We start from the raw sequence: 55,906 nt of genomic DNA on the forward strand, positions 1-55,906 counted from the left end.
AGGCCGCCAGGGCCGTGGTGCGGAGCTGCTTCACTCACCTCGCGCTCAACTGGCTGCGCGTGACCCGGAGTCCGAGCCCCGAGGCGTACGCCTGGGCGCTGCTGAAGGCACGGGTGGACACCCATCTGCGGCTGGCCGGCCTGGACCCGCAGATGGTGGAGACCGCCGCGTTCCAGCGCGCCGCCCGCGACGTGCTCGAATCGGTGCGGAGCCGGTTCGAGGTGATGGAGACCGCCCTCGGCCTCTACACCGCCATAGCCTCCCTGCCCGAGCGGCAGTACGACGTGATCGTGCTGCTGTACGTGCTGGGCTACCCGTCCTGCCGGGTCGCCCGGATCATGGGCGTCGAGCGCGACACCGTCCGCTCCCACCGACGCCTGGCCAAACGGCGGATATCGCAGCGACTGGGCCTGCCCCGGCAGCAGACCACCGACGAGGAGAGGGAGTAGAGACATGCGGTCACAGTCCCCGCGCACCATCGACGACGTACTGACGGACGCCGTGATCCCCGACGCGTTCGCCGAATACGACCTGGCCGTCTCCAAGCGGCAGATCGCCAGGACCGTCGCCGACACCCTGATGTACGACGGCGCCGTCGCCCGCAGGGCGGGTATCGCCCGGAGCCGGCCGGCCGCCCCCGGCGGGTTCTTCCCCACCGTCCACGACCAGGCCGGCACGGACCTCCACGCCCTCTCGGCCCGCGCCCTGCACGGCATCGACGCCGCCGGACAGCTCGCCCGGCTCGCCAACACCCGCCGTATCGAACCGGACGGCGCCCTGCACTTCGCCTGCCTGCTCAATCTGGCCGGATGGCACGAAGGGGCCCAGTTCTGGTGGCAGTTCGCGGCGGGCGCGGGCAACTCCACGGCCGCCCACTGCCTCCATCTGCTCCATCTCGCCCGCGGCGAGCGCCGGGACGCGGCGCACTGGGCGGACCAGGCCGCCGACCTCGAAGCCGGCCGGACCCTCCCGCCGGCCGGCCGGCTGACCGTCGGCCGGGTCGCGGCGGACCACCCGCGGCGCCCGCCGAGCCCCGCGCTGCGGGCGGCCGTCCAGCGGCTGACGATCGAGAGGGACGAGGAGTTCGGCAGCGTCCCGCACCCCGACCCTCATCTCGCCGAACAGATAGCGGAGTTGGCCGACGCGGTGTGACACGGGCGAGGGGCGCGGCGGGGTCCCGTCGACGGCTGGGACCCCAACCGTCAGGAGCCGGTGCGCGATTCCAGGTCGCGGCGGGTGTCGTCGCCGTAGACGCCGGTCTCGTCGCCCCGGATGCCGTACCAGAGCTGGAACCGGCCGACGGCCTCGGTGAGCGACGTGTCGTACGTGCCGCTCACACCGCCGCCCTCGTACACGTTGGGGATGCGCAGCAGCCGCTCCTGCAACTCGCTCACCTCCGGGCCGCTGTCGCCCTCCTGGAGTACGGGGGCGGTCCCGCCCGGGTCGGCGGGGTCGGCGGGGCCGGCGGCGGGCGGGGTGCCGGGGGCGGGGTCCGTGGTGGGCTGCCCGGTCGGGGTCGGGGAGGGGGGCGGCTCGGCGGCCTCGCCCGTGTCACGCGTACCGCCCCAGGTGAGCAGCAGCGCGATCCCGAAGCCCACCACCCCGGCGACGGCCACGGCGAGGAAGGCGGTGAACCGGGCGCTGCGCGGCCGGCCCGTCGCGGTGGTCCACACGCCCTCGCCCGCTCGCGCGGGGACGGGCGGCAACTCCTCGGTGTCCGTGGTGTCCTGGGAGGGGTGCGGGGCCGCCTGGCCTCTGCGTGCGTCCCAGGACGCGCCCGGCGGCTTCGGTGAACTCGGCGGCTTCGGCGGCCTGGACGACTTCGGCGGGCCGGGCTGTTTCGCGCCCAGCGGAACGTGCTCCCAGCCCTCGCCCCGGCCGTCCTCGGGGCCCTCGGGCCCGGTCTCCTCCGGCCGGAAGAGTTCGGTGAAGTCGGAGAGGGCGCGGGGCCGCCGGCGGCGCATGACATGCGTCGGTTCCAGCACCGTACGACGCCCGGGCCGCGTGTGATCGGATGGCTCCGTCATGCCCGCCTCCTCCACCGCTCGCCTGACTGTCCGTTCGGATCGGGACGCTACCTCTATCGCACGGGACATGTGTGCGAATGGCGGCAAGTGGCGGGTGAGGCAGAGCACATGGCCGGTGCCGTACGGACGCCGGGATACGCGACAGGGGCGCCCCCGACACGGCGGGGACGCCCCTGCGCGTTCCGGTCCGGTCAGTTCGTCAGCAGTACTGCGCCTGCTTGCCGATGGACCGGTACATGCAGTCCGCGTTCTCCAGGAGTTGCAGCACCGCGTCGCGGTTCCTGCTCGTCTCCCGGGTGATCACCTCGTCGGGCGGGTAGAAGCCGCCGCCCGAACTCGACGACGGATACATCTCGAAGGTGTACGCGAAGACCTTGTGCGTTCCCCACAGCCAGTCGTCGATCGACCCGTCCGTGATGTACAGATCGCTGGACTGCTCCGGTGTGTAGCCGTTGCTCGCGGCCATCTGGCGTCCCACGGTGGCGAACGCGTTGCGGTCGTCCGCGGTCATCCCGGTCGTGGTGTCCGCGGTGGTGTAGCCGAAGGGCCACAGCACCAGCTCGCTGTAGGTGTGGAAGTCGATGGCGGCCTTGATCTGCTGGGTGCCTCCGACGACCCGGCTCCGTACGAAGTCCGCCACGACCTTCACCTCGGGCGCGGACTCGGCGGCGGCGCCCCGGTAGGTCTCGGACGAGGCGGTGCCGGAGGAGCCGCCGCAGCAGCCCCACCGGTAGGCCCAGTTGCGGTTGAGGTCCGTACCGACCGCGCTGGACGAGGAGTTGGGCTGGCGGTTCTTGCGCCAGCTCCGGTACGCGCCGGTGGCGATGTCGTACTCGCCGCCGTCCGGGTTGAGGTCCGGCACGATCCAGATCTCGCGGTTGTTCAGGATGCTGGTGACGCGCGAGTCGGTGCCGTACCCGGAGGTCAGGTTCTTCAGCAGGTACAGCGCCATCTCGACGGTGAGGTGCTCACGCGCGTGCTGATGGTGGGTGAACAGGACCTCGGGCTCGTTCTCGTCGGTGGCGACATTGTCGCTGATCTTGATGGCGACGATGTTGCGGCCCTGGTACGAGGTACCGATGACACGCTGGCTCACGAGGCCGGGGTTCGCCGCGATGACGGAGCTGATCTCGCTCGTCATCTCCGCGTAGTTGTGGTACGTCGAGTCGGCCGAGGGGAAGTCGAAGGGCACGGCGTCCCCGTCGGCCGAGCGGTCGGGCACGGCGCCCAGCGGAGTGGGGTCGTAGCCCAGCGCGCGCAGCTTCCGTAGCTCGGCGGCGCGGGCGGAGACGACCACGGTCTCGCTGTCCGCCTCGTCGATGGTCACACCGGTCGCGGCGAGCGCCGTGCGCGTCGCGGAGGTGGTGTGCGCCCGGATCTCGTACTGCTGGAGGTCCTCGGCGGCGGTGGCCCTGGCCGCGGCGGCCGACGGGGTGTCGTCGGCGCCGCTGGCCGTGGCGCCGGCGCCGAGGGAGAGGGCGAGCGCGAGGGCGGTGAGGGTCACGGTCCGTCTGCGTCGGACGGCTCCGCTTCCGCGGATGCGCAGTCGCATGGGGGCTCCTGGGTGTGGAGGTGTGGGGGAGCGGAGCCGCGAGGCTCCTTGAGCGGTGGGGCGCACGGGCTCGGCCCGTGTGCGGGTCATCCTGGAGGCGTGGCATGACCCGGTCAAGAGCGCGAATGAGGCCCCGGACGGCGCACCGTCGGTCCACCCGGTTCAGGCCCGTCGGTCCACCGGGTTCCGGCCTGTCCGTCCTGTCCGTCCTGTCACCCGTCAGTTCACCGGGTTCCAGCCGTCCGTCCCGGCCAGGTACGTGGTGGCGGTGTACTCGGCGGCCTGCGCCGCCGTGAGCTGCGGGCGGTTGGCGTTGACCGTCGCACCGGCTCCGGTGTTCGCGTACTCGTGGAAGCGCGCCGACTTCCACGGGAAGCTGCCGAAGTCCGTCCACGGAGCGGCGATCCGCACCGCGGCCGGCAGCGCGGTGTTACGGATCACCAGTTGCCCGACGGCGTCGGCGGTGGGGTGCCAGGGACGGCCGAGGGAGAAGGTGTTGGCCGCGGCCGAGCTGCTGATCGTCGAGCCGGTGATGAGGAAGCCGTACTTCTTCGCCGCGTTGGTGTTCGGCGCCGACAGATAGCCGTTGTTGCCGCCGGCCGCCGCGCCCCGGTCGCGCAGGGTGATGTTGACCCGGTCGTAGACGGCGGTCGCGTTGCCGAAGATGAAGTCGACGTCACCGCTGATGAAGGAGTTGCGGAAGTACTGACGGTACTGGCCGGTCGCGGACGGCGCCCAGTTGAGGACGGTGTCCTGGTGGGCGATGAACCGGTCGTTGCGGAAGATCTGCCGGTCGCCCTGCGCGTTGACGGCCACCGCCTGTGTGTCGGTGATCTCCGGGTGCTCGGACCTCAGCCAGGTGTTCTGGATCGTCACCCCGGTGACGGTGAGATCGCTCGCGGAGAAGGTCGCGGTGGCGCTGCCCGCCGTACCGTACGTCGACCCGTCGGGCTTCCTGGTCCCCGAGGCGTTGTCGTAGGTGATCACGACATCCTCGGCGTTGCCGGTGGCGCCCTTGATCGTCAGGCCCTTCTTGCCGGTCGTGACATTGATGACCTCCCGGTACGTGCCCTTGGCGACCGACACCGTGTCACCGGCGGCGGAGGCGTCGACGGCGGCCTGCACGGTGCGGTACTGGGCGGAGCCGTCGGCGGCGACGGTACGTGTCGTGGCCGCCGCGAGGGCGGGCGGCGGCCGGTGCGCCGGATCGGTCGCCGCGCTCGCGGTCACCACCAGGGTGGCGGACCCGAGAGCGGCGGCGGCCACGGATGTGGCGCAGAGGAGCGCCGTACGGCGCCACGAGCGTGACCCGCGGCGCACGGTAGGGGAGGGGGAAGCGAGAGGAGTGGGCACCGGTGACGTCCTTCGTCCGAGGGGGTTTCCCCTCAGTCGGCGCGGTGGGGGGAATGGTTGCCGCCGGACGGAGATTTACCCGGCCGGCCGTTCGGTCGGTCGGCAGACCGGGGCGAGGCGGGGCGGGTCGGCGGCGCCCGCCCCTTTCACGCGGCCCGGCTGTCAGTGCCCCCGTCTACGCTGACGCCTGTGATTGATTCCGACGATGTTCGCCGTATCGCGCTGTCCCTGCCGGAGACGGTGGAGAAGGAAGCCTGGTCCATGCCGACCTTCCGGGTCGCGGGAAAGATGTTCATCACCGTCCCGGACGACGAGACCTCCTTCGCGGTCCGCTGCCCCCGGTACGAGCGGGTGGAGCTGATCGCCGCCGAGCCGGAGAAGTTCTGGGTGCCGGCCCACGAGGCGGGCTCCGCGTGGGTCCGGGTGCGGCTGCGCGCGCTGGACGATCTCGACGAGCTGTACGACATCCTGGTGGACTCCTGGAAGCAGGCCGCCCCGCCGCGCCTGCTGGAATCCTTCCCCGCCCCGGGATCCGCCCCGGGATCCGCCTCCGGTCCACAGGCCGGCTGAGCCCGGGACCACCGCCCGCCCTGGGGGCCCGGCGTCCGGCGGCCCGGAGTCCTGGCATGATCTGCGGCATGGCTGAACGTGTGATCGCCGCGTGTGACGGGGCGTCGAAAGGAAATCCCGGGCCCGCCGGCTGGGCCTGGGTCATCGCCGACGGTGCGGAGACCCCCGTCCGCTGGGAAGCGGGACCGCTGGGCACGGCGACGAACAATGTCGCCGAACTCACCGCCCTGGAGCGGCTGTTGACCGCCACGGACCCGAATGTCGCGCTGGAGGTCCGGATGGACTCCCAGTACGCGATGAAGGCCGTCACGACCTGGCTGCCCGGCTGGAAGCGCAAGGGCTGGAAGACCGCCTCGGGCAAGCCGGTCGCCAACCAGGAGCTGGTCGCCCGGATCGACGCGCTGCTCGGCGGCCGGTCCGTGGAGTTCCGGTACGTCCCCGCCCACCAGGTCGACGGCGACCGGCTCAACGACTTCGCCGACCGCGCCGCGAGCCAGGCGGCCCTCGCCCAGCGGGCCGCGGGCACCGAGCACGGCTCCCCGCAGCCCCCGGCCGCGCCCGACACCGTACGGTCCGGCGGCGCGCGCGGGACCGGCTCCTCCCGTACCGGAGCGGCGTCCAGGGCGGGGTCCGAAGCGGCGTCGAAGTCCGGCTCACGCAGGACCCTCAACGCGAAGTTCCCCGGCCGCTGCCGCTGCGGACGCTCCTACGCGGCGGGCGAGTCCATCGCCAAGAACCCCGACGGCTGGGGCCACCCGGCCTGCGCCACCACATCCGCCGCGGCACCGGGCGACGGAACGTAGGCCCCGGCCCTCGTACCCGTACCCGTACCCGTACCCCCGGCCCCGTACCCCCGGCCCCGTACTCCCGGGCACGTCACACCGTGGCCGTCAGCCCTGCCGGTCCTCCAGCCGCTCCGTCACCCAGTGGTGGAAGGCGCCGATGTGGTGCTCCGAGGGGACGAGCACACCGCCCTCGCGGTAGACCCGGGAGGCCATCCCCGGCTGGGTGCGCTCGCACGCGTCGAAGTCCTGGACGTTGACCCGGTGGAACAGCTCCACCGACGCGGACAGGTCCTCGCCCCGGGCCACCACCTCCGGCGCGTACAGCCAGTCGCACTCGACGACCGTACGGTCCGCGGCGAGCGGGAACATCCGGTGCAGGATCACATGGTCGGGGACCAGGTTGACGAAGACGGCCGGCTTCACGGTGATCGCGTAGTAGCGCCGGTCCTGCTCCTCGGCGATCGAGGGCAGCCGGCCGGGGCCCGCGCTGCCGTCCACCGTGAAGCCCCGCGCCTCCGGTGCGAACCGCGCCCCGTGTCCCACGTAGTACTGGGCGGCGAAACCCTCCGCGAACTCCGGCAGGATCTCGGTGAGTTCGGGGTGGATCGTCGCGCAGTGGTAGCACTCCATGAAGTTCTCGACGATGAGTTTCCAGTTGGCCCGCACGTCGTAGGTGACGCGCTTGCCGAGCGCCAGTTCCTCGGTGTGATAGCGCTCGATGGACGCGGCGTCGCCCAGCCGCTCCACCGCCGCGCCCATCACCGTGTCCTCGAAGGACGGCGGTTCCTCGGCCAGGCACAGCCACGCGTACCCCAGCCACTCCCGCAGCGGCACCGGCCGCAGTCCGTAAGCGACCCGGTCGACGTCCGGCATCCTCACCAGGTTGGGCGCCGCGATCAGCTTCCCGTCCAGGTCGTAGGTCCAGGCGTGGTAGGGACACTGGAGGGTGCGGCGCACCTCGCCCGACTCCTCCGTGCACAGCCGGGCCCCCCGGTGCCGGCACACATTGAGGAAGGCGCGCAGCTCGCCCTTTCTGTTCCGGGTGACGAGCACCGACTCGCGGCCGATCCGTACGGTCCGGAACGCGCCGGGACCGGCGAGATCGGATCCGCGCACCGCGCAGAACCAGAGCGACTCGAAGATCTTCTCCTGCTCCAGGGCGAAGATCCCGGGATCGGTGTAGTAGTGGCCCGGGAGCGTGGAGATCAGACTCGGAGCGGTGCCGCTCTCCACGGACGGGGGCGTGGTCGTCATGGCGGTTCTGCCTCTCAGACGGCCGGGGCGGAGAGCCGGCGCGGATCGAACAGCTCGATGGGGTGAGCGGTGGAGCCGGTGAGCGCGAGATCCGCGACGATCTCACCCACCACGGGGACGAACTTGAAGCCGTGCCCGGAGAATCCGCAGGCCACGGTCACGGCCGCCGGGTGCGCCGGATGCCGGGTGATGACGAAGTGCTCGTCGGGGGTGTTGGAGTACATGCAGGTCGCAGCCTGCTGGAAGGTGCCTGGCAGGGACGGGATGTGGCGGCGCATGTGCGCGGCCATCGCCTCGATCTCCTCCTCGCGCACGGTCCGGTCGATGTTCCGGGGGGTGCACACCGTGCCCTTGCGGAAGAAGGCCACCTTGGCGCCGCCGTCGGGGCCGTCGATGGCGGGGAAGCCGTACACCTGCACACCGTCCCCGTCCTCCCAGATGTAGATGGGATGGTTCTCTGGGAGGAACGGTGTGGTCCCGCCCTCGGGCCGGAACCAGTACATGACCTGCCGCTCGATGGTGAACGGCACCCCCAGGTCCGCCAGCAGCTCCGGCGCCCACGCGCCGGGGCAGATCACCAACTGGCCCGCGGTGTAGGCGTTCTCGGGCGTGTGGACCCGTACGCCCGCGCCGCCCGGCAGCTCCTCCCAGCGGGTCACCGGCTCCTCGAAACGCAGCTCCGCGCCTGCTTGGGTGGCCAGTTGGACATGGGCGGCGACCGTGTTCTCCGGACGGACCAGACCCGCCCGCGCCTCGAACAGGGCCACTTCGTCGTCCCGGGGTGTCAGGGTCGGGAAACGGCGCCGGATCTCCTGCGCGTCGAGCATCTCGTGCGGCAGGTCCCACTGGAGCGCCGAGCGCAGCGACCCCGATACGGTGAGACTGTCCGGGCGGCCCACCATCACACCGCCGCACAGCGTCGCCACCTCGCGCCCGGTGTCCCGCTCCAGCCGCTCGTACAGCTCGTAACTGCGCAGCAGCAGCGGCACGTACGCCGGGTCCTCGAAGTAGGACTGCCGGGTGATCCGTGAACCGCCGTGGCTGGAGCCCCGGTTGTGGACCGGGCCGAACCTCTCCAGGCCCAGCACCCGGGCGCCGCGCGCCGCGAGATGAGAGGCGGCGGCCGAGCCCATTCCGCCGAGTCCGAGGACGATCACGTCGTACGTCGGTGCCATGCGTTCCTCCAGAGGAAGGGCCGTCGGGTCAGCGGCGGATGCGGGACATGCCCGGGTCGAACAGCGGCTCCTCGGCCACCGTCGCCGGGACCTTCTCACCGAAGTACTCGACGGACACGGCCGTCCCCGGCACCGCGTGGGCCGCGGGCAGCCAGGCGTACGCCACGGTCCTGCCGATCGTGTAGCCGTACCCGGCGCTGGTGACGTATCCGACGGCCGAACCGTCCACGTACACCGGCTCCTTGCCGAGCACCACCGCCGCCGGATCGTCCAGCGTCAGACACGTCAGCCTGCGCCCCGGGCTCCCCGCGGAGCGGCCGGCGAGGGCGGCACGGCCGGTGAAGTCGCCCTTGTCCATCCGGACGGCGAAGCCGAGGCCCGCCTCGTACGGGTCGTGCTCGGCGGTCATGTCCTGGCCCCAGGCGCGGTACCCCTTCTCCAGCCGGAGACTGTTGAAGGCGCTGCGCCCGGCGGCGATCACCCCGAACTCCCGCCCGGCCTCCCACAGGGTGTCCCACAGCCGCAGCCCCGTGTCCGCGCCGGTGTACAGCTCCCAGCCCAGCTCGCCGACGTAACTCAGCCGCATCGCGGTCACCGGCACGTCGCCGATCCAGGTCCGCCCGGCCCGGAAGTAGCCGAACGCCGTGTGCGAGAAGTCGTCGCGGGTCAGCGGCTGCACCAGCGCGCGGGCGAGCGGGCCCCAGACCCCGATGCAGCAGGTGCCGGAGGTGGCGTCCCTGACCCGCACGTCGTCCGGCGCGTGCCGCAGCAGCCAGTCGAGGTCCTGGCCGCTGTTGGCGCCGACCTGGAAGTGCCGCTCCCCGAGGCGCGCGACGGTCAGATCGCTGCGGATCCCGCCGGCCTCGTCCAGCAGCAGGGTGTAGGTGACCGCCCCGGGTTTCCTCGCGAGCTGGTTGGTGGTCATGCGCTGGAGGAAGTCCAGGGCCCCGGCGCCGGTGACCTCCAGCCGCCGCAGCGGTGTCATGTCGTACAGGGCGACCCGCTCACGGGTGGCGCGCGCCTCGGCCGCCGCGATCGGCGACCAGTACCTGGCCGACCAGGCGTCGCGTTCGGGGACGTCCACCGAGGCGGCGAGCGGTGCGTTCGCCTCGTACCAGTGCGGCCGTTCCCACCCGCCGCTCTCCAGGAAGACCGCCCCCAACTCCCGCTGGCGGGCGTGGAAGGGCGAGACGCGCAGTGGCCGGTTCCGCTCGGCGGGCTGGAGCGGATGGACGATGTCGTACACCTCGACGAACTGCCGCGCGCCCCGCTCGGCCACATGGCCGGGGGAGAGCTGGACGTCCTCGAAGCGGTGGAGGTCGCACTCGTGGATGTCGACCGAGGGCCGCCCGTCCGTCAGCCACTCGGCGACGGCCTTCGCCACCCCGGCGGAGTGGGTCACCCACACGGCCTCGGCCAGCCAGAATCCGCGCAGTTCACGGGATTCGCCGAGGACCGGCATCCCGTCGGAGGTGAAGGAGAAGACCCCGTTGAAGCCCTCCTCGACGCTGGACCTGGCGAGCGCGGGCAGCAGCCTGGCCGACTGCTCCCAGCCGCGGGCGAAGTCCTCCTCGGTGAAGGCGAGCGAGGACGGCATCACCTCGGCGTCGTCGTACGAGGGCAGTGTGAACGGGTCGACGGGCAGCGGCCGGTGGTCGTACGAGCCGATGCCGATCCGGTCGGTGTGTTCGCGGAAGTAGAGGTCGGCGTCCTGGAAGCGCAGGATCGGCCGGCCGGCCTCCGTACGCGGATCGTTGACGCCCGCCAGCTCGGGCAGCGGCGCGGTCCTCACATACTGGTGGGCCAGCGGCAGCAGCGGTACGGGCACCCCGGCCAGCCTGCCGATGACCGGCCCCCAGAAGCCCGCCGCCGAGACCACCACATCGGCGGGGAAGGCACCCCGGTCGGTGACGACCCCGGTGACCCGGCCGTCCGCCCGCTCGATCCCGGTCACGGTGTGCCTCTCCAGGAAGCGCGCACCGCGCTCCTCGGCCCGGCGGGTCTGCGCCCGGCAGGCGAGCACGGCGCGGACCAGACCGTCGCCGGGGGTGTGGAAGCCGCCGAGCACCTGACCGGGATCGAGCAGCGGCCACAGCTCGGCGCACCGCTCGGGGGTGACCAGTTCGCCGTCCACGCCCCAGGAGGCGGCGTAACCGGCCTTGCGGTGCAGATCGGCCCACCGCTCGGGGGTCGTGGCGACCTCCAGACCGCCCACCCGGTGGAAACAGGGCAGCCCGTCCACGTCGAGCCCGGCGAACTTCTCGGCCGTGTACGTGGCGAACCCGGTCATGGTCTTCGAGGGGTTGGTCCGGAACACCAGGCCGGGGGCGTGCGAGGTGGAGCCGCCGGGGGCGGGCAGCGGGCCCTGCTCCAGTACGGTGACGTCGCTCCAGCCGCGGGCGGTCAGTTCGTCGGCGAGGGAGCAGCCGACGATGCCGGCCCCGATGATGACGACGCGCGCTGCGGTGGTGGGCGTGCGGGACATACCCCTCCTCGGATCGGTGCGTTCAGGGGTGTGCGGTGTGCGCGGTTCACGAAGGGTGCGTTCACGAGGCGTGCGAGGTGTTGCGAGATGTGCGCGGCGGTGCGAGATGTGCGCGGCGGTGCGGGGGCACGGCGGGGCCGCGGCCGGACAGCGGGCACCGGCCGCACGACCCCGCCTTCTTGTTGCGCGGTGCAGTGCGTGTTGCGCTATGTGAGACATCCTGAGAACGGCGGCAGGGGGTGTCAAGGGCGCCCGGTTAATGACAGGTAAAGGCCCCCGGGGAAGCGCTGCTCACCGCTCCCGGCGCGGCGTCAGGCAAAATATGACGCCCCGTCAGATGCTGGTTTCAGGCGCTGTGGCCCATACGCCGCGACAGTTCCTGGGCCGCCTCCACCACCTTCTTGACCGTCCCCGGCAGCGAGTCGCCGGTCATCCGGTAGGCGGGCCCGGACACCCCGATCGCCCCGATGATCGATCCGTCGTGCCCCCTGACCTCGGCCCCGACCGCGTTCAGCCCGCTCTCCAGCTCCTCCGTCGCGCAGGCGTACCCCTGCTCGGCCACGGCCGCCAACTCCCCTCGCAGGACGGCCTGATCGGTGACCGTCCGCTCGGTGAAGCGGGTGGGCGGGTCCGCGAGCAGCGCCTCACGCCGCTCCTTCGGGAGATGGGCCATCAGCACCTTGCCGGTGGCCGTCGCGTGCAGCGCGAAGCGCCGCCCCAGCCAGTTGTGCGCGGTGACGGAGGCGGGTCCGCGCGCCTGCATGATGTTGACCGCCGCGTCACTGTCCAGGATCGCGATGTTGGCCGTCTCGCCGGTCTCCTCCGCCAGCGTCCTGATGACCCCGACACCCTCCTGGGAGATGTCCAGCCGCAGCGCCGCCGCGCCGGCCAGGCGCAGGACGCCGGCGCCGAGGTAGTACTTCCCGCGGTCCTTCTCCTGGCCGACCAGTCCCCGGTTCTCCAACACCCCGAGCAGCCGGAACGCGGTCGACTTGTGAACGCCCAACTCGTCGGCGATGTCGGTGACTCCGGCCTCGCCGTGCTGGGCGAGGATCTCCAGCACGCTCACCGCCCGGTCGACCGACTGAACGGACCCCGAAGGACCCCGCTTTCCCTCGTTCGTCTCTTCAGTTGTGTCCGCCATGTTTCCGATCCCATCCACCGGCGCTCCGATCCGGCCGTCGTCTTCGGGAAGTTCTGGAAGCCCTTGACGGCCGGGCGTTGGGCCAGGATTCTGTTGCGCATCGCGCCTCGCGATGCGTCATGAACAACCGTACGATATTGATTCGCGTGAGGGGGGCCTGTGATTCCCGTCTGCCGCTGTGAAGATCTGCCTGAGGGCGAAGCCATACGCATCGATACGGAACCACCCATCGCCGTGTTCCACACCGAGGGTGGGTTCTACGCGATCGACGACACCTGCACGCACCAGGATGCCTCCCTTTCCGAGGGCTGGGTCGAGAACTGCCAGGTCGAATGTCCGCTGCACGCCGCCTCGTTCGATCTGCGCACCGGCGCGCCGAGTTGCCTGCCCGCGCGCAGGCCCGTCCGAACCCACCGGGTCGAGATCGTCGACGGTGTCGTCTGCGTGCTGCCGACCGTGCCCGCCGTGCCGGCCGCGTCCGCGGTGCCCGCCGTGCCGGCCCCCGTCGCCGTCCCGGCCGGTGTCGCGGTTCCGCCGGCCGTGGCCGTCGCCGCGGCCGAGGGCAGCGTCGTATGAGGTCGGTCGCCGTGATCGGCGGCTCGCTCTCCGGGCTCCACGCCGTACGGGCGCTGCGCGACCAGGGGTACGACGGGCGGATCACCGTGATCGGCGAGGAGACCCACCTGCCCTACGACCGCCCTCCGCTCTCCAAACGGTTCCTCACCGAGGAGAAGGAGCCCGCCCCCGAGGCGCTGCTCGAACCGGAGGACGAGGACGCGCTCGACGTCGAGTGGATCCTCGGCGAGCGCGCCGCGCACCTCGACCCACGGACGCGGGAGGTCACCCTGGCCGGTGGGCGCCCGGTCAGGGCCGACGGCTTCGTCCTCGCCACCGGCGCCGCCGCGCGTACCCTCCCCGGCTCGACGGGGCGGCCACCGCGAGGCGTTCACACCCTGCGCACCCTCGACGACGCCATGGCACTGCGCGCCGATCTGCACGCGGGACCACGCCGGGTGGTGGTGATCGGCGCGGGCTTCATCGGCGCCGAAGTCGCCTCCTCCTGCCGGGGACTCGGCCATGACGTCACCGTGGTCGAGGCGGCTGCGATGCCGCTCCTGCCCCAGCTCGGCGCGGAGATGGCGGCGGCGCTCGCCGCCCTGCACGGCCTGCGCGGTACGCGACTGCTGTGCGGCGCGGGGGTGGTGGCGCTGCGCGGCCGTACCCGGGTGGAGTCCGTGGAACTGGCCGACGGGCGCACCCTCCCGGCCGAGGTGGTGGTCGTCGGCATCGGTGTCATACCGCGCACCGACTGGCTGGCCGGCTCCGGGCTCGCCGTGGACGACGGTGTGCTCTGCGACGCGGGGTGCGCGACCGGCGCGCCGCATGTCGTCGCCGTCGGCGACGTCGCCCGGGTCCACCGGCCGGAACTGGGCGCCCATGTACGGGCCGAACACTGGACCAGCGCCGTCGAGCAGCCCGCCGTGGCCGTCCGTAACCTCCTCGCGGGGCGCACCGTCGACACGTACACGGGGCGGCCCTACTTCTGGTCCGACCAGTACGGCGTACGCGTACAGTTCGCCGGCCGCCGCGCGCCGACCGACACCGTACGCGTCCTGGAGGGCGAACCGGCGCGGGGCGACTTCCTCGCGGTGTACGAACGCGACGGCAGACCCACGGCCGTCCTCTCCGCGAACCGGCCCCGTCCCTTCACCCGGCTGCGCCGCGCACTCGCCCGCGCGTGAGGCCGTCCCTGGTGCCCGGCCGCCGCCGCGGATACGGTCCTGGGATGCCGGACTTCGACCCTGGGTCTCCCGCGTTCCTCGCCGACCCGTACCCCGCCTACGCCGAGCTGCGGGCCCGCGGCCGGGCCCACTACTACGAGCCGACCGACCAGTGGCTCGTCCCGCACCACGCGGACGTGTCGGCGCTGCTGCGCGACCGGCGGCTGGGCCGCTCCTACGGACACCGCTTCACGCACGAGGAGTTCGGACGGAACCCGCCGCCGGCCGGACACGAACCGTTCCACGAACTGAACGACCAGGGGATGCTGGAGCTGGAGCCCCCGGACCACACCCGGATCCGGCGACTGGTGTCGAAGGCGTTCACCCCGCGCACGGTCGACCAACTCGCCCCGTACGTACGGCGGCTCGCCCGGGACCTGGTGGAGCGGCTGGTGGCGGAGGGCGGCGGTGATCTGCTGACGGCCGTCGCGGAGCCGCTGCCCGTCGCGGTCATCGCGGAGATGCTGGGCGTGCCCGAGGCGGACCGGCCGCTGCTGCGGCCGTGGTCGGCGGCGATCTGCGGGATGTACGAGCTGAATCCGCCGGAGGAGACGGCCCGCCGCGCGGTCACCGCCTCGCTGGAGTTCTCCGCGTATCTGCGGGAACTCATCGCGGCACGCCGGGAGAAGCCCGGCGGCGATCTGATCTCGGGTCTCATCACGGCCCACGACGACGGCGAGAAGCTGACCGAGGCCGAGATGGTCGCGACCTGCGCGCTGCTGCTGAACGCCGGACACGAGGCGACGGTGAACGCCACGGTCAACGGCTGGCACGCGCTGTTCCGCGACCCCGGCCAGCTCGCGGCGCTCCGCGCGGACCGAACCCTGCTGCCCACGGCGGTGGAGGAGTTGATGCGGTACGACACACCGCTCCAGCTCTTCGAGCGGTGGGTGCTCGACGAGATCGAGATCGGTACCACCACCGTGCCGCGCGGCGCCGAGGTCGCGCTGCTCTTCGGCTCGGCCAACCACGACCCGGCGGCCTTCGCCGCCCCGGAGACCCTGGACCTCTCCCGCGCGGACAACCCGCACATCTCCTTCAGCGCGGGCATCCACTACTGCATCGGCGCCCCGCTGGCCCGTGTCGAACTGGCGGCCTCGCTCTCCGCACTGCTCGACCTGGCCCCCGGCCTGCGCCCGGCGGGGGAGCCGGTGCGCAAGCCGAACTTCGTGATCCGGGGGCTGGAAGGACTGCCGGTCACGGTGTGAGGGGGCGGCTTTCGACTACTCGACGACGAGCTCGACCGGGATGTTGCCCCGGGTCGCCTTGGAGTAGGGGCAGACCTCGTGGGCCTGCTTGACCAGGACCTCACCGGTCTCGCCCGCGAGCGACTCGGGCAGCTCGACCCGCAGGGTGACGGCGAGGCCGAAGCTCGTCCCGTCCTTGCCGATGCCGACCTCGGCGGTCACCGACACGTCACTCGTGTCGACCTTCGCCTTGCTGCCGACCAGCCCCAGCGCACTGGCGAAGCAGGCGGCGTAGCCCGCGGCGAAGAGCTGTTCCGGGTTGGTGCCCTCGCCGTTGCCTCCCAGTGCGGGCGGCATGGCCAGCGGGAGGTCCAGGCGGCCGTCGGAGCTGACCGCACGTCCCTCCCGGCCGTTGGCGGTCGCCACAGCGGTGTACAGCGCGTCCATCGAAACCATCCCTCTCGTCGTCGGCGGCCCGGTGTGCCGCCGCCACCATTAGAGTACACAATTCAGTTGTGCACAATCTGATGGCGTGGCCGGTATCCTGAACCCATGACCGTGACGCCGACGCCGAGCCCTTCCGCGTCCGACGGGGACTTCCTCCGTCTGGACCGGCAGATCTGCTTCTCGCTGAACGCCGCCTCGCGCGCCTTCGGCGGCCTCTACCGGGTACTGCTGAAGGACCTCGGGCTCACCTACCCGCAATACCTGGTCATGCTTGTGCTGTGGGAGCACGGCACGCTCCCGGTCAAGGAGCTGGGCGCGTATCTGCGGCTCGACTCCGGCACGCTGTCCCCCCTGCTCAAACGGATGGAGGGCGCCGGGCTCGTCCGGCGCGAACGCGACATCCGTGACGAGCGCTCGGTACGGGTCCACCTCACGGAGCGGGGCGCGGCCCTGCGGGAGGACGCGCTGGGCGTGCCGCGCAGGATCGCCGCGGCCACCGGCTTCGACCTCGACGAGATCGACGGCCTGCGCTCCCGGCTGGACCGGCTCACCCGCGCGCTGGACGCCGCGGAGCTCGACGAAGGGCCGGGGTGCGATACGGAGCCGGGGGACCGGGGCGCCTCCCGCGCCTGAGTGCTGAAGCCCGCGGTCGCCCGAGCCGTACGCGCACGGTCGCCCGAGCCTTACGCGCGCGGCCCCCGGCCCGGTACCGCGAGCGCCGCCCTGTCGACCAGCTCCCGCCAGCCCTCCTCGATCCTGGCCCGCGGGAGCCCCCGCCGGACATGGAGATGGTGGAGCAGCGCCGTGTCGAGATATCCGAGGAGCGCGTGGGTGAGCACCTCGATGTCCCCGCTCGCCCCCGCCTGACGCAGCAGCGTGCTCACGTGCGTCGCCCTGACCACCGAGGCGGGGATGAGATGGCGCCGCTCGACGCAGGGTTCGGCGGCGAGGTAGAGGTCCAGGTGGTCGAGGGTGTGGCGGATCGTGCTCGTGCCGAACGCGGCCAGCCGCTCGGGCGCCGCCGCGCCCGGTCCGAGCGGGGGAGGTCCGGTCAGGAACGCGCGCTGGTACTCCTGCTCGGCGTGGTCGACCAGCGCCAGCATGAGTCCCTCGCGGTCCCCGAAGCGCCGGAACAGTGTGCCCTTGCCCACGTGGGCGGCCGAGGCCACCGCCTCCATGGTCACGTTCCTCGCGCCCAGCTCGCGCACGAGGGAGGCGGCGGCGTCGAGCAGGCGGGCCCGGTTGTGCGCGGCGTCCGAGCGTTCTCGGGGGGGCTGGCCCAGGACGGGCAGTTCCCGCAGTCCTGGTGATCGTCTCTCCGGAGGGGCGCTGTGCGCATTCATGAACCTCACTTTAACGGGGAGACGAGGAAAGTGGACCCTGGTCCGCTTGGAGTGTTAAATGACAGAGACGAAGCGGACCTCGGTCCGCTTCGAGATTCCTCACCACCCTCAGGAGCTCATCATGTCTGTACGTGTCCTCGCTCTCGTCGGCAGCCTGCGCGCCGGTTCACACAACCGTCAGCTCGCCCAGGCGGCCGTCAAGCACGCCCCCGAGGGCGTCGAGGTCGTCCTCTTCGACAGTCTCGGAGAGGTCCCCTTCTACAACGAGGACATCGACGTCGAGGGTGCTGTCCCCGCCGGTGCCGCCGCCCTGCGTGAGGTCGCCGGCCAGGCGGACGCGTTCCTGCTGTTCTCGCCCGAGTACAACGGCACCATCCCCGCCGTGCTGAAGAACGCCATCGACTGGCTGTCCCGTCCCTACGGCGCCGGTGCGCTGGTCGGTAAGCCGGCCGCCGTCGTCGGCACCGCCTTCGGTCAGTTCGGCGGCGTCTGGGCCCAGGACGAGACCCGCAAGGCCGTCGGTATCGCGGGCGGCGCGGTTCTGGCCGACGCCAAGTTCTCCATCCCCGGCTCCGTGACCCGCTTCGCCGAGCTGCACCCCCAGGACGACGCCGAGGTCGCCGAGCAGCTCCCCGCGATCCTGACCCAGCTCGCCACCGCCACCGCCGTGGCCGCCTGACCTGACTCCTCGGCGCCCGCGCTGCCCCGCACCGGATCCCGGCGCGGGGCAGCGTCGTATGCCCGGAAGGCGCGCGGGCGCGGCTGCCCGCGCCGGCCCGGATGACACCGTTCGAATGGTCGAACGAAGGGTGGGTTAACATATGAGCGCCGCCTAGCTCGAAAGATGTGCCTGTGACTCTCCATGAGGACTCGTTCACCAACTGGAACAACCGCGAGAGGATCGCGGAGTCGATGATCCCGACCATCGGGAAGCTGCACCGCGAGCGGGACGTCACCGTCCTGCTGCACAGCCGCTCCCTGGTGAACAAGTCGGTCGTCAGCATCCTCAAGACCCACCGGTTCGCCCGCCAGATCGCCGGTGAGGAACTCTCGGTCACCGAGACGCTGCCGTTCCTGGAAGCGCTCACCACGCTCGATCTCGGCCCGTCCCAGATCGACATCGGCATGCTCGCCGCGACGTACCGGACCGACGACCGCGGTCTCTCGGTGGCGGAGTTCACCGCCGAGGCCGTCGCCGGTGCCACGGGCGCCAACAAGATCGAGCGCCGCGCGTCACGCGATGTCGTCCTCTACGGGTTCGGCCGCATCGGCCGTCTCCTCGCCCGCCTGCTCATCGAGAAGGCCGGCTCCGGCAACGGCCTGCGACTGCGCGCCGTCGTCGTCCGCAAGGGCTCCGGCCAAGCGGCCGAGGACCTCGTCAAGCGCGCCTCCCTGCTGCGCCGTGACTCCATCCACGGCCAGTTCCAGGGCACGATCAGCGTCGACGAGGCCAACAGCAGGATCATCGCCAACGGCAACGAGATCAAGGTGATCTACTCCGACGACCCGACGTCGGTGGACTACACGGCGTACGGCATCAAGGACGCCATCCTCATCGACAACACCGGCAAGTGGCGCGACCGCGAGGGCCTGTCGAAGCACCTCCGCCCCGGCATCGCCAAGGTCGTCCTGACCGCACCGGGCAAGGGCGACGTCCCCAACATCGTCCACGGTGTCAACCACGACACCGTCAAGGACGACGAGCGGATCCTGTCCTGCGCGTCCTGCACCACCAACGCGATCGTCCCGCCGCTGAAGGCGATGGCGGACGAGTACGGCGTCCTGCGCGGCCACGTGGAGACCGTCCACTCGTTCACCAACGACCAGAACCTGCTGGACAACTACCACGGGTCCGACCGCCGGGGCCGCTCGGCGGCGCTCAACATGGTCATCACCGAGACCGGCGCCGCCTCCGCCGTCGCCAAGGCGCTCCCCGACCTCAAGGCGACCATCACCGGCAGCTCGATCCGGGTCCCGGTGCCGGACGTCTCCATCGCGATCCTCAGCCTGCGGCTCGCCCGCGAGACCACCCGCGAGGAGGTGCTCGACCACCTCCGCGACGTATCGCTGACCTCGCCGCTCAAGCGCCAGATCGACTTCATCAGCGCCCCCGACGCGGTCTCCAGCGACTTCATAGGCTCGCGCCACGCCTCGATCGTCGACGCCGGCGCCACCAAGGTCGACGGCGACAACGCGATCCTCTACCTCTGGTACGACAACGAGTTCGGCTACTCCTGCCAGGTCATCCGGGTCGTCCAGCACGTCTCCGGGGTCGAGTACCCGACCTACCCGGCGCCGGCGGCCTGATCACGGGGTGCAGGTTCCGCGACTTGATGGACAATGCCCCTGCCAAATGGGCAACGGATGGGCAATTTCGCGGTTCCGCGGGCACTGGTCGCGCTCAGTAATGACGGTTCTCTGTATGGCCGTTAAGAGTCCAGCGCGACCCCGGCGTGAAGAATGCGCCGGCCATGGCGTCGATCCGGTACGACGACGCGTAGGTGCGGGAGATCCTCTTCCGCGAGCTGCGGTTGGCGGACTTCACCGCGTCCGGCCGTGGCGGAGTTCTCGCTCCGTCCACGGCCGGACGCACCACTCGGGACGTTACGCATCAGCGACGATGGCCGGGCCCGATGTGCACGAGAGCCGACTGGAGCTGGCCCGACTGCTCCTGGCCGACATGGATCCCGCAGTACGCGGAATCTACGCTCAGCCGTGCCGTCTGACTGCCCGCGTCGGACAGCGCGTGCGTCGGCTCCACCGGGCACCCCTGCCTCCCAGATCACATCCGGAGGCAGCACAACGGTGTCGGGGCACTGGGTCGGGCTGTGGGGGACGGCGGCGCGTTCGTGCGCGGAGGGCGGCGGCCGGCTCCTGTCCCGCCCTCGTCCGGGTGCCGGACGTCCGACGAAGCGATACGGGCCGGGGCACTCAGGGGCCTGCGCCCGCAGGGTGCCCCGCGCCGTACGCGGCGCGGGGCACCTCGATGGCCGTGAGGTTCTCCCCGGTCCAGTCGACCACCCGGTAGAGGATTGCGTGCAGGTCACGGCCCCGCCCAGTCGGGGCGTACTCGGCACAGGGCCGGACGGTCGGGCGCACTGTGCGGCTCACCAGGCCGTCTCGTTCCGCAGCACGCGCGGACAGATCATCGACTCGGTCGTGGGTGCTCCCCCGAGCAGATCCCTGCAGCGGGCCCCAGCCTCGCGAAGTTGTTACACCGCTCCTTCGTTTGACAGACCCCCACGGCTCGCCGTGCAGCCGGGCGACGTGACCAACTAACGCTCTCGACCAGCCGGTTTCCTCGTGGACCACGCATCGGGGTGCTGCTCGCGGAGGTTCTCGGGTGAGGGTGCCGACCTGGTGTTGAAGCCCTGGTCGGTCGGTGTGCGTGAGGCGAGGCGTGTGGTGAGGGCCTCGCCCTCGATGTCCAGGGTGGGCACGACCCTGTTCATCCCGCGGGGCATCCACCAGATGCGCCGACCGATGATGAGCATGGCGGCGGGAACGATGAGCATGCGCACCAGGAAGGCGTCGACGAGGACGCCGATGGCGAGGGCGAAACCGACGGTTTTGAGGATGATGTCGTCGGTGAGGGTGAAGCCTGCGAATACGCCGACCATGATGAGGGCGGCGGCGGCCACGACACGGGCGCTGTGGGTGAACCCCTCGATGACCGCCTGACGCGCTGGTGTGCCGCGCATGTAGGCCTCTCGCATCCGGGTGACGAGGAAGACCTCGTAGTCCATCGCCAGGCCGAACAGGATGCCGGTGAGCAGGATCGGCAGCAGGAACAGCACCGGGCTGGTGGTGTCCAGCCCGACGAATTCGTTGAGCCAGCCCCATTGGAAGACCGCGACGGTCGCACCGAGGGAGACGCCGACGGAGAACAAGAAGCCGAGTGCGGCCTTGATCGGAACCCAGACGGAGCGGAACACCGCGATGAGCAGGATGACAGCCAGCCCCACCACGACGGCGAGGTAGAGCGGGAACACCTCGGTCAGCTCGTTGGAGATGTCGACGTCGACCGCGGTGAGGCCGGTGACCAGTGCGCGGGCTCCGCTGTGGTCGGGCAGGTCCGACAGCGTGTCCCGGATGTCTGCGACGACAGCCTTGGTGGACTGGTGAGACGGTCCGAAGCGGGGTATCACCGTGAGCGTCGCGAACTGCGCCGTGTCGAGTTGCTGTGCGTGGGCACGCCGCGCCTGCGGGCTGTCGCCGGTGACGGCCGGGATGACGCCGGCGATGTGGGAGTCGTCCCGGGCGGCCAGTTTGCGCAGCCTCTCGGTGGCGGTGGCGACCGCGGCGGCCGGGGCCGGGGCCCCCTTCGTGTCGATGACGATGAGCAGTGGCCCGTTTGCTCCGGCGCCGAAGTTCTCGGCGATGAGGTCATAGGCGACGCGTACGTCGCTGCCCGCGGGCTTGGTGTTGTCGCCGGGCAGCGCGAGTTGCAGGGAGGCTACGGGGATGGAGGCCACGGTGGCGGCCGCGATCCCCGCCACGAGCGCGGGCCAGCGGAACCGGGCAAGGCTCTCGACCCAGCGACGTCCGAGGGTGCGTGGCTCCCCGGGGTTGCCGTGGGCGCCGGTCTCTGTGGCGTCGGTGGTGGTGTGCTTCTTCGGGGAGCGAAGACTCGGCTTCGTGGCGCGAGCGCCGGCGAAACCGAGCAGTGCGGGCAGCAGGGTGAGCGCGATGAGCACGGAGATGGCGACGGTGAACGCTCCGCCCAGGCCCATCTCGGTGAGGAATCCGATGCCGCACACGGCGAGGCCAGCGAGGGCGATGACGACCGTGAGGCCGGCGAAGACCACGGCTGAGCCCGCGGTGCCCACGGCGCGGCCTGCCGCCTCCTCCAGCGGACGGCCCTGGCGTACCTCGGCCTGGTAGCGGGACAGGATGAACAGTGCGTAGTCGATGCCGACCGCCAGCCCGAGCATCGTGCCGAGCGCGGGGGTCGTGGTGCTGAGCCCGACGAACCCGGTCAGGATGGCGATGGCGCTCATACCGATGCCGACGCCGACCAGCGCGGTCAGCAGCGGCATCCCGGCCGCGACGAGCGACCCGAAGGTGAGGGCCAGCACCCCGAAGGCGATGGCGACGCCCATCAGTTCGGCGAGGGCGCCGTCCATCTCCACGCCGAGCACGTCTCCGCCGATGGTGGCCGTCAGCCCCCCTTCCGCGGCGAGGTCGCGGGCGGCTTCGAGGGCCTCCCTGTCCGCCTGGGACAGATCGACAGCGCTTTGGGTGTAGCCGACCGAGGCGTAGCCGGTACGCCCGTCCTCGGAGATCGTCTCCCCGGTGAACGGGTCGAGGATCGACACGACGTCCTTCGTCCTCAGTTCCGCGAGCGCGTCGGTCACGGTCTGCTTGTGGGCCGGGTCCGCCAGCGACTCGCCGTCCGGTGCCTGGAACACCACCCTCGCAGCCGCGCCTTCAGGAGCGGCTCCGGGATCGCGGTCCTTGATCAGGTCGAACGCCCGCGTCGATTCGATGCCGGACAACTCGAAGTTGTCATTCGTCTTGCCCGACAGGGTCGCCGCTCCGACGGCGACCGTGAGGAGCAGCAGGAACCAGATTCCCGCCACGGTCCGTCGGCGTCGGAACGACCAGCGTCCGAGTTTGAACAACTGCCATGCCATGTCCATTCCTCCTGCGTGTCTGTGATCGGTTCTCGGTGTGCGTGCTCACTTGGCTCCGACGGACGAGTGCAGTACCCACGCGGTCGCCTCGGCGGCGAGCGGCTCGTTCACGTCGCGGCGATCAGAGCGCAGGACGACACGTCCGGGCGGAAGCGCGACCGGCCCCGTGCCGAAGTTGGTCACCGAGGTCCAGCCGTTGGGGCGGCGGAAGGCGACGATGCCGGGCCCGAGTTCGAGCCATCGCAGTAGCTCCTCGCTCTGGAGCGTGCGCCTCAGGCCGAGCGCTTCGCGGTAGAGGGAGAGCGTCGATGAGGGGTCGTCCTGCTGCGTCTCGACGGAGTAAGAACCGAACCAGTCGGGCTGCGGCAGGTGCGCGTCCGCGGCACCGAATCCGAAGGAGACGCCACCGGTGGTCCAGGGCAGCGGCACCCGGCATCCGTCACGACCCGCGGTCATTACACCGTTCTCGACCACCGCCCACGGGTCCTGCACCTGGTCGGCGGGGATGCCGGTCACCTCGGGCAGGCCGAGTTCTTCGCCCTGGTACATGTACGTGCTGCCCGGCAGTGCGAGAGCGAGCATGATCGCGGCCTCGGCCCGTGCGAGTCCGCGCCCCGGGAGTGCTCGGCCGGCACCGTCGGCGCCCGTGGTGCCGGGCTCCACCGGCTCGCCGGGCGGCGGGGCGAACCGCGAGGCGTGGCGGACGACATCGTGGTTGGAGAAGACCCATGTGCTCGTCGTGTCGTGCTCGGACGCGAGTTCGACGTTGCGCTGGATGATGTCGCGGAAGGCCGCGGCGTCCCACGGAGCGTGCAGCAAATCGAAGTTGAACGCCTGGCCGAGCGATTCCCTGTTCGCATAGCGTCCGCGGCGGTGGGGCGCGACCCACGCCTCGGCGACCGCGAACAGGGGCGGTTCGTAGCTGTTGAAGACCTGTCGCCAGCCGGTGTAGATCTCGGTGAGTTCGTCGCGGTCGACCAGAGGGTGCTTGCCGTCCCCGAACGGGTTGTCGGCGCCCAGCGCGAGGAGCAGAAAGTCTCCCGCCTGCTCCCACGGGGGAAAGGGCTCGCTCATGTCCTTGGCCAGTCCCATGGCAACGTCGACGCGGAAGCCGTCGACTCCGCGATCGCCCCAGAAGCGGAGCGTGGTGAGGAAGTCGTCGCGCACTTCCTGGTTCGCCCAGTTCCAGTCGGGTTGGTGGGTCGAGAAGAGGTGCAGGTACCACTGGCCGGGTGTGCCGTCGGCCTCGGTCACGCGCGTCCAGGCGGGGCCGCCGAACATGGCCTGCCAGTCGTTGGGCGGCAGTTCGCCGTTCTCGCCCGCTCCGTCGCGGAACAGGTACCGGTCGCGCTCGCGTGATCCGGGTGTCGAGGCGAGTGCGGCGCGGAACCACTCGTGCCGGTCGGAGCTGTGGTTGGGCACCAGGTCGACGATGACCTTGATCTCGCGTTCGTGGAGTGCGGCCACGAGCGCGCCGAACTCGGCGAGTGTGCCGATCGACGGATCGATGTCCCGGTAGTCGTCCACGTCGTACCCGCCGTCTGTGAGCGCCGACGGGTAGAACGGGCTGAACCAGACGGCGTCCACCTTGAGGGCCGCGATGTGGTCGACCCGTGAGAGGACGCCCGCGAGGTCTCCGACGCCGTCGCCGTTCCGGTCGCAGTAGCTCCGCGGGTAGATCTGGTAGACCGCCGCCTGCCTCCACCAGTCGGGGTTCTTCATGCGGAGAGTTCGGCCGGCCGCGCCGACGGTCGTCCCTTCGATGGCGTCCATCTGCTCACTTCCCTTGCACGTCGGGGTGGCGATGTGATCCATCGCTGAGCAGACTGTACCCTTAAAATATCCGGGTGGATATTTTTAGTCGCGGCCATAGAATCGAGCAGGCGGCGCACCACACCGGCCCTGCGATCGCTCTGGAGGCGTGCCATGACCGACCAGGACCCCCGAGAGGTTCGCCCACCCGGGCAGAAGGGGCCGGCGAAGCGGGGGCCGTACGCGAAGGGCCTTGCGCGACGGCAGCAGATCATCGACGAAGTCCTGGCGGTCTACGACAGGCTGGGGTTCGAGGGCACCTCGCTGCGAGCCGTCGGGGAAGCGATCGGCGTAACGCATCCGGTGCTCAAGCACCATTTCGGCACCCGCGAGCAGCTCTTCCTCGAAGTGCTGCAGGAGTACGACCGTCGCTTCATCGATGCCGCATCCGAGGGCGGTGGCACCTTCGTCGACCTGATCCAGCGATCGGCCGAGCACAGCATGCGGGTGCCGGGGCTCATGGCCCTGCTGAACAGCATGGTGGCTCACGCGCTGGAGGCGGGCAACGACCGCTCACGGGCGCATTTCTCGGAGCGGTACGCCAACCTGAGGAGAGACATCGTGGCTTTGCTCGAAGAAGGCCGAGCGGCGGGGAGCGTCCGGTCGGACATTCCCCTGGACGAGGCGGCCTCACTTGTCCTCGCGGCAGCCGACGGCCTCAGTACGCAGTGGCTGCTCGACAAGGGCGCCAACCTCCGGAGCGGCTTGCTGCTGCTGGAACGCCTGCTTGAGCCACGGACCGACCGGCGAGAGACGCCGATGCCCAGCTAGAGAATTGCTGAGAATCTTGGGTCCTGGCCCCGGCTCGGTGGAGTCGGGTCCAGTCTCGTAGACATGCGGGGGGAATGGGCCGGGGAGGTCATCGGGCCGAATGTGTAGGAGACCCGCACCCCAACGAACCGCTCACGCGTTGGGCTTCCCCTGGAAGTGACCGGAAGTCCTCAGGACTGTGCGTCGGCTGTGCTGAGGATGGGCACGACGAGGCGCTGCTGGTTCTCGAGGATGCCCCTACGAACTCGCAAACACGCTCTTGCTGAAGCCCGGCGCTGCTAGGGCGTGTTTCGAAAGTAGCGCCGTCCGCCCAGTGAACGAGGCGGGCGAACCGAGCGTCTCCGTCCCGGCGCGGAGTTTCGGAGTCGATCTCGACAGGTAGGCAGGCGAGGGCCCGCAAGAAGCCGTCACCGACTGCGACAGGCAGCCTGCCCCGCAGGGCGCCTATTGCGCACGGAGGACCGACACCGCAGTGCCCATTTCACGCGGAATCCGGTATCTCCGCTGGAGTCAGTGTGCACGAGAAGGTGGAACCTGCACGGGGAAGGGCCGGTCCCGTACCGGCCCTTCCCCGCGGGCACACGGGCCCTGGAGACCGAAGGGGACCGGGCGCGCCCGCCGTACCGGAGTGGGTACGTACCCTGTTCAGGACCGGGCCGGGCGCCGATCCTTGTCACCATGAATGATGCCGTGGTGTGGCTCGTAGTGAGCACGAGCGTGCTGCTGGTGGTCCTGAACCTGGGCATCGGCGTCCTGGCTCTGTGGAGTCACCGCGCCGACCTGTCGGTGACGGAGCGTCTGATCACCTCGGGCGAGCTGGATGTGTACCACGCGACCTGGCTGACCCGGTGCGGATACCGCAGGACGTCGACAGCGACCTGGTTCCGGGAACGTGTCGCCGCGGAGCTGGCCCTCCGGTCGCTGACCACGGCGGGGCTGGTCCGCATCGACGCACGGCAAGCGCTCGTACCACCCCCCGGCGCGACGGAGCAGCCGGACGAAGCGGTGGCCCCGGACCATCCGCTGACGCGGGAGGCCTGGCGGTTCGTCCGTGACTCCTGGTCCGCCGGACGCCCGGTGACGGTGCGGACGCTCGCCGAACACCCCGCGTTCAAGAAGGCCTGCACGGCCCACCGGGGACGGCTGGCCGGCCACCTGCCGCTCCGCCGTATCCGGCTCGACAACAACGCCGAGCGCGCGCCACGGGCCGCGGGGTGGACCGCCGCGGGATGGATCACCCTCAACACCTGCGTGCTGATGGGGTGGAACACCTTCGGCCCTCCCGACGCCGGGCCCGACGGGATGTTCGAGAAGGTGTTCGCGATCTTCGCGCTGGCCGTGGGCACCGTCTTCCTCGCGGCGCTCCTCCTGGTCACTCTGCACGTCCTCGTCTGGCGGGCATGGCAGGACCGCTGGCCCCGACGGCTGCGCGCGCACTGCGAGGCCCTGCTCCAGCGGGAATCCGGCACCTGGATCCCGCTGTCACAGCTTCCTGTGGGGTGACCCCGGGGCCGTGGATCAGGCCCGCAGATAGGTGAGGACGGCCAGCACCCTGCGGTGGGTCTCGTCCGCCGGAGGCAGGTCCAGCTTGGTGAGGATGCCGCTGATGTGCTTGCCGATCGCGGCCTCGGAGACCACCAGCTCCTTCGCGATCGCCCCGTTGGACCTGCCCTCCGCGATCAGCGCCAGCACCTCGCGCTCGCGGGGGGTGAGCCGCTCCAGCGGATCGCGGCGGCGGCGCAGCAGTTGGCGTACCACTTCGGGATCCACCACCGTTGCGCCGTGCGCGACCTCGTGCAGCGCGTCGACGAACTCCTCGACCTGACCGACGCGGTCCTTCAGCAGATAGCCGACCCCCGTACCATCACCGGAGTCCAGGAGCTCCGAGGCGTACGTCCGTTGCACGTACTGGCTGAGGACCAGGACCGGCAGTGTGGGCCGCTTCTCGCGCAGCCGTACCGCCGTGCGCAGCCCCTCGTCCTGGAAACCGGGCGGCATGCGCACGTCCGTCACCACGATGTCGGGGGTGTGCTCGTCGACCGCGACGACCAGCGCCTGCGCGTCCCCGACGGCCGCCACCACCTCGTGACCACAGCGGCCGAGCAGGCCGACGAGCCCTTCCCGCAACAGCACGCTGTCCTCGGCCAGCACTACGCGGAGCGATCGGCGGCCGCGGTCAACTCGCAAGGAAACTCCACATGCAGCAGGGTCGGTCCGCCCGGCGGACTGGACAGCGCAAGTCTGCCATCCAGGACCGACACCCGGTCCGCGAGACCGGTGAGTCCGCTGCCCGCCGAGGCGTCCGCACCGCCCCGGCCGTCGTCGCACACCTGGAGGAACAGACGGCCCTCACGGTGACCGCCGCTCACCCGGGCACGGTCGGCCCCACTGTGCCTGGCGACGTTGGCGAGCGCCTCGCAGACCACGAAGTACGCGGCTGACTCGACCGGCCGGGGCAGCCGGCCCGGCAGTTCGAGATCGACATCCACGGGGACCGGGGAGCGGTCCGCGGCGTCGGTGACCGCGGCGGGCAGGCCGTAGTCCGCGAGGACCTTGGGGTGGATGCCGTGGATGAGCTCACGCAGCTCCGCGAGCACCCTGCCCGCCTCCTCGTGCGCCTTGGCGAGTTGGCCGGCGAGCGGTCCCGGTGGTGCGTCCAGCCGGGCCAGGCCGAGGACCATCGTCAGGGCCACCAGCCGCTGTTGGGCGCCGTCGTGCAGATCGCGCTCGATACGGCGCCGCTCCGCCTCGAAGGCGTCCACCAACCGGACGCGGGAGCTGGCCAGTTCGACCACCCTGGCGCCGAGTTCGCCCTCCCGGGAGGCGATCAGCAGCCGGGTCAGCGCGGCGCGCGCGCCCGCCGCCACGCCGAGCACGTAGCAGCACAGGCCCATGAGGAGCAGGCCCAGCACGGCGACACCGAACGCGGTCGGCCAGGTGGTGACCGTCCACTGCTTGAGCACCTTCGCCTCCTGCCCCTCACCGACCGTGGCCATCAGCAGCGGGGTGGCGACCACGGACAGCGGCAGGAACAGGGCGACCGTGATCGCCAGGGCGTCGACCGGCCACAACAGCGCGGCGAACAGCAGCGCGTACCCCAGCTCCCGCCATGTCGCCTGCTCACGCAGCCGGGTGGTCAGCCAGGGCCACAGTCCCGGCACGGCCGGCTCCTGGTGCGGTCCTGGCGCCGGACCGTCGTCGACCAGGCGCAGCCTCCACCGCTCCACCCAGGCCACCGGGATCCCGCCGAGAGCGACCACGGCGAACAGGGGAAGCCCCACCACGACCAGGGTGAGCACACCACAGACCGCCACCGCCGCCACGGTCACCACCAGGACGACCACGCCGCTCACGGCGCCGGTGAGCAGGTACGCGACGGAGCGCCAGGGCCAGACGGACAGCAGGAAGCCCGGCCGGGACATGGCCTGCCACACATTCGGAGGGTGCATGGGGATCACCGTAGGAGGACGAAGCCGTGCGGTGCCATCGGGCCAGGGCGCGGATCGGAGGTAGGTCCGGCCCTACCCCACATCTCGTCCCTGCCGTACTGCGCCGTGCGGTGCTCCCGCGGTTTCGTGGAGCCTTCCCACCCGCCCAGGCCGTGTGGGAGGGACGACATCGACACGACGGGACAACACATGACCGACGACGCGGTCCAACTGCGCTCCGTGACCCGGCGCTACGGCACGGGCGATATGTCCGTCACCGCTCTCGACCAGGTATCGCTCGCCTTCCCGAAGGGGACGTTCACCGCCGTGATGGGCCCGTCCGGCTCCGGCAAGTCGACCCTGCTGCAGTGCGCCGCGGGCCTCGACCGCCCCACCTCGGGGCTGGTCACCATCGGCGGGACCGAGTTGACCGAGCTGACGGAGACCGAGCTGACCCTGCTGCGCCGCGAACGTATCGGCTTCGTGTTCCAGGCGTTCAACCTGCTGCCCTCACTGACCGCCGAACAGAACGTGGCCCTGCCGCTGCGGCTGGCCGGCCGGCGTCCCCCGAAGGCCCGGGTCCGCGAGGTACTCGAACAGGTCGGACTGGGCGGGCGGGCCCGGCACCGGCCGGCGGAGATGTCCGGCGGCCAGCAGCAACGGGTCGCCCTGGCCCGCGCCCTGATCACCCGCCCCGAAGTGCTCTTCGGCGACGAGCCGACCGGCGCGCTCGACTCGCGGACCAGCCGCGACGTGCTCACCCTGCTGCGCGACATGGTCGACAGCGACGGCCGGACGATCATCATGGTCACCCACGACCCGGTCGCCGCCTCCTACGCCGACCGCGTAGTCCTCCTCGTCGACGGCGGCGTCAACGGCGAACTGACCGGCGCCGGCGCCGAGTACATCGCCGCGCGCCTGACCACGCTGGAGGCCCTGCCGTGCTGAGCACCGCCCTGCGCACCCTGCGCACCCGCTGGGTCACCTTCGTCGGCAGCTTCGTCGCCCTCGCGCTGGGCGTGGCGCTGATCGCCGTCATGGGGCTGGCCCTCGCGTCCTCGCTGGAGGCACCCGACCGCGGGCCCGAACGGTTCGCCGCCGCGCCGGTCGTCGTCAAGGGCATGGACACCCTGCGCGTGACCACCCCGACGGGCGACCGAACCCGGAAGCTCGCGCGGCCCCGCGCCGTACCCGCCGACGTCGTCGCCGAGCTCAAAAACCTCGGAACCGTCGTCGAGGACCGGTCGTTCACCGTACGGGCGCGGGGCGGCCCCGGCGACCTGGTGGGCCACCCCTGGTCCGTCGCCGCCTTCACGCCCTACCGGCTCGACGCGGGCCGTGCGCCGAAGGCCGCGGACGAGATCGTCGTCAGCGGCGGCTGGGCCCGGCCGGGCACTCGGGTGCGGACCGACACCGGCACCGGCACCGTACGGGTCGTCGGCACCGTGGCAGGACCCGGCTTCGAGAACGCCGTCTTCCACACCGACGCCCGCGCCGCCCAGTTGGCGCCCCGCAGCGTCCAGCTCGTCGTCGACGCGGACGCGGCGGCCGTCCGCGAGGTGGTGAGCGGCAGCGACGGCGTCCAGGTCCTCACCGGCGACGCCCGCCGGTACGCCGACGCCGATCCCGACCGGGACAGCGAGGCCCTCACCGCGATGAACGCCCTGTTCGGCACGGCCGGCGGCGTCACCGGATTCGTGTCGGTGTTCGTCGTGGCGTCGACCTTCGCGTTCGCGGTCGCCCAGCGCCGCCGCGAGTTCGGGCTGCTGCGCACGGCCGGGGCGACCCCGGGGCAGATACGCCGCATGGTCCTCGCCGAGGCACTCCTGATCGGTGTGCTCGCCTCCGCGACCGGCTGTGTACTCGGCTCCCACGGGGCGCCGAAGCTCGCCCGGTGGGCGGTCGACGAGGACCTCGCGCCCCGCTGGTTCACCATCGGCGACCACACCTGGCCGTACCACATGGCCTTCTGGACAGGGCTGTTCGTGGCGTTGTGCGGGGTGCTGGCCGCGTCCTGGCGGGCCGGCCGGACCGGCCCCGCCGAGGCGCTGCGCGAGGCGTCCGTGGACACCCGGGCGATGACACGGGGCCGTTGGCTGTGCGGCGCGGCCCTGCTGCTGACCGCTGCCGTGACACTGCCCCTGGCCCTGCTGACGGACCCGGGCGACCTGCTGCACCGTAAGACCTATGTGAGCCGGCCGATGCTGCTGATCACCGCCGTGGCACTGCTCGCGCCGGTGCTGGTGCGCCCGCTGACCCGGCTCATCGCCTGGCTGCCGTCCCAACTGCCCGGCGCCACCGGGATGCTGGTACGGGAGAACGCCGCCACCGGCGTCCGGCGCACCGCCGCCGTCGCGGCGCCCGTCCTGGTCACGGTCGCGCTGGCGGGCTCACTGCTCGGCGCCACCGCCACCCTCAACGGGGCGAAGGCGACCGAGGTCCGCGAACGCACGGCCGCCGACTTCGTGGTCACCCCCACGAGCGACACGGGCTTCGACGACGCGACGCTGGAGAAGCTGCGCGCCGTGCGCAGCGCCGAGGTCTCCGCGACCTCGGCGAGCGCCGTGTACGTACGGGAGGAGGGCGTGGCGCTCGCCACGTCCGAAGCGCGCGCGGCCGACCCCGACCCGCTCGCCGCCACCGCCCGTCTCCCGCTCGCCGCCGGGAAGGTGAGCGACCTAGACGACGACTCGATCATCGTCAACGAGGAGTGGGAGCGGCACACCGTGGGACAGCGGGTGGATGTGTGGCTCGGCGACGGCACGCGGAAGTCCCTGACGATCGCCGCCGTCATGACGGTCGGCACCGGGAACAACGGCGTCTACATCACACCGCGCAACGCTCCGGACGCGCCCGTCGACCGGGTCGACGTACGCCTCAGCGACGGCGCGGACCCCTCCGCGGTGGCCGCCGGGCTGCGGGACGCGGCCCGGGCGTCGGGCGGGCAGGTGCTCACCGACCGGCAGTGGGTGCGGGCGACGTACCCCGAGACCAACCGGACGACGCGGACGGGCCTCCTGCTGGTCCTCGGCATCGCCCTGCTGTACACCGGCATCTCGCTGGCCAACACCATGGTCATGGCCACCTCCGACCGGGTCCGCGACCTGGCCGTGCTGCGGCTGGCCGGAGCCACCCGGTGGCAGGTGCTGCGGCTGGTGGGCGCCGAGGCGCTGATGGTGGTCGTGGTCGGTGCGGTGCTGGGAGCGCTGGTCGCCGCGCTCAATCTGCTGGGCATGTGGAGCGCGCTGGGCCTGCTCTCGGTGTGGACGCCGATCCGGATCCCGTGGGCGACGCTCGGCGCGACCGTGAGCGCCTGCGCGCTACTCGCCGTGGCCTCGGCGGTCGCCCCGGCCGGCCTCTCCCTGCGGCGCGGGGCGGTGGAGTCGGCGGGTGTACGGGAGTGATTCCGGACCCCGGGCCGGTCAGGAGCGGCCCGGCGCACCGATGGACCCTTGCGCGGGTGGGGAGTTGTGGAGCACGCGGGCAGTCGCTCAGGGGGCGGCGGTGGGCTGTCGGAGCGCCGCCGTCACCAGTCCGTGGATCTCCTGGGCCGACACGGTTCCGCCGCCCACCAGGCGGTCGAAGACCAGTCCGTCCACGCAGGTCAGCAGCGTGACCGTACGGTCCTCGGCGTCTGCCACGCCGTGCGCGGCCAGGAAGTCGCGAACGGCGTGTCGGCCCGCGTTCCGCCGTGGCACGAGGATCTCCCGCAGCTCGGGGTGGTGCACGCTCTCGATGGCGCACGCGTAGCGCGCCAGGGAGCGTCGCCGTCCGTCCCCCGTGAGCCGTTGCCCGACGAAGGCGGCGATCCCGGCCACCAGTTCCCCGGCATCCCGAGGCACCGGCATCTGCTCCCCGGTCGCCTGGAGTTCCGCCTGGTCGAGGGCGACCAGACGCTGGACCAGCGCGGTGAGCAGCGCCTGGCGGGTGCGGTAGTAGGCGGAGGTGGTGCCGGGCGGCAGGTTCGCCGCCCGGTCCACCGCGCGATGGGTCAGTCCCCGGATTCCGGCATCGGCGAGTACGTCGATGGCCGCTTCGGCGAGAACGGTACGTCGGTCTGTGGGCATCCCCCTTTTCTACACCTGTAGAGGGGCGGGGTACTCTTCTTCTACATCTGTAGAAGAAGAGTGGCGGGCGGACGAAGGAGGGCCGGTATGGGTGGCAGCGCGGTGGTGGTGGGCGGAGGCATCGGCGGGCTGGCCGCCGCGATCGGTCTGCGCCGGATCGGCTGGGAGGTGACGGTTGTCGAACGCGCGCCCGTCCTGGCCGATGGGGGCGCGGGAATCTCCCTGCACGCCAACGGCATCCGCGCCCTGGACGCCCTCGGTGTCGGCGAGGCGGTACGCGCGGCGGCGCGGCCCCAGTACACCGGGGGCACCCGCGTCCCCGGTGGCGGCCGGCTGGCCCGGATGGACGGGACCGCTCTGGAGCGCGAACTGGGCACGCCGATCGTCGGCATCCCCCGGGCCGCACTGCACCACCTGCTGCGCGCGGCACTGCCGGCCGAGTGCCTGCTGGTCGGGGCCGAGGCCACGTCCGTCGACCGCTCCGGCCCGGGCCGGGTGCGGATACCGCTCGGGGACGACGTCCTGGAGGCGGATCTCGTCGTGGCCGCCGACGGGGTGGGCAGCCGGCTGCGGGCCGAGATGTTCCCTCAGCACCCCGGACCGGTCTACAGCGGGTCGACCGTGCTGCGCGCCCTCACCGAACGCCCCGTCGAGCTGGACACCGACTTCGAGCTGACCTGGGGGAACGGCGCCGAGTTCGGCCACATCGCGTTCGCCGACGGCCGGGCCGAGTGGCACGCGGTCCTCAACTCGCCCCCCGGGGTACGGCATACGGACCCCCTCGACGTGATGCGCCGGCGGTTCGGCACCTGGCACGAACCGATCCCCGCACTGCTGAACGCGACCCGGCCCGACGCCGTCCTGCACCACGACATCCACGAACTGCTCACGCCGCTGCCCGCCTTCACCGGGCACCGCACCGCGCTGCTCGGTGACGCGGCCCACGCGATGACCCCGCACCTCGGCCAGGGCGCCTGCCAGGCGCTGGAGGACGCGGCCGTGCTCGCCGCCGCACTCGCCACCGGGCCCACCGTCGCATCGGCGCTGGCCCGGTACGACGCCGAGCGCCGCACGCGCAGCCAGTCCGTCGCACGCGCCGCCCGCCGGGCCGGCCGGATGGGGCAGCGACTGACCCACCCCCTGGCCGTCGCCGTACGGAACACCGCTCTCCGGCTGGCCCCCTCCCGCGCGACCGTCCGCACCATCCTGCGGCAGGCCGACTGGACACCGCCGAGCCTGGGCTGACGGCTGACGGCTGACGGCCGCCGGAGCCGGGCCGCCGGAGCCGGGTCAGGACACCAGGGTCTGCTCCTCCAGCTCCGTCAGCTTGACGGTGCACAGACCGCCGCGCTCGACCTTGACATCGGTCACCTCAAGCTGGGTGCCCGGAAGGAGAATGAACTCCTCCTCACCGGTGAACGCGGAGAAGTCACGGATGCCCACGGCCCGCGCGGGGACCACCTCGAACAGCGTCCGCTTGCCACGGCTGCCGAGGAACCCCTTGGCCACACCGAGTTCGGACGTGCACGAGGAGACGCCCCACCAGGCCACGGTCCGTCCGAGCGGGTACTGCGCACGCAGGTCCAGCGACACCCCGCGCCACAACGACCCGGTCCGGTAGGGGAGGTGCGTCACCGCCGAGAACAGCAGCCGCAGATACGACAGGTACGGGACGAGCCCGGTCCGGTCGGGGGAGCGCAGAATGGCGTTGATCTCCCGGTAGAACACGGACTCGCAGGTGTAGAGATGCAGGGCGGCGATCGCGTCGGCGGACAGGCCGCCGGGGACCTCGTCCGCCCGCCGCTTGCCGAACTCGTGCGACCGGTCTACGTGCCGCCCCAGCCCGGACAGCAGCGCGGCAACGGGGGCGACGGCCTCACGGAAGTCCATGAGCGGGGTGTCGAACACACCCGTGATCGCGGGAAGGACGAGCCCCTCGTCCTTCACACCGGAGAGCCGGTCGAGGTAGAGCTGGTGCAGCTCCATGGTGGACGCGATGAACGCGCCCATGCGGTCGGAGACGTCGCCCGCGGACCCGCCGGTCTCCTCCGCGCGCTTGTTCCAGCCGGTGCTGGGCAGCCAGTCGATCCCGTCGGCGCCCAGCGACGCGAGAGCCTCGTTCACCGTCCCGAAGTGGTCGCCGTCGCAGAAGAGGTCGCCCTGCGCCGCGGGGTTGGCGTGGTCGATGTGCCGGACCTCGACGTCGGGGTACTTCTTCTGGATCTCGAGAACGACCTTCTTCAGACTGCGCGCGTGCGCCCCCCACCACGCGAAGACGACTCCGCGGTCCTCCTCGTCGGCGGTCTGCTTGGCCTTGAGGATCTCCTCGACGATCCGCTCGGCGACCGGCCGCCAGAACCTGGTGTGCTGGTTCGTGTCGATCGCCCCGTCGCCGCTGGCCGTCAGCGCCGCGTTCAGCAGCAGCACGCCCTGCGTGAGCATCGCCTGGAACCACTCCGGCGGCTGCACGGTGTCCTGCTTCTTCAGCAGCGCGCGAATATCGGCTATCGGGGTCTTCTTGGGGATGCCGTACTTCCACATCGCCGCCGCCTTGATGATGCAGCGGACACTGACGACCCTGCCGAACTGGCTGTCCTGCCAGCCGTGGAAGGTGTTGTCGAACATGGCGATGCCGGTGGCGCTCTCCGGCCGCGGGTACGGGTTCTGACCGAAGACGACGACCTTCCATTGGTGCGGCGCGTTGGGCTTGAGCGCCTGGAAGGTCAGTTCGCGGACGGGGACGACCTCAGAGCTGCGGCCCGGGCCGATGAACGAGGCCGCCTCCGGCTGCGCCTCGATGACCGGCTTCAGCAGCGGAAGCCATGGTTCGCCGCCTCCCTTGAACAACTCCGCGAGGGCCAGCGGGTCGTTCGGTCCTGGCGTGGCGGGGGTGTGGGCATCGCTCATGGCGGAGGGCTCCAAAAGATCGGACTGTGCTGGCGGAAGGCCTGATCGGCGAAGTGATCCTGAGGATAGGTCAGCCCTCTGACAACGCCCTCCGGTCCGCGGGCCCGCCGGGCCGGGGCGACCGCGTTGTCAGTGGGACGCGGTAGCGTTCCCGGCAGTTGAGTGACCGTTCTCGATCGGAGTGAACCATGACCGTGGACCGAGTGCCGCCGCCGCTCAGGGTGGTGCTGACCGACATCAACACCCCAGTGGTGGAGGCGTGGCGGGCGGCCTTCGCCGACACCCCCGAGATCGAGATCCGCAAGGGATCGATCCTCGGCGAGGACGTCGACGCCTGGGTCAGCCCCACCAACTCCCGGGGCCGGATGGACGGCGGGGCCGACGCGGTCATCAAGCGGCACCTCGGCGCGGGCATCCAGCTACGGGTGCAGAAGGCGATCCGCAGCCAGTTCGAGGGGGTGCTCCCGGTGGGCAGCGCGGTGTGCGTTCCCTCCGGGGCGGTCACACCGAGGTTCCTGATCTCGACACCGACCATGGAGACGTCTTCGCAGAACGTCAGCGAGACCCTGAACGTGGCCCTGGCCTGCGCCGCCGCGTTCCAGGCGATCCATCAGCAGAACAACAGGGCGCCGGGCAGCATTCGGTCGGTCGCCCTGGTCGGTATGGGCGCCCGGACCGGCCAGGTGCCGGCGCGAGTGTGCGCCAACCTGATGTGGACGGGCTACACCCTGTTCAACGACCACTCCTTCGAGGACTACGACGACCTGCGCACCACGATCGTCACACAGCTCGACGACCTGGAGAGCGCGCCCGTGGACAAGCGGGTCCGCATAACGCCGCCCAAGCGCCCCCGCTCACGCCGCTGACCTGCCTCTCGGTCACCCCCGCACCGTGAGGGTGACGGCCGGCGGGCACCACCGGGGCGGCTGTGTGCCCGAGGCCGGCCGTCACGATCGAGGACGGAGGATCACCAGGTCTCACGGAAGCGTCCGGCTACTCCCCTGACGGCGCCGTCAGGGTGGCGCCGAGGGCCACCGGGGTGCCGAAGTTCGGTGTGCCGTCGGCGTTCCAGGTGAACTTCTGCGCTCTGGTGGTGCGGTTCATGTCGCAGCCTCCGCCGGCGGAGGCGTTGGCGTGGTAGACCATCCAGTCCTCGGTCCCGTCGGGGGACTTGAAGAAGCCGTTGTGGCCGGGGCCGTACACACCGTTGGCGTTGGACCTCTGGAAGACCGGGTTCGGTGTCTTGACCCAGGAGGAGGAGTTGAGCGGGTCGCCACCGTTGTGGGTGAGCATCCCCAGCTTGTAGTCGGGCGTGGAGCAGTGGCTGGCGGAGTAGACGATGAAGGTCCTGCCGCCCCGCTGGAGGACCTCGGCGCCCTCGTTGACCGCGCCGCCCACCGTCTCCCAGCCGTAGGCCGGCGTGGACAACACCCTGCGGGTGCCACTGGCGGTCCACGGGTTCGACAGCGGTCGGATGAACATCGGCTGTGAGCCGTTGTAGTAGGTGCCGAGGAGGTAGAGCTTGCCGCCCAGTTGCAGGATGCCAGGGTCCAGCTCCCAGGTGTTGTCCTGCGTCGGGTCGAGCAGGTCGGCCTTGAAGGTGTAGGGCCCCATCGGGTCCTGGCCGGCGCTTTCGAGCACGTGGATCCGCTGGGTGCCGAGGTTGTACGGTTCCCGCCCGGCCGTGTAGTAGAAGTACCACCGCTTCCCGTTGGGCCCGTCGAGCAGATGGAACTCCGGGGCCCACATCGTGCCGGCGCCGTTGGGCCGGGTGAGGTTGAAGATCACCTGGTTGGTGGCGGTGGCGAGCCCCGCCAGGGTGGCGGCCTTGCGCATGGTGATCGTCGAGTTCCAGGTCGTGGTGGCGAGGTAGTAGAAGCCGTTGTGGTAGGTGAGCCAGGGGTCGGGCCCGTGCTGGGAGAGCGGGTTGGTGAACGTGCCCTGGACGATCGCCCCGCCACGGGCGGAACCGGGCAGGCCGGCCGCCCCGGCGGGGGAGGCGGGTGGCGCCGCCAGGAAGGCGACCACCATGGTGAGCACGGCGACGAGCGCGGACAGACATCGGGAACGAGTCGCGGTCACTGAGGCACGTCCTTCATCGGTGGGTGGGCGCGTACGCCTTTGCTCCGAGGGGCCCGGCCGATGGCGGGACGCCGCTGCGGTTATGGACCTTGACCTCGGTGAGGCCCGTCCTGGCCCCGGAGGCGTGGGTGGCCAGGACCCGTACGCGCTGGGCGCTGATCGCCGGGAACCGCACCAGGTTGTAGTTGGCCCGCGGCACCTCCGGGCTCCTGGTCTGGCCGGGCACGTTCACCCAGGAACTGCCGTTGTGGTACTGGACGGTGTACGCGGACGGGGCCCGGTAGGTGGTGCTCGCCGGGCGGCTGTCCTTGAAGTACAGCCGCACCTCGTCGAGCGTGCGGGCGGTGCCGAAGTTCAGCTCGTACCAGTCCTGGCTGTTGGGAGAACCACCGGCGCCCCAGAACGGCTCGTTGGTGGGGTACCCGTCGACCGCGCCGGAGGCGTTGGCGCCGGACCCGGTGTGGGAGGCGGACACCGTCGCCCCGGAGGCGAGGTTGGGCAGGTCGGCGGTCAGGTCGACACCGGCCTTGGCGAGCATGTCGACCATCCGGGGGCTGTTCTGCACAACCTGGTTGGGGGCCCGCAGACCGGCCACCGCCGTGCGGTAGGTGACCGTGCCGCTGGTGGTGACGTCGCCGGTGGCGGGGTCCCAGGTGAAGGGCACCAGTGAGCTGACGGTGGCGGCGCGGTTCCCGTTGACGTAGATCGAGTAGCCCTCCGGGATACCGGGGTAACGCTGCACCCCGTCGGCCGGGTCGTCCCAGACGATGGACAGATCGGCGCCCCGGTAGCGGAGGTTGTTGACGGTGAAGTGACTCCATCCGATGTTGATCGGGGAGAGCTCGACCTTGGCGTCGTTGCGGGGCCGCAGTCCCGCGACGTCCTCGATCACGGTCCAGTTGCTGCTGCCGAGGATGTTGTGGTGGATCCAGGAGCGGTAGTTGATGCCGCTGCCGTTCCAGTCGGCCCAGAACTCGTTGGCGTCCGGCCACTGGGTGTTGCCGCCGGCGTACTGCGCCCAGGTGTTCCAGTAGAGGAGCTTCTTGTAGTCGGTCGCGTCCATCCAGGAGTTGGGATAGTTGCGCAGCACCGAGGAGTAGAGGCGGAACTGCACGGTGGAGTTGATGGTGGAGAAGTTGTTGGAGCCCGGGTTCCCGGCGTCGGCCGCCGCCTTCTTGTCGGCCTGGTTGGCCGTGTAGAAGGGGAAGACGGGGTATTGGGCCGGATCGTCGAACAGGCGCAGGGCCTGCTTGTACGTCGCGGTGTCGGGCACGGCTCCGACCGAGAACGGGTAGTAGTTGTTGATCTCCTTCCAGGGCACCCATTCGTTGGTCGACTTCAACCGGTGCTCGAACAACTGCCGGTTCGGGTTCCAGAGCACGTTGACGATGGCGTCCTTGATCTGCGTCGCGAGCGTGCGCATCTCGGTGGCCTTGGCCGTGTTGCCGGTCGCCTCGTACGCCTGCGCGGCGGCGAGTGCGCCGCTGTACTGGTAGGCGGACTCGGCGCGGTCCATGGCGCCGGGCTTCCAGTGGAAGGAGACGGCGTCGGCGTCGTTGCCGGTCAGGGCGCCCCAGTCGTACTCGATGAGCTTGTTGTTGTCGCGGTCGTAGTAGGAGAGTTGGCCCTTGACGTCGCCCTCCGCGTAGCGGGCCAGGCTGGCGGCGATGGCCGGCTGGCCGCCGTGGATCTGGTAGCTCTTCCACGCGGCCTCGGCGATGTACTGGGTGTAGCTGTTGGACCAGTTCTCCGGATCACCCGGATTGTCGAGGAACCGGCCGCCCTTGGAGACCTGGCCGGCGCTCAGCCAGTCCCCGTACGCGTAGGACGGGTTGCGCAGGTACTTGAGGTCGTCGATGTGCATGGGCTGGGTGAGCGCGATCGCGTTGTTGTACCCGAGGACGCCTTCGGTCGAGGTCGGGAACTGGTAGGTCTGCCCGGGGATGTCGGCGTCGAGGTTGTTGAAGCGCATCAGCCACCAGCGGTAGTAGATGTTCTTCTTGATCGCGGCTTCGGGTACGTCGATGTAGGGCACGTTCTGTGCCCACCACAGGTTGTAGGCCCTGACGTGGGTGGCGAACGCGGTCGTGTCGGAGTAGCCCGCGTAGGCACGGTACTCGGTGAGCGATGCGGGGATCTCGTCGGTGACGAAGCCCATCACGACCTTGGTGGTCGCCGTGGCCCCGGCCGCGATCGTCACGGACCGGTTGAGTCCGCCGCCCGAGGCGGCGAAACCGTCGCCGGTGAGCCGCGGGCGGATGGTCGTGAGGTTGTTGTAGGCGTTGACCTGCCCGGTCAGCTCGTTGCCGCTGCCCGTCGTGGCGTACGGCGAGGTCGCCCGTAACTGCAGCGTGGTGGAGCCGGCGCCGTTGTTCTTGATCGACAGGTTGGTCACGGCGACGTTGTTGTCGGTGATGAACTTGGTCTGGCTGACGGTGATCGAGCCGCTGGTGTGCACGCTCTTCCAGTGGCTGGGCACCTGCCGGCGCTGGGAGACCTGCTCCGTGAAGGTGCCAGGACCGATCGCGACGGTGTAGGCGTTGTTGTCGTTGACGCTCTCCCAGTAGGCGACGTGGCCGCCGAAGCCGAGCACCGCGGGGTCATGGGTCTTCATGAAGAGCGCGCGACCACGGCTCATCAGCCAGGGGCCGGTCGGGTCGTTGCCGGAGCGGGCCAGCAGGCGGTCCATCCAGAAGTCGGTCCCCGCGCTCTCCGCGTCGTAGATGGTCCGCATCATGTCGCCCGGTGTGTGGGCGACGGGCGGCGCCGGGATCGCGGGTCCGCCGAAGGTCGGGAACCCGATGGTCTGGTCGGCGTGGGCCGGGGGCGTGGCGAGGACGGAACAGGCGATCAGCACCAGTGCGACGACGAGGCGCTTCATGACAGGGCCCGCCGTTCCCGGGTGCCTTCCGCGGTGCCGCCCGGTCCGGCCGGCCCCGGGTAACGCGACGTGGCTCGGGGTGGTGCTGACGCCCCCTCCCGGGGGCTCCGTCCGTCGTCTTCTCATCGGATGCTCCCTGTCCAGTTGACCGCGAGCTTCTGCTCGCGACGACGCCGGCGTGTTCGCCGCCGGCTATGTGGTGCTCCTGACAAAGCCGTCCGTGGAAGCGGAGGAGAGCGAGGAAGAGGTGCGAACGGGTGGAGGGCTTCGCCGCGTCTCCGAGACGTACTGAACCTGAAACCGAAACGACCTGAAAGGTTTTCGCAACGTAGGTCCGGGATCTTGAGGTGTCAAGAGGGACGTCCCGGGCCCGGCGTCCCCGACCGAGGCTTTCAGGACAACGGCGCCGTGGACCTCCTGATCACCACCCGGCAGGGCAGCGTCTCGGTGCCCGAGCGCCGCGCTCCGGCGATCGCGCCGGACAGGGCGTGCGCGGCAGCCCGCCCGACCTGTTCGAGGTTCAGGTCGATGCTGGTCAGTGGTGGGCGGGAGGCGGAGGTCAGGACCCGCCAGTTGTCGAAGCCCATGACCGCCACGTCCTCGGGAACCCGGTGGCCGCGCTCGCGCAGGACGTCCATGACGCCGCGGGCGATCTGGTCGCTGCCGCACAGCACGGCGTCCACGTCCGGGTGCCGGTCGAGCAGCATCGCGGTGGCCGCGCGTCCCCAGCCCTCCGACCACACCCCGAACCGTGGCTCGCCGACCGGGGCCAGGCCCGCGTCGGCGAGCGCGGCCAGGGCGCCATCGGCCCGCTCCCGCGCGGCGAGGTACCCGGGGTCGCCGGTGATGTGCGCGATCCGGGTACGGCCGCAGGCGAGCAGGTGCTCCACCGCGATCCGGCCGCCGCCCACGCCGTCGGGGACGATGGACAGATCCGCCGGATCGTCCGAGGGCGCGTACGCGTAGACGACGGGGACGGGCAGCTCCCGGCCCAGGGACGGACGCGGGTCGGTCCGGCTGCCCACCACGATGAGCCCGTCGACCCGGCGGCCGAGCAGCGCGCGGACATGGTGCTGCTCGCGGATCGTGTCACCACGCGCGTCACAGAGGAGCACCGCGACCTCGCCAGCCCCGAAGGCGTCCTCGGCCCCCATGAGGATCGGGATGCTGAACCGGCCCTCCAGGTCACTGGTGAGCAGCCCGACGGTCCCCGAGCGCCCGGCCAGCAGGCCCCGCGCCAACTGGTTGGGCCGGAACGACAGACGCTCGGCCGCGTCGATCACCCGCTGCCGTGTCTCGGCGCGCACCTGGCTACGGCCGTTGAGGGCCTTCGACGCGGTGGCGACGGACACGCCCGCCAGCCGGGCGACATCGCTGAGTGTGGCGGGCCGCGAACGAGAGGGGCCGGTGACCTGTGCCATGGATGTTCTCCTGTCTCGCGTCGCGTGCCGAGGCCGTCGAGGTGGCACGTCGCGCGTAGAACCGTACGCGAGAAGTTTCGGTCAAGGTGCGCCCCATGGTGCCCCCACAGGTTTCGGCGCACCACGACTGCCGTTCCCCGCAAGGGGATTGACGGGCGGCAATCCGCGTCCTAGCTTTTTGAAAGCCTTTTCGTTCGGCCCGCCGCCACACAAGGGGGATCGACATGAGAAGCACGGCCGGACCATGTGGACGGATACACCGCCTCGTCATCCGCGCTGTCGCGCTGTTGGCCGCCGCGAGCCTGCTCACGGCATGCGGCTCCGGAGGCGACGGCACGGACGGCAAAGGAGGCGGAACGGCGGACGCCAAGGGCGCCGACGACGGCACCACGCTGACGATGTGGACGCGCGCGGCCACCCGGCCGCAGAGCGAGGGCCTGGTCGAGGCGTACAACGCGAGCCACCGGAACAAGATCGAGCTGACCGTCATCCCCACCGACGACTACCAGGCCAAGGTCGGCGCGGCCGCGGGATCCCGGGACCTTCCCGACCTGTTCGCCTCCGACGTGGTGTTCGTCCCCAACTACACCTCCAGCGGGCTCTTCGCCGACCTCACCGAACGCATCGACGCCCTGCCCTTCGCCGAGCACCTGGCCCGGTCGCACCTCAAGGCCGGCACGTACGAGGACAAGAAGTACGTCGTGCCGCACACCCTCGACCTCTCGGTGCTCTTCTACAACAAGGAGCTCTACCGGCGGGCCGGACTCGACCCCGACGCCCCGCCCACCACCCTGGGCGAGTGGGACCGGCAGGCGCGCGCCGTGGACGCGCTCGGCGGGGGCGTCGACGGCACGTTCTTCGGCGGCAACTGCGGTGGCTGCGGCGTCTTCACCTGGTGGCCGTCGATCTGGGCCGCGGGGGAGGAGGTGCTGAACAAGGAGGGAACCGAGGCGTCCCTCGCCTCCGGCACAGCGAAGAAGGTCTACGCGACCTACCGCGGGTGGGTGAAGGACGACATCGTGGCCCCCGGCGCACGCGAGGAGACCGGCACCACCTGGACGGGGCTCTTCCCGAAAGGCCGGATCGGCGTCATGCCCATGCCCTCGACCACCCTGGGTCTGATGCCTGGGAACCTCGACCTCGGCGTCGCGCCCATCCCCGGACCCGACGGCGGCACGTCCACCTTCGTCGGCGGTGACGCCCTCGGCATCTCCGCCACCAGCGACTCGGCCGACCAGGCATGGAACTTCCTCGCCTGGTCCCTGGGCGACACGGCGCAGGTCGATGTGGTCGCCGCCCACAAGGATGTCGTGGCGCGCACCGATCTCGCGTCCAACAAGCACTCCGCCGAGGACCCGCGGCTGGTGACGATCAACAGACTCGTGGCGGACGGGCGGACCCCGTACGCGCCGAAGTTCGGCCAGACCTTCAACGACCCCAACGGGCCCTGGCTGACCCTGATGCGCCACGCCGTCTTCGGCGACGGATCGTCCGTCGACCAGGACAACGAGGCGGTCACCGCGTCGCTGGCCGACTGAGCGGCCCACCCGGATCGGGCGCCCGCCCCTCCCACGTCACGCGGCAGAGGAGAGCCATGCATCTGAAGGCGGCCGGGCCGGCGGCGGCCGAAGACCGGGCCCGGCCGGCGGGACGGGTCCGCCCGACCCGCGCGACCGCGCCCCGGTGGCGGTCCCGCCCGGTGAAGGGCCTTGTCTACGCGGCTCCCACGGCCGTGTTCGTCGCGGTCCTCTTCCTGCTGCCGCTGCTGCTCGTCGGGCGGATGTCGCTCAGCGACTGGCCGCTGCTCGCCGGGGCCAGGGGCCTCAACACCCCCGAGAACTACACCGACGCCATCGACAGCGCCCTGTTCTGGCCCGCCGTCCGCTTCACTCTCGTCTACACGGTGATCGTCACCGTCGTACTCCTCGGGCTGGCCCTCCTCCTCGCCCTGCTGGTGCAGGAGTCCCGGCCCGGTGCGGGCTTCTTCCGTACGGTCTACTTCCTGCCCAGTGTCCTGGGACTCGCGTCCGCGTCACTGCTGTTCTGGGGTCTGTACAGCCCGACCACCGGCCCGCTCGGCCGCGTCCCGGAAAGGCTCGGCCTCGCCGACGACCCGGTGTCCTTCCTCGCCACACCGACCTCGGCCCTGTTGTCGACGGTGTTCCTCATCGTCTGGAAGTTCGCCGGCTTCTACATGCTGATCCTCCTCGTGGGCCTCCAGCGCATCCCCCAGGAGGTGTTCGAGGCGGCGCGGATGGACGGCGCCGGCCGCGGCCAGATCTTCCGCGGCATCACGCTGCCGCTGCTGCGGCCGTCCCTCGCCCTGACCCTGCTGCTGTGTGTGACCGGATCGCTGCTCGCCTTCGACCAGTTCTTCATCCTCACCAAGGGCGGCCCCGACAACAGCACCGTCACCGTCGTCCAGTTGATCTACCGCGAGGCGTTCCAGCGGCTGAATCTCGGTACCGCGGCGGCCCTTTCGATCATCGTGCTGGCCGTGCTGCTCCTGCTCAACGTCCTTCAGTTCCGCGGTCTGCGCCACGCGGACCCGTCATGAGCCGTACCCCAGGGAAGGGAGACCACGGTGCTGACCCGCGCCCTGGGCCGGACGCCCTACTACGTCGTCGCCGGAGGGCTGGCCGTCATCTTCCTCTTCCCCCTGCTGTGGAACGCCTGGGCGTCCGTCAGCGGACAGCCCGGCACCGCGCAGGAATCCGGTTACGGCCTCGGCAACTACCGCACGCTGCTGGAGTACGACGCGGGCCTGTGGCGGTACCTCCTCAACAGCACCGTCGTCTCGGCCCTGACCGTCGCCCTGACCCTGGGGGTGTCGCTGCTGGGCGGCTACGCCTTCGCCCGTTTCGACTTCCCCGGCAAGAACGCGCTGTTCCTGCTCACCCTGGCCATCCTCATGGTCCCCTACGCCACGCTCCTCATCCCGCTCTACGTACTCCTCGGCAGACTGCATCTGCAGAACTCGCTGCTCGGGCTGAGCCTGGTACTGGCCATGTTCCAACTGCCGTTCGCCACCTTCATGATGCGGATCTCCTTCGAGGCGGTGCCCCGCGAACTGGAGGAGTCGGCGCTCGTCGACGGCTGCGGCACGGCGGGCGCGCTGCGCCGCGTCCTCCTCCCGGCGGTACGGCCGGGGCTGATCACCGTCGGACTCTTCGCGTTCCTCGCCGCCTGGAACGACTTCATCGCACCGCTGATCCTCATCTCGGACAGCGAGAAGGCACCGCTGCCGCTGGCCGTCGCGAACCTGCGGCAGCAGAGCATGGGCGCCGTCGACTACGGCGCCACCGAGGCGGGCGTGGTCGTCCTCGCCGTGCCCTGCCTCCTGCTCTTCCTGCTGCTCCAACGGCACTACGTACGGGGCTTCATGTCCGGCGCGCTCAAGGGCTGAGGCTCCCACCCGAGCGCCCTGCGCCCAGGCCTGAGCACCGTACATCCCGGTCCGAGCGCCGCACACCACGATCGAAGGGACGAACCGAAGGCATGGACTCGTGAAGGAGAACACGGCACGGTCAGCCGCCCTGCCGGTGGCGCCGACCCGCGGCCGGCTGCGACCGCTCGGTCTCGACGAGGTCAGGATCACCGGCGGCTTCTGGGCCCGGCGCCGGCACACCAACGAGACCGTCACCCTCGGGCACTGCCGCGACTGGATGGAACGCGTCGGCTGGACCGGCAACTTCCGGGCGGCGGCCGAGGGGCGGATCCAACAGGACCGGCGCGGCCGGGAGTTCGCCGACTCCGAGCTCTACAAGCTCCTCGAAGCCATGGCCTGGCAGTCCGGCACCGGCACCACGCCCGACGCGGAGACCGCCGCGCTCACGGAGGTCCTCGCGGCCGCCCAGGAACCGGACGGCTACCTGAACACCGCCTTCGGCCGACCCGGACAGCGGCCCCGCCACAGCGACCTCGCATGGGGCCACGAGCTCTACTGCGCCGGGCACCTGATCCAGGCGGGCGTCGCCCAGGCCCGCACCCGGGGCGAGGGCGAACTGACGAGGATCGCCCGGCGCGCCGCCGACCACGTGTGCGCCACCTTCGGCCCGGGCGGCATCGAGGGCGTCTGCGGCCATCCTCAGATCGAGACGGCCCTGGTCGAACTGGCCAGGCTGACGGGGGAGCGGCGCTACCTCGACCAGGCCGCGCTCTTCGTCGACCGCCGCGGTCACGGCACGCTCCCCGACGGCGAGTTCGGCCGCGCCTACCACCAGGACGACCTGCCCGTACGGGAGGCCACGGTGCTGCGCGGCCACGCCGTCCGTGCCCTCTACCTCGCGGCCGGCGCCGTCGACGTGGCCGTGGAGACCCGGGACGACGCCCTGCTCGCCGCGGTCGTACGGCAGTGGGAGGCCACCGTCGCCCGGCGCACCTATCTGACCGGCGGCATGGGCGCGCACCACCAGGACGAGTCGTTCGGCGACGACTTCGTCCTCCCGCCGGACCGCGCCTACTCGGAGACCTGCGCCGGCGTCGCCTCCGTCATGCTCAGTTGGCGGCTGCTGCTGGCCACCGGGGAGCCGCGCTACGCCGACCTGGCCGAGCGCACCCTGTTCAACGTGGTCGCCACCTCCCCGGCGGAGGACGGCCGGTCCTTCTTCTACGCCAACACCCTGCACCGGCCCCACCGGGACGCCGCGCCCGCCACGGAGACCGTGAGCCCGCGCGCCGAATCGGGCCTGCGCGCCCCCTGGTTCGCGGTGTCCTGCTGCCCGACCAATGTGGCGCGGACCCTGGCCCAACTGCCGGCCCACCTCGCCACGGCGGACGACCAGGGTGTTCAACTGCACCAGTACGCGGACGCGGAGATCGACACCACCCTCACCGGCGGCCACCGTGTGGCCCTGCGGGTCCGCACCGACTACCCGTCGGGCGGGACCGTGACCGTGACCGTCGACCGGTCGCCGGACCACCCGTGGACCCTGACCCTGCGCGTCCCCGCGTGGACGGCGCACGCCACCACATGGCTGGCCGACCCGGACGGACGCCGCCGTACCGTCGCCCCGGGCACGGCCGGGACCACCCGGGTCTTCCGGCCCGGTGACGAGATACGGCTCGAACTGCCCGTACGGGCGCGCTGGATCCGCGCCGATCCGCGCATCGACGCGGTACGCGGCACGGTGGCCGTGCAGCGCGGACCGCTGGTGTACTGCGCCGAATCCGTGGACCTGCCGGAAGGACACGAGGTCGACGCGGTACGGGTGGACCCCTCCGCCGAACCGGAGGACGGGCCGGACGGGCCGGACGGCGCGGGCGGCACCGTCGTGGTCGCCGGGGAGGTCACCGCGCACGACGCGCGGCACGGCGAGAGCTGGCCGTACCGGCCGCTCGACGCCCCGGCGCGCCCGCCGGCCGCCGACCGCGCGGGGATCGTCCTGGTCCCGTACCACTCCTGGGCGAACCGCGGGCCGTCCACCATGCGGGTGTGGCTGCCGACCGTGGAACCGGACCACCTCGCCCCGCCCACGTAGCCGTGCACCGCCCGCCGACCACCCACGATCGGAGTTCGAGAGCATGTCCCAACCCCCCACCCGACGCGGTCTGTTGAGGATCGCCGCCGGGACCGCGGCCACCGTCCCGCTCGCCCACGCCGCCCAGCCGGCGCACGCGGCGCCCACCGGCGCGGCCCCGTCCGCGGCGCCCGTCCAGGCCGCCGTGGCGCCGGTGCCCGTACCGTCCACCTGGGCGGTCCACCCCTTCCCCCTGGACCGGGTGACGCTCGGCGACGGCGTCTTCCGGCGCAAGCGCGACCTGATGCTCGACTACGCGAGGTCCTATCCGGCCGACCGCATCCTGGCAGTCTTCCGGGCCAACGCCGGGCTCGACACCCGTGGCGCCCGGCCACCCGGCGGCTGGGAGACCTCCGACGGTAATCTGCGCGGCCACTACGGCGGCCACTTCCTCACCCTTGTCTCCCAGGCGTACGCCGACACGGGGGAGAGCGCCCTCAAGGCCAAGCTGGACTACCTGGTCGGCGCGCTGGGCGAGTGCCGGCGGGCCCTGGCGGACCACGGCTCACCGAGACCCAGCCACCCCGGCTACCTGGCGGCGTACCCGGAGACCCAGTTCATCCTGCTGGAGAGCTACACGACGTACCCCACCATCTGGGCGCCGTACTACACCTGCCACAAGATCATGCGCGGCCTCCTCGACGCGCACACCCTGGCCGGCAACGCGCAGGCCCTGACCATCGCCTCGCAGATGGGCGACTGGGTGCACCACCGGCTCGGCCGCCTGCCGAAGGCACAGTTGGCGCGCATGTGGTCGATCTACATCGCCGGTGAGTACGGCGGGATGAACGAGGTCCTCGCCGACCTGCACGCCCTCACCGGCAGGGCGGAACACCTGGCCGCCGCCCGCTGCTTCGACAACACCGCGCTGCTGGCCGCCTGCGCCGAGGACCGCGACACCCTGGAGGGCATCCACGCCAACCAGCACATCCCGCAGTTCACCGGATATCTCCGGCTTTTCGACCACACGGGGGAGGAGGAGTACGCCGCCGCGGCCCGCAACTTCTGGTCCATGGTCGCGGGCCCCCGCATGTACAGCCTGGGCGGCACGGGCCAGGGCGAGATGTTCCGGGCCCGGGGAGCCATCGCGGCCACGCTCGACGACAAGAACGCCGAGACCTGCGCGACGTACAACATGCTCAAGCTGAGCCGGCAGCTCTTCTTCCACCAGCAGGACCCCGCGTACATGGACTACTACGAGCGAGGGCTGACCAACCACATCCTCGCCTCCCGCCGGGACGCCCGCAGCACGGACAGCCCGGAGGTCACCTACTTCGTCGGCATGGGCCCGGGGGTGGTGCGCGCGTACGACAACACCGGCACGTGCTGCGGCGGCACCGGCATGGAGAACCACACCAAGTACCAGGACTCGGTCTACTTCCGCTCCGCCGACGGCAACGCGCTGTACGTCAACCTCTACCTCGCCTCGACCCTGCGGTGGCCGGAGCGGGGTCTCGTCATCGAGCAGACGAGCGACTATCCGGCCGAAGGCGTCCGCACCCTGACCTTCCGTGAGGGCGGTGGCAAGCTCGATCTGAGACTCCGGGTTCCGGTCTGGGCCACGGGTGGCTTCACCGTCACGGTCAACGGGGTCCGGCAGCGAGCCGAGGCGGAGCCCGGCAGCTACCTCACCCTGAGCGGAAACTGGCAGCGCGGCGACCGGATCGGGATCTCCGCCCCCTACCGTCTGCGCGTCGAGAGGGCCCTGGACGATCCCGCCGTCCAGTCGGTGTTCCACGGGCCGCTCCTGCTGGTCGCGCGGAGCCAGGAGACGGGGTTCCGCGCGTTCTCCTTCTACAAGGACTTCACGCTCCGGGGCGACCTCGCCGACGCGATCGCCCCCGAGGGCCGCCCGATGCACTTCACCACGCACGGCCTGACCCTGGCCCCGTTCCACATCGCGGACAACACCCGCTACCACGCCTACTTCAGGCGCGCCGAACCCGTCGTCGTGTTCGGCGCGACCGACTCCGGTGTGGCGAACCGCGCCCGCGGTGACGGGCTGACCTTCCTCGACGTCCTCTGGGCGCAGGCCCCCTTCGCGGCCTCCGGCCCCTTCGTGACGGCGGTGCGCGCCCTCGCCGAAACCTGGCTGTCCGAAGGGCTGTTCACCCGTACCGAGCGGGACCGCGTCGTGGCGGCCGCGGTCGGCGCGGACCTGCGACGCTGAGCGGAGTGCGCCGGCGTGCCTGGGAGCGGTGGCCGCCCCCAGGCATCGGCCTCAGAGGGCCCGGGGTCAGAGACCGTCGCGCACCATGGCGACGACGATCTGGACATGGCGATCGCCCGCCGTGTTCGAGAACTCGTTCTCGTAGTTCAGGCCGTAGGGCCAGAAGTGTCCCCCGCCGGCGGACAGCGTGGCGCCCGCCCCGTCGAACCGTTTGACGAGCGCCGTGGCCTGCGCGCCGCGCCAGGTCCCTCCGCTGGTGAGGGAGGACCAACTCCCACTGGTGCCCACGCCGATGGTGTGGGCGATCTCGTGCAGCGCGGTCCTCTCGGTCATGTAGCCGCGGTTGCCGAACCGGATGGTCCCGTTGATGTTGCCATCGGCGGTGGGCACGCCGGGGTCGTACCGGACGGTGATGCTCTTACCCAGGTCGCTGAGGTTGTTGTACCGGGCCACCGCGGCGTTCATGGCCGTCGTGATGAGGCCGTACGCCGTCAACTGGTCCTGGGTGGGGTTGCTCGCCCGTTCGAGGGTCCAGGTGATGTCGGCCGCCGCCACCTGCCCCTGGGCCCCCTGGGCTCCCGGTACAGCCTGCGGTGCGGCCTGAGCGACGCCGGGACCTGCCAGTACGGCGGCTGCGAGCGCGATGACCGCGAGTGCGGCGCCGGTCGTCCTCGTGCGCTGAACGCGCCAGGATATGACCGTTCGCCCAGTGGGCTCCGGGGTCCGTCGTGGACTCATGTGAGGGGTCCTCCTGTGGGGGGTGGGCCGTCGGATGAGGGGGCGACGGCATGACCGGTGGCTCCGCCGAGGATGTGGGGCGGATCACCCGACGTCCGTAAGTATCCAGCCGGGAAATAGGGCGTCAAGAGGCACCGCACCCGTGACGTCGCACGGCGGGGCGGTCCCATCCGCACCTGATGCCAGTTGATCAGGAAGCCGCTCGGTCGGCCGGGACGCGGTCGTGGGCGGCATCCGCCGCGGGTGCGAGAGGGAGGCCCACGTCACATCCGCGCATGTCACACCTCGCCGGGCTGCCCCGTCCCAGAGGTGTAAGCGCCAACAACGGCAAGGAGTGCACCATGAACGCCCGCTTGAACCCCCTCTCCAACCCGGCCTCGGCCAAGGCCCTCAAGCACGTCATCGCGGCGAGCACGGCACTCGCGGACTCGACGCTGCCGAACGCGACGAAGGAGCTGGTGAGGCTCCGGGCCAGTCAGATCAACGGCTGCGCCGGCTGCGTCGACATGCACACCAAGGAGGCCGCGCACGCCGGGGAGACCTCGGTGCGCCTCCACCTGGTCGCGGCCTGGCGGGAGGCCACGGTCTTCACCGACGCCGAGCGCGCGGCCCTGGAACTGGCGGAGCAGGGCACCCGCATCGCCGACGCGGCGGGCGGCGTCACCGACGAAGCGTGGGCGAACGCCGCCAAGCACTACGACGAGGATCAGCTCACCGCCCTGGTGTGGGACATCGCCATCATCAACGCCTTCAACCGTCTGAACGTCATCACCCAGCAGCCCGCCGGTGACTACCAGCCCGGCCGGCACGGATAACAAGCGGTTCTTGGCCGGTGCCCACCTCACACCCGCCCCGGCTGCCCCTCGTCGGGGTCCGGGGAGGGTGTGCCGAACCACCGGCTGAGGGTATGGCGCAGTACGCCGAGGTCGGTGGCGCCCGTCTCGCCGTCGGTGGCCCAGGCGACGTAACCGTCCGGGCATACCAGCAGCGCGGTCAGTCCGGTCGGGCCGGGCAGGGTCCGTACGTCGACCCTGTGGGCCCAGCCGTCCGCGACGGCGCGGAGTTCGGCCGAGTCGGTCAGGTCGAACAGGACCGGCCGGGGGAGCCGTACGGCGTCCTCGGCGCCGGGCAGGTCCGGCATGTGCCGGCCGGTCGACGGGTGTGTCGCCGGGCCCGTTTCGTAGCGGATGCCCAGGCCCTGCACCATGCTCACCAGCCGTTCGGTCAACCCCGGGGTGGGGATCAGCTCGCCGAACTACGCGTGCGTCGCGCAACTGTGCGCATCCCGCCGCATGATCGCGAGCTGTGCGCGGGTGTTCGCCAGTACCCGCGCGGCCACCGGGTGCCGTTCGGTGGTGTAGCTGTCCAGCAGTCCGTCCGGCGCCCAGCCCTGTACGGTGGCGGCCGGTTTCCAGCCCGGGTTGACGGCGTCCTGAAGGCCCAGGTGGGACGACCTCGTCAGCATGCTGCTGCAGGCCCGGCGCAACGGACGCCCCTGGCCGGAGGAGGACATCCTCTTCAACTGCATGAACGTCGCCGTCGGCGGCAACGAGACCTCCTCGTACACGGCCTGCGCGGGCATCCTCGCGCTGCACCGGAACCCGGCGCAGAACGCGCTCCTCCGGGCCGACCCGGAACTCACGGACAGCGCGGTCAACGAGATGCTCCGCTGGAGTTCGACCAACGCCTACGTCATGCGCCAGGCCGTCCGCGACTTCAAGATCGGCGGCCGGCTGATCCAGGACGATGACACCGTGACCCTGTGGAACGCCTCGGCGAACTTCGACGAGACCCGCTTCCCCGATCCGGACACCTTCGACATCACCCGTACGCCGAACCGGCACCTCTCGTTCGGCATCGGTATCCATCGCTGCATCGGTGCGATGCTGGCCCAGATCGAACTCGGCATCCTGGTACGGCACATGACCGACAGCCGGGTCTCCTTCACGGTCTCCGGCCCGGTACGACGCCTGCGGTCGAACTTCATCCGGGGCACCACCAGCCTCCCCCTCACCATGACGGCCGCGTCCGGCCTGTAGACCCGCGCGCCAGGGGCCGGCAGCCGCCCCTCGACCACCGGCGGCCCTCCGGAACGCCCCGGCCCACCTCACAGAGGGCCGGGGCGTTTCCCACGCGGCCGGTCATTCCTTGTGGGCGACATATCCCCACTGGTCGACGTCCGGGTCCGCCGTCCCTTCCTCGGGGAACCAGCGGTTGATGGGGCCGAGCCCGGGCGGGGCGACGGTGAGGCCGGCGGCGAACGCTGCCATCTGCTCGGCGGTACTGGCCACGTAGGGGGTGGTGCCCGAGGCTGCGTACGTCTCGTTCGCGGCGTCGGCCTTCGGCGTGGAGATCGTGGTGCACAGGACGAGGTAACTGCCCGATGCCAGACGGTCCATGTACGTCCGCACCAGCCTCGCGGCCTCGGCCGGGTCGGGGATGTGGCCGATGACGGACAGCACCATCAGTGCCACCGGCCGGTCCAGGTCGAGTGTCCGTGCCGCGTGGGTCAGGATGCTGCCCGGGTCGGTCAGGTCTCCGTCGATGTAGTCGGTCGCGCCCTCCGGGGTGCTGGTGAGCAGGGCGCGGGCGTGCGCGAGCACGATGGGGTCGTGGTCGACGTAGACGATCCGGGCGTCGGGAGCGACGCGCTGGGCGACCTCGTGGGTGTTGTCGGCGGTCGGCAGACCGGTGCCGATGTCGAGGAACTGCCGCACACCCCGCTCGGCGGCCAGATGACGGACCGTCCGTCCGAGGAACGCCCTGCTCGCGCGGGCGATGTCGACGGCCTCGGGCCACTCCCGCTTCATCCGCTCGCCCAGCTTCCGGTCGGCCTCGAAGTTGTCCTTGCCGCCCAACAGGTAGTTCCAGAACCGCGCGGAATGCGGTTTCTCGGGCTGGAGGTCCAGGTGCCGGGTGAGGTCGTCGCCGCTGCTCATCGGGTTCCCTTCGGGAGCGGTAGGCGGATGGTGGGGAGGTCGCCATGATGGCGACTCATGGAGCCGAGGGCACGAGGAATCACGAAACGCGTCATCACCTGACGCCAGGTGGCACGGTTTGGCGCCACCCGGCGCCACCCGGTGCCATCTGGTGCCATTCCGTGCCCCTGAACGCGATTGAGCGCGTATGGCGCCACCATCGCTCACGTTGGTGCCAGTACGTTTGCGCTGGTCAGAATGGTTACGCCTAGCGCGGCGCCAAAGATGTGGCATCGCGGCTTGCGCGTGGCGCCATTGTGGTGCCATGATGGCGTCATGGACCTCACCCCGTATGTCGACACCCTCCGCCGCGAACTCGCGGTGGCCGCCGAAGCCGGCGGCGACGAAGCCCGCGAGCTGGCCGAGAGGCTCACCGCCCCCCTGGAGTCGGCGACCCGGTTGGCCATGCTCAATGTGCTCTCCGCCGCGACGGACGAGATCACCCGCGAACTCGCCCCCGGCTCGGTCGACGTACGGCTGCGCGGGCTCGACCCCGACTTCGTGGTGACACCGCCGCCCACCGACGGTGCCCCCGCGGCGCCGGCCGCGCCCGCCGAACCGTTCAAGGCGTCGGCCCCGGCCGACGGCGACGAGGGCGGCACCGCCCGCGTCAATCTGCGTCTGCCGGCCCACCTCAAGACCCGCGCCGAGGAAGCCGCGAGCCGCGAGGGCCTGTCGGTCAACGCGTGGCTGGTGCGGGCCGTGTCGTCCGCGGTCGACGGCGGCACCCGGCCGCGTACGACGGAGAAGACCCAGACCTTCGGACAGAGCTTCACGGGCTGGGTGCGCTAGCCGCGCCCCGCCCCACCTCACCCGTACCACTTCACCCACACCACGTCCCACCAGCGGGGACGCCCCGAAGACCCAAGAGGACGAGACAGCCATGCCTTCTTTCGACACACCCGAACCGATCTCGGTCACCGCGCACGTGGAGGCCGGTTCCATCCAGTTCACCGCGGGCGACCGCCTCGACACCGTCGCCGACGTGCGGCCCCGCGACCCGAAGCGGGACCAGGACGTACGGGCGGCCGACCAGACCGAGGTCACGTACGCGAGCGGCGTACTGATCGTCAGGACGCCCAAGTCCAGTCTGTTCGGCCGCACCGGCGCCGTCGACGTGACGGTCGAACTGCCCGCGGGTTCGCGCATCGACATGACCGGCGCCTGGGCCCAGGTGCTCGGCGAGGGGCGGCTCGGCGAGGTCCGCGTGAAGATCTCGTCCGGCGACGTCCGCCTCGACGCCACCGGCCCGCTGAAGCTGACCGCGTCGCACGGCTCGATCACCGTGGACCGGGTCGACGGTGCGGCCGAGATCACCACCAGCTCCGGCAGCCTGCGCCTCGGCCTTGTCGACGGCGCCGCCGTCCTGAAGAACTCGCACGGCACCACGACCGTCGACGCCGCGACCGGCGAGCTGCGGGTGAGCGGAGCCAACGGCGACATCGATATCCGGCGCGCCGAGGACTCGGTCACCGCCACCACTGCCCACGGCGCCCTGCGCGTGAGCGAAGTGGCCCACGGCACCGTCCAGTTGGAGACCTCCTTCGGCGCCATCGAGGTCGGCGTCCGCGAGGGCACGGCCGCCTGGCTCGATGTCAGCTCGGGCTCCGGCCAGGTGCGCAACACGCTCACCGCGTCCGAGACCCCGGAGCGGACCGAGGACGCCGTCAAGATCCGCGCCCGCACCCGGCACGGCAACATCGACATCCGCCGCGCCAAGGCCTGAGCGCCGCATTCCCCGCCGGCCGCATTCCCCGCCGGCCGCACGCTCCGGCGGCCGCGTGCCCCACCGGCCGCGTCCTCCCGGTCCCATCCTTCATCCACTTCAGCCTTCGAACGGAGGGCACCATGCCTTCTTCTGTCATGCCCACATCAAAGCAAGGTGACGGTCACTCGTCGCCGATCGCCGTCTCCACGGTAGGTCTGCGCAAGTCGTACGGGGGCAAGACCGTCCTGGACGGGATCGATCTGCGTATCCCGGCGGGGACTGTATTCGCGTTGCTCGGCCCGAACGGCGCCGGCAAGACCACCGCCGTCAAGATCCTCTCCACGCTCATCACCGCCGACGGCGGGCAGGCCCAGGTCGCGGGCCACGACGTCGCCACGTCACCGGACGGGGTGCGGGCCGCGATCGGTGTCACCGGGCAGTTCTCGGCCGTCGACGGGCTGATCACCGGTGAGGAGAACATGCTCCTCATGGCGGACCTGCACCACCTGTCCCGGCGTGAGGGGCGGCGGGTCACCGCCGAACTGCTGGAGCGCTTCGACCTGGTCGATGCCGCCAAGAAGCCAGCCGCCGGCTACTCCGGTGGCATGAAGCGCCGCCTCGACATCGCCATGACCCTCGTGGGCGGTCCGCGGATCATCTTTCTCGACGAGCCGACCACGGGTCT

At 71.1% G+C, this 55,906-nt stretch carries 50 protein-coding genes (2 of these 50 cut by a window edge); 26 read left to right on the forward strand and 24 right to left on the reverse strand.

Features of this window, described 5'->3' with window-relative positions; all coding sequences use genetic code 11:
• Together ACIBJC_RS07855 and ACIBJC_RS07860 are read left to right on the forward strand one after the other, a co-directional pair.
• Positions 1-449 carry the 3' portion of a sigma-70 family RNA polymerase sigma factor gene (locus ACIBJC_RS07855; protein ID WP_399289328.1) on the forward strand. 154 nt of this gene lie to the left of the window's left edge, so only the last 449 of its 603 coding nucleotides appear in the window; its start codon lies off the left edge, out of view; its stop codon occupies positions 447-449.
• A 4-nt stretch (positions 450-453) separates the two neighbouring features.
• A complete protein-coding gene (locus tag ACIBJC_RS07860) occupies positions 454-1,152 on the forward strand; it encodes a hypothetical protein (RefSeq protein ID WP_399289330.1) in 699 nt (232 codons plus the stop codon).
• 50 nt (positions 1,153-1,202) lie between these two features.
• On the opposite strand, the gene ACIBJC_RS07865 is transcribed toward ACIBJC_RS07860, so the two are convergent.
• The 3 genes from ACIBJC_RS07865 to ACIBJC_RS07875 all read right to left on the reverse strand — a co-directional run bounded on the left by ACIBJC_RS07865 (position 1,203) and on the right by ACIBJC_RS07875 (position 4,932).
• Positions 1,203-2,027: a peptidoglycan-binding protein gene (locus tag ACIBJC_RS07865; protein WP_399289332.1), complete on the reverse strand. Its 825-nt coding sequence runs from the start codon at positions 2,025-2,027 to the stop codon at positions 1,203-1,205.
• Between the two features lie 199 nt (positions 2,028-2,226).
• Entirely contained in the window at positions 2,227-3,579 is a 1,353-nt protein-coding gene (locus tag ACIBJC_RS07870) for a M14 family metallopeptidase (RefSeq protein WP_399289334.1), read from the reverse strand.
• Positions 3,580-3,798: 219 nt separating this feature from the next.
• A complete protein-coding gene (locus tag ACIBJC_RS07875; protein WP_399289336.1) occupies positions 3,799-4,932 on the reverse strand; it encodes a pectinesterase family protein in 1,134 nt (377 codons plus the stop codon).
• Between the two features lie 189 nt (positions 4,933-5,121).
• Between ACIBJC_RS07875 and ACIBJC_RS07880 the strand changes: the two genes are divergently transcribed.
• Both ACIBJC_RS07880 and ACIBJC_RS07885 read left to right on the forward strand, forming a co-directional pair.
• Complete coding sequence (locus ACIBJC_RS07880) at positions 5,122-5,502, forward strand: MmcQ/YjbR family DNA-binding protein (protein WP_399289338.1); 381 nt, start codon at positions 5,122-5,124, stop codon at positions 5,500-5,502.
• A gap of 56 nt (positions 5,503-5,558) precedes the next feature.
• Positions 5,559-6,305: a ribonuclease H gene (locus ACIBJC_RS07885; protein WP_399289340.1), complete on the forward strand. Its 747-nt coding sequence runs from the start codon at positions 5,559-5,561 to the stop codon at positions 6,303-6,305.
• Positions 6,306-6,392: 87 nt separating this feature from the next.
• On the opposite strand, the gene ACIBJC_RS07890 is transcribed toward ACIBJC_RS07885, so the two are convergent.
• From ACIBJC_RS07890 to ACIBJC_RS07905, 4 genes are all read right to left on the reverse strand, one after another.
• A complete protein-coding gene (locus ACIBJC_RS07890) occupies positions 6,393-7,541 on the reverse strand; it encodes an aromatic ring-hydroxylating dioxygenase subunit alpha (protein WP_399289342.1) in 1,149 nt (382 codons plus the stop codon).
• A 14-nt stretch (positions 7,542-7,555) separates the two neighbouring features.
• Positions 7,556-8,716, reverse strand: a complete 1,161-nt coding sequence (gene solA / locus ACIBJC_RS07895; protein ID WP_399289344.1) for an N-methyl-L-tryptophan oxidase — start codon at positions 8,714-8,716, stop codon at positions 7,556-7,558.
• A gap of 28 nt (positions 8,717-8,744) precedes the next feature.
• Positions 8,745-11,201: an FAD-dependent oxidoreductase gene (locus tag ACIBJC_RS07900; protein WP_399289346.1), complete on the reverse strand. Its 2,457-nt coding sequence runs from the start codon at positions 11,199-11,201 to the stop codon at positions 8,745-8,747.
• Positions 11,202-11,547: 346 nt separating this feature from the next.
• Positions 11,548-12,345 (reverse strand): IclR family transcriptional regulator, encoded by a 798-nt coding sequence (locus tag ACIBJC_RS07905; protein WP_399289348.1) that lies wholly within the window; start codon positions 12,343-12,345, stop codon positions 11,548-11,550.
• Between the two features lie 159 nt (positions 12,346-12,504).
• Here ACIBJC_RS07905 and ACIBJC_RS07910 point away from each other — a divergent pair, with 159 nt between their 5' ends.
• The 3 genes from ACIBJC_RS07910 to ACIBJC_RS07920 are packed head-to-tail and all read left to right on the forward strand — an operon-like array spanning position 12,505 to position 15,334.
• Entirely contained in the window at positions 12,505-12,921 is a 417-nt protein-coding gene (locus ACIBJC_RS07910) for a bifunctional 3-phenylpropionate/cinnamic acid dioxygenase ferredoxin subunit (RefSeq protein ID WP_399289350.1), read from the forward strand.
• Positions 12,918-14,087, forward strand: a complete 1,170-nt coding sequence (locus ACIBJC_RS07915; RefSeq protein ID WP_399289352.1) for an NAD(P)/FAD-dependent oxidoreductase — start codon at positions 12,918-12,920, stop codon at positions 14,085-14,087. Before ACIBJC_RS07910 ends, ACIBJC_RS07915 begins: the two co-directional genes overlap by 4 nt.
• Before the next feature lie 44 nt (positions 14,088-14,131).
• Positions 14,132-15,334 (forward strand): cytochrome P450, encoded by a 1,203-nt coding sequence (locus ACIBJC_RS07920; protein ID WP_399289354.1) that lies wholly within the window; start codon positions 14,132-14,134, stop codon positions 15,332-15,334.
• A 15-nt stretch (positions 15,335-15,349) separates the two neighbouring features.
• Here ACIBJC_RS07920 and ACIBJC_RS07925 read toward each other — a convergent pair whose 3' ends face one another.
• Positions 15,350-15,760: an organic hydroperoxide resistance protein gene (locus ACIBJC_RS07925; protein ID WP_399289356.1), complete on the reverse strand. Its 411-nt coding sequence runs from the start codon at positions 15,758-15,760 to the stop codon at positions 15,350-15,352.
• 105 nt (positions 15,761-15,865) lie between these two features.
• Here ACIBJC_RS07925 and ACIBJC_RS07930 point away from each other — a divergent pair, with 105 nt between their 5' ends.
• On the forward strand, positions 15,866-16,393 hold the full coding sequence (locus ACIBJC_RS07930) for a MarR family winged helix-turn-helix transcriptional regulator (RefSeq protein ID WP_399289358.1): 528 nt from the start codon (positions 15,866-15,868) through the stop codon (positions 16,391-16,393).
• Positions 16,394-16,443: 50 nt separating this feature from the next.
• Here the strand turns inward: ACIBJC_RS07930 and ACIBJC_RS07935 are convergent, their stop codons facing one another.
• Entirely contained in the window at positions 16,444-17,103 is a 660-nt protein-coding gene (locus ACIBJC_RS07935) for a TetR/AcrR family transcriptional regulator (protein ID WP_399289360.1), read from the reverse strand.
• A gap of 121 nt (positions 17,104-17,224) precedes the next feature.
• Between ACIBJC_RS07935 and ACIBJC_RS07940 the strand changes: the two genes are divergently transcribed.
• Both ACIBJC_RS07940 and ACIBJC_RS07945 read left to right on the forward strand, forming a co-directional pair.
• Positions 17,225-17,782 carry an NAD(P)H-dependent oxidoreductase gene (locus ACIBJC_RS07940; RefSeq protein ID WP_399289362.1) on the forward strand — a complete coding sequence of 186 codons (558 nt, stop codon included), beginning with the start codon at positions 17,225-17,227 and terminating at the stop codon, positions 17,780-17,782.
• Positions 17,783-17,955: 173 nt separating this feature from the next.
• Positions 17,956-19,410 carry a glyceraldehyde-3-phosphate dehydrogenase gene (locus tag ACIBJC_RS07945; protein ID WP_399289364.1) on the forward strand — a complete coding sequence of 485 codons (1,455 nt, stop codon included), beginning with the start codon at positions 17,956-17,958 and terminating at the stop codon, positions 19,408-19,410.
• 304 nt (positions 19,411-19,714) lie between these two features.
• Here the strand turns inward: ACIBJC_RS07945 and ACIBJC_RS07950 are convergent, their stop codons facing one another.
• The 4 genes from ACIBJC_RS07950 to ACIBJC_RS07965 form a co-directional block, all read right to left on the reverse strand.
• Positions 19,715-19,864: a hypothetical protein gene (locus ACIBJC_RS07950; RefSeq protein ID WP_399289366.1), complete on the reverse strand. Its 150-nt coding sequence runs from the start codon at positions 19,862-19,864 to the stop codon at positions 19,715-19,717.
• A 170-nt stretch (positions 19,865-20,034) separates the two neighbouring features.
• Complete coding sequence (locus ACIBJC_RS07955; RefSeq protein WP_399289368.1) at positions 20,035-20,415, reverse strand: winged helix-turn-helix transcriptional regulator; 381 nt, start codon at positions 20,413-20,415, stop codon at positions 20,035-20,037.
• A complete protein-coding gene (locus tag ACIBJC_RS07960; protein ID WP_399289370.1) occupies positions 20,379-22,739 on the reverse strand; it encodes an MMPL family transporter in 2,361 nt (786 codons plus the stop codon). The genes ACIBJC_RS07955 and ACIBJC_RS07960 overlap by 37 nt, the downstream gene beginning before the upstream one ends.
• Before the next feature lie 45 nt (positions 22,740-22,784).
• Positions 22,785-24,512, reverse strand: coding sequence for a glycoside hydrolase family 13 protein (locus ACIBJC_RS07965; RefSeq protein ID WP_399289372.1), 1,728 nt, complete (start codon positions 24,510-24,512; stop codon positions 22,785-22,787).
• Between the two features lie 153 nt (positions 24,513-24,665).
• Here ACIBJC_RS07965 and ACIBJC_RS07970 point away from each other — a divergent pair, with 153 nt between their 5' ends.
• Both ACIBJC_RS07970 and ACIBJC_RS07975 read left to right on the forward strand, forming a co-directional pair.
• Entirely contained in the window at positions 24,666-25,322 is a 657-nt protein-coding gene (locus tag ACIBJC_RS07970; protein WP_399289374.1) for a TetR/AcrR family transcriptional regulator, read from the forward strand.
• Between the two features lie 678 nt (positions 25,323-26,000).
• Positions 26,001-26,825, forward strand: a complete 825-nt coding sequence (locus ACIBJC_RS07975) for a hypothetical protein (protein ID WP_399289376.1) — start codon at positions 26,001-26,003, stop codon at positions 26,823-26,825.
• Positions 26,826-26,840: 15 nt separating this feature from the next.
• Here the strand turns inward: ACIBJC_RS07975 and ACIBJC_RS07980 are convergent, their stop codons facing one another.
• Both ACIBJC_RS07980 and ACIBJC_RS07985 read right to left on the reverse strand, forming a co-directional pair.
• Positions 26,841-27,473 carry a response regulator gene (locus tag ACIBJC_RS07980; RefSeq protein ID WP_399289834.1) on the reverse strand — a complete coding sequence of 211 codons (633 nt, stop codon included), beginning with the start codon at positions 27,471-27,473 and terminating at the stop codon, positions 26,841-26,843.
• Positions 27,473-28,744: a sensor histidine kinase gene (locus tag ACIBJC_RS07985; RefSeq protein ID WP_399289836.1), complete on the reverse strand. Its 1,272-nt coding sequence runs from the start codon at positions 28,742-28,744 to the stop codon at positions 27,473-27,475. The genes ACIBJC_RS07980 and ACIBJC_RS07985 overlap by 1 nt, the downstream gene beginning before the upstream one ends.
• A 216-nt stretch (positions 28,745-28,960) precedes the next feature.
• Here ACIBJC_RS07985 and ACIBJC_RS07990 point away from each other — a divergent pair, with 216 nt between their 5' ends.
• The gene (locus ACIBJC_RS07990; protein WP_399289378.1) at positions 28,961-29,698 is read left to right on the forward strand and encodes an ABC transporter ATP-binding protein; all 738 of its coding nucleotides are present in this window, start codon (positions 28,961-28,963) and stop codon (positions 29,696-29,698) included.
• Positions 29,692-32,154, forward strand: coding sequence for an FtsX-like permease family protein (locus ACIBJC_RS07995; protein ID WP_399289380.1), 2,463 nt, complete (start codon positions 29,692-29,694; stop codon positions 32,152-32,154). The genes ACIBJC_RS07990 and ACIBJC_RS07995 overlap by 7 nt, the downstream gene beginning before the upstream one ends.
• An 87-nt stretch (positions 32,155-32,241) precedes the next feature.
• Here the strand turns inward: ACIBJC_RS07995 and ACIBJC_RS08000 are convergent, their stop codons facing one another.
• Positions 32,242-32,817, reverse strand: a complete 576-nt coding sequence (locus ACIBJC_RS08000) for a TetR/AcrR family transcriptional regulator (protein WP_399289382.1) — start codon at positions 32,815-32,817, stop codon at positions 32,242-32,244.
• Positions 32,818-32,904: 87 nt separating this feature from the next.
• Between ACIBJC_RS08000 and ACIBJC_RS08005 the strand changes: the two genes are divergently transcribed.
• The gene (locus ACIBJC_RS08005) at positions 32,905-34,062 is read left to right on the forward strand and encodes an FAD-dependent monooxygenase (protein ID WP_399289384.1); all 1,158 of its coding nucleotides are present in this window, start codon (positions 32,905-32,907) and stop codon (positions 34,060-34,062) included.
• A 45-nt stretch (positions 34,063-34,107) separates the two neighbouring features.
• On the opposite strand, the gene ACIBJC_RS08010 is transcribed toward ACIBJC_RS08005, so the two are convergent.
• Positions 34,108-35,724, reverse strand: a complete 1,617-nt coding sequence (locus tag ACIBJC_RS08010; RefSeq protein WP_399289386.1) for an ADP-ribosyltransferase domain-containing protein — start codon at positions 35,722-35,724, stop codon at positions 34,108-34,110.
• A gap of 188 nt (positions 35,725-35,912) precedes the next feature.
• Between ACIBJC_RS08010 and ACIBJC_RS08015 the strand changes: the two genes are divergently transcribed.
• Positions 35,913-36,590, forward strand: coding sequence for a macro domain-containing protein (locus ACIBJC_RS08015; protein WP_399289388.1), 678 nt, complete (start codon positions 35,913-35,915; stop codon positions 36,588-36,590).
• 127 nt (positions 36,591-36,717) lie between these two features.
• Here ACIBJC_RS08015 and ACIBJC_RS08020 read toward each other — a convergent pair whose 3' ends face one another.
• The 3 genes from ACIBJC_RS08020 to ACIBJC_RS08030 all read right to left on the reverse strand — a co-directional run bounded on the left by ACIBJC_RS08020 (position 36,718) and on the right by ACIBJC_RS08030 (position 42,108).
• On the reverse strand, positions 36,718-37,806 hold the full coding sequence (locus ACIBJC_RS08020; protein ID WP_399289390.1) for a family 43 glycosylhydrolase: 1,089 nt from the start codon (positions 37,804-37,806) through the stop codon (positions 36,718-36,720).
• Between the two features lie 13 nt (positions 37,807-37,819).
• Positions 37,820-40,687 carry a discoidin domain-containing protein gene (locus ACIBJC_RS08025; RefSeq protein WP_399289392.1) on the reverse strand — a complete coding sequence of 956 codons (2,868 nt, stop codon included), beginning with the start codon at positions 40,685-40,687 and terminating at the stop codon, positions 37,820-37,822.
• A gap of 392 nt (positions 40,688-41,079) precedes the next feature.
• A complete protein-coding gene (locus tag ACIBJC_RS08030) occupies positions 41,080-42,108 on the reverse strand; it encodes a LacI family DNA-binding transcriptional regulator (RefSeq protein WP_399289394.1) in 1,029 nt (342 codons plus the stop codon).
• 224 nt (positions 42,109-42,332) lie between these two features.
• Between ACIBJC_RS08030 and ACIBJC_RS08035 the strand changes: the two genes are divergently transcribed.
• The 5 genes from ACIBJC_RS08035 to ACIBJC_RS08055 all read left to right on the forward strand — a co-directional run bounded on the left by ACIBJC_RS08035 (position 42,333) and on the right by ACIBJC_RS08055 (position 49,797).
• Positions 42,333-43,646: an ABC transporter substrate-binding protein gene (locus ACIBJC_RS08035; protein WP_399289396.1), complete on the forward strand. Its 1,314-nt coding sequence runs from the start codon at positions 42,333-42,335 to the stop codon at positions 43,644-43,646.
• 56 nt (positions 43,647-43,702) lie between these two features.
• Positions 43,703-44,665 (forward strand): carbohydrate ABC transporter permease, encoded by a 963-nt coding sequence (locus tag ACIBJC_RS08040; protein WP_399289398.1) that lies wholly within the window; start codon positions 43,703-43,705, stop codon positions 44,663-44,665.
• A gap of 27 nt (positions 44,666-44,692) precedes the next feature.
• The gene (locus ACIBJC_RS08045; RefSeq protein WP_399289400.1) at positions 44,693-45,514 is read left to right on the forward strand and encodes a carbohydrate ABC transporter permease; all 822 of its coding nucleotides are present in this window, start codon (positions 44,693-44,695) and stop codon (positions 45,512-45,514) included.
• A gap of 100 nt (positions 45,515-45,614) precedes the next feature.
• Positions 45,615-47,588, forward strand: coding sequence for a glycoside hydrolase family 127 protein (locus tag ACIBJC_RS08050; protein ID WP_399289402.1), 1,974 nt, complete (start codon positions 45,615-45,617; stop codon positions 47,586-47,588).
• Positions 47,589-47,631: 43 nt separating this feature from the next.
• On the forward strand, positions 47,632-49,797 hold the full coding sequence (locus ACIBJC_RS08055; protein WP_399289404.1) for a glycoside hydrolase family 127 protein: 2,166 nt from the start codon (positions 47,632-47,634) through the stop codon (positions 49,795-49,797).
• Between the two features lie 66 nt (positions 49,798-49,863).
• On the opposite strand, the gene ACIBJC_RS08060 is transcribed toward ACIBJC_RS08055, so the two are convergent.
• Positions 49,864-50,535, reverse strand: coding sequence for a hypothetical protein (locus ACIBJC_RS08060; protein WP_399289406.1), 672 nt, complete (start codon positions 50,533-50,535; stop codon positions 49,864-49,866).
• Positions 50,536-50,876: 341 nt separating this feature from the next.
• Between ACIBJC_RS08060 and ACIBJC_RS08065 the strand changes: the two genes are divergently transcribed.
• Positions 50,877-51,350 (forward strand): carboxymuconolactone decarboxylase family protein, encoded by a 474-nt coding sequence (locus ACIBJC_RS08065; RefSeq protein WP_399289408.1) that lies wholly within the window; start codon positions 50,877-50,879, stop codon positions 51,348-51,350.
• A gap of 26 nt (positions 51,351-51,376) precedes the next feature.
• Here ACIBJC_RS08065 and ACIBJC_RS08070 read toward each other — a convergent pair whose 3' ends face one another.
• Both ACIBJC_RS08070 and ACIBJC_RS08075 read right to left on the reverse strand, forming a co-directional pair.
• The gene (locus tag ACIBJC_RS08070; protein WP_399289839.1) at positions 51,377-51,742 is read right to left on the reverse strand and encodes a hypothetical protein; all 366 of its coding nucleotides are present in this window, start codon (positions 51,740-51,742) and stop codon (positions 51,377-51,379) included.
• A 48-nt stretch (positions 51,743-51,790) separates the two neighbouring features.
• Complete coding sequence (locus ACIBJC_RS08075; RefSeq protein WP_399289409.1) at positions 51,791-52,000, reverse strand: FAD-dependent monooxygenase; 210 nt, start codon at positions 51,998-52,000, stop codon at positions 51,791-51,793.
• Between ACIBJC_RS08075 and ACIBJC_RS08080 the strand changes: the two genes are divergently transcribed.
• The gene (locus tag ACIBJC_RS08080; RefSeq protein ID WP_399289412.1) at positions 51,999-52,574 is read left to right on the forward strand and encodes a cytochrome P450; all 576 of its coding nucleotides are present in this window, start codon (positions 51,999-52,001) and stop codon (positions 52,572-52,574) included. The two genes, ACIBJC_RS08075 and ACIBJC_RS08080, sit on opposite strands and share 2 nt — an antisense overlap.
• A 102-nt stretch (positions 52,575-52,676) precedes the next feature.
• On the opposite strand, the gene ACIBJC_RS08085 is transcribed toward ACIBJC_RS08080, so the two are convergent.
• Positions 52,677-53,474 carry an SAM-dependent methyltransferase gene (locus tag ACIBJC_RS08085; RefSeq protein ID WP_399289414.1) on the reverse strand — a complete coding sequence of 266 codons (798 nt, stop codon included), beginning with the start codon at positions 53,472-53,474 and terminating at the stop codon, positions 52,677-52,679.
• Positions 53,475-53,789: 315 nt separating this feature from the next.
• Between ACIBJC_RS08085 and ACIBJC_RS08090 the strand changes: the two genes are divergently transcribed.
• The 3 genes from ACIBJC_RS08090 to ACIBJC_RS08100 all read left to right on the forward strand — a co-directional run.
• The gene (locus ACIBJC_RS08090; protein WP_399289416.1) at positions 53,790-54,305 is read left to right on the forward strand and encodes a hypothetical protein; all 516 of its coding nucleotides are present in this window, start codon (positions 53,790-53,792) and stop codon (positions 54,303-54,305) included.
• Between the two features lie 91 nt (positions 54,306-54,396).
• Positions 54,397-55,239 (forward strand): DUF4097 family beta strand repeat-containing protein, encoded by an 843-nt coding sequence (locus ACIBJC_RS08095; protein WP_399289418.1) that lies wholly within the window; start codon positions 54,397-54,399, stop codon positions 55,237-55,239.
• A gap of 122 nt (positions 55,240-55,361) precedes the next feature.
• On the forward strand, positions 55,362-55,906 hold the 5' portion of the coding sequence (locus tag ACIBJC_RS08100) for an ATP-binding cassette domain-containing protein (RefSeq protein ID WP_399289419.1). The gene runs 457 nt beyond the window's last position; 545 of the gene's 1,002 nt are visible here — the first part of the coding sequence; it begins with the start codon at positions 55,362-55,364; its stop codon lies beyond the right edge, outside the window.

This window comes from Streptomyces sp. NPDC050509 (genome assembly GCF_044457965.1).
In the GTDB taxonomy this organism is placed as follows: Bacteria; Actinomycetota; Actinomycetes; order Streptomycetales; family Streptomycetaceae; genus Streptomyces.

Excerpts from the sequence above, each read along its gene's own strand:
- ACIBJC_RS07860 (WP_399289330.1), top strand. The coding sequence starts at position 454 with ATGCGGTCACAGTCCCCGCGCACCATCGACGACGTACTGACGGACGCC.
- ACIBJC_RS07865 (WP_399289332.1), bottom strand. The coding sequence starts at position 2,027 with ATGACGGAGCCATCCGATCACACGCGGCCCGGGCGTCGTACGGTGCTG.
- ACIBJC_RS07870 (WP_399289334.1), bottom strand. The coding sequence starts at position 3,579 with ATGCGACTGCGCATCCGCGGAAGCGGAGCCGTCCGACGCAGACGGACC.
- ACIBJC_RS07885 (WP_399289340.1), top strand. The coding sequence starts at position 5,559 with ATGATCTGCGGCATGGCTGAACGTGTGATCGCCGCGTGTGACGGGGCG.
- ACIBJC_RS07890 (WP_399289342.1), bottom strand. The coding sequence starts at position 7,541 with ATGACGACCACGCCCCCGTCCGTGGAGAGCGGCACCGCTCCGAGTCTG.
- solA (WP_399289344.1), bottom strand. The coding sequence starts at position 8,716 with ATGGCACCGACGTACGACGTGATCGTCCTCGGACTCGGCGGAATGGGC.
- ACIBJC_RS07900 (WP_399289346.1), bottom strand. The coding sequence starts at position 11,201 with ATGTCCCGCACGCCCACCACCGCAGCGCGCGTCGTCATCATCGGGGCC.
- ACIBJC_RS07905 (WP_399289348.1), bottom strand. The coding sequence starts at position 12,345 with ATGGCGGACACAACTGAAGAGACGAACGAGGGAAAGCGGGGTCCTTCG.
- ACIBJC_RS07915 (WP_399289352.1), top strand. The coding sequence starts at position 12,918 with ATGAGGTCGGTCGCCGTGATCGGCGGCTCGCTCTCCGGGCTCCACGCC.
- ACIBJC_RS07920 (WP_399289354.1), top strand. The coding sequence starts at position 14,132 with ATGCCGGACTTCGACCCTGGGTCTCCCGCGTTCCTCGCCGACCCGTAC.
- ACIBJC_RS07925 (WP_399289356.1), bottom strand. The coding sequence starts at position 15,760 with ATGGACGCGCTGTACACCGCTGTGGCGACCGCCAACGGCCGGGAGGGA.
- ACIBJC_RS07930 (WP_399289358.1), top strand. The coding sequence starts at position 15,866 with ATGACCGTGACGCCGACGCCGAGCCCTTCCGCGTCCGACGGGGACTTC.
- ACIBJC_RS07935 (WP_399289360.1), bottom strand. The coding sequence starts at position 17,103 with ATGAATGCGCACAGCGCCCCTCCGGAGAGACGATCACCAGGACTGCGG.
- ACIBJC_RS07940 (WP_399289362.1), top strand. The coding sequence starts at position 17,225 with ATGTCTGTACGTGTCCTCGCTCTCGTCGGCAGCCTGCGCGCCGGTTCA.
- ACIBJC_RS07960 (WP_399289370.1), bottom strand. The coding sequence starts at position 22,739 with ATGGCATGGCAGTTGTTCAAACTCGGACGCTGGTCGTTCCGACGCCGA.
- ACIBJC_RS07965 (WP_399289372.1), bottom strand. The coding sequence starts at position 24,512 with ATGGACGCCATCGAAGGGACGACCGTCGGCGCGGCCGGCCGAACTCTC.
- ACIBJC_RS07970 (WP_399289374.1), top strand. The coding sequence starts at position 24,666 with ATGACCGACCAGGACCCCCGAGAGGTTCGCCCACCCGGGCAGAAGGGG.
- ACIBJC_RS07975 (WP_399289376.1), top strand. The coding sequence starts at position 26,001 with ATGAATGATGCCGTGGTGTGGCTCGTAGTGAGCACGAGCGTGCTGCTG.
- ACIBJC_RS07985 (WP_399289836.1), bottom strand. The coding sequence starts at position 28,744 with ATGTCCCGGCCGGGCTTCCTGCTGTCCGTCTGGCCCTGGCGCTCCGTC.
- ACIBJC_RS07990 (WP_399289378.1), top strand. The coding sequence starts at position 28,961 with ATGACCGACGACGCGGTCCAACTGCGCTCCGTGACCCGGCGCTACGGC.
- ACIBJC_RS08000 (WP_399289382.1), bottom strand. The coding sequence starts at position 32,817 with ATGCCCACAGACCGACGTACCGTTCTCGCCGAAGCGGCCATCGACGTA.
- ACIBJC_RS08005 (WP_399289384.1), top strand. The coding sequence starts at position 32,905 with ATGGGTGGCAGCGCGGTGGTGGTGGGCGGAGGCATCGGCGGGCTGGCC.
- ACIBJC_RS08010 (WP_399289386.1), bottom strand. The coding sequence starts at position 35,724 with ATGAGCGATGCCCACACCCCCGCCACGCCAGGACCGAACGACCCGCTG.
- ACIBJC_RS08015 (WP_399289388.1), top strand. The coding sequence starts at position 35,913 with ATGACCGTGGACCGAGTGCCGCCGCCGCTCAGGGTGGTGCTGACCGAC.
- ACIBJC_RS08025 (WP_399289392.1), bottom strand. The coding sequence starts at position 40,687 with ATGAAGCGCCTCGTCGTCGCACTGGTGCTGATCGCCTGTTCCGTCCTC.
- ACIBJC_RS08030 (WP_399289394.1), bottom strand. The coding sequence starts at position 42,108 with ATGGCACAGGTCACCGGCCCCTCTCGTTCGCGGCCCGCCACACTCAGC.
- ACIBJC_RS08035 (WP_399289396.1), top strand. The coding sequence starts at position 42,333 with ATGAGAAGCACGGCCGGACCATGTGGACGGATACACCGCCTCGTCATC.
- ACIBJC_RS08040 (WP_399289398.1), top strand. The coding sequence starts at position 43,703 with ATGCATCTGAAGGCGGCCGGGCCGGCGGCGGCCGAAGACCGGGCCCGG.
- ACIBJC_RS08055 (WP_399289404.1), top strand. The coding sequence starts at position 47,632 with ATGTCCCAACCCCCCACCCGACGCGGTCTGTTGAGGATCGCCGCCGGG.
- ACIBJC_RS08060 (WP_399289406.1), bottom strand. The coding sequence starts at position 50,535 with ATGAGTCCACGACGGACCCCGGAGCCCACTGGGCGAACGGTCATATCC.
- ACIBJC_RS08065 (WP_399289408.1), top strand. The coding sequence starts at position 50,877 with ATGAACGCCCGCTTGAACCCCCTCTCCAACCCGGCCTCGGCCAAGGCC.
- ACIBJC_RS08070 (WP_399289839.1), bottom strand. The coding sequence starts at position 51,742 with ATGGTGCAGGGCCTGGGCATCCGCTACGAAACGGGCCCGGCGACACAC.
- ACIBJC_RS08080 (WP_399289412.1), top strand. The coding sequence starts at position 51,999 with ATGCTGCTGCAGGCCCGGCGCAACGGACGCCCCTGGCCGGAGGAGGAC.
- ACIBJC_RS08075 (WP_399289409.1), bottom strand. The coding sequence starts at position 52,000 with ATGCTGACGAGGTCGTCCCACCTGGGCCTTCAGGACGCCGTCAACCCG.
- ACIBJC_RS08085 (WP_399289414.1), bottom strand. The coding sequence starts at position 53,474 with ATGAGCAGCGGCGACGACCTCACCCGGCACCTGGACCTCCAGCCCGAG.
- ACIBJC_RS08090 (WP_399289416.1), top strand. The coding sequence starts at position 53,790 with ATGGACCTCACCCCGTATGTCGACACCCTCCGCCGCGAACTCGCGGTG.
- ACIBJC_RS08095 (WP_399289418.1), top strand. The coding sequence starts at position 54,397 with ATGCCTTCTTTCGACACACCCGAACCGATCTCGGTCACCGCGCACGTG.